The following is a 55115-nucleotide window of genomic DNA, read 5'->3' as shown; positions in this document are numbered from 1 at the left end:
GGGCGGCACGAAGGAGACATTGCGCAGCCCACGCCTCAGCGCCTCGCGCATCAGGGCGGCCTTGGCCGGTCCCTGCCCCACCAGGACGATGCGGATCCGCGCCTCCCCGGCCGAGCGCAGCCGCGCCGCCGCCTCCAGCAGCAGCCCCAGCCCGTTGGCCGTGCCATGCGCCCCGGCATAGACCGCCAGCGCCTCATGGCTCGCGGCCTCCTCCGGCCGCCAGGCGGAGATGTGTGGCCCGAACAGGTCGAGGTCGCAGCCCTGGCCAATCACCTCCACCCGCTTGGCGCCGCGCGCGCGCGCCAGCTCCGCCATGCCTTCGGACAGTGCCACCACGCCGGAGGCCTCGCGGCAGGCGGCGCCGGCCAGCGCCTCCATGGCGGCTAGGATCGGCCGGTTCCGGAGGCCAAGCGCGCGTGGCAGCTCCGGCCAGGGGTCGCGCATCTCGAACAGGAAGGGCGTGCCGCGCAGCCGCCTCGCCAGCAGGGCGGGCACAGCCACGGAGAGCGGCGTGGAGGAGGCGATGACGAGGTCATGGCCCGACAGGGCGGGCGGCAGGGCGCGCAGCGCGTAGCGGGCAAAGGCCAGGCCTCGGGCACCCAGACCCATCCCGCCCTCATAGGGGATGTCCCACTCCACCACGCGGAACCCGTCCACCATCCCCTCGCGCCGGCCGAAGCGGAAGGGACCGGACAGGCCGGTCTCCGCGCCGGCGAAACGACCTGTCGCCACCGTCACCTCGTGGCCCGCCCGCGCCAGGGCGCGCGCCTGGGCGTAGCTGCGCGTGGCCGTCCCACCCTCGGGCGTCGAGAAATGCTGGTGCAGATAGAGGATACGGCTCATGCGCAGGCGAGGCCCGCGATGGTGGCGATCACCCGGTCCTGCTCGGCCGCGCCCATGCCGCTGCCCGAGGGCAGGCAGAGGCCGCGCTCGAACAAGCCGGCCGCGACGGCGCCGCCCGCGAAGGGCGCGTGGCGGAAGGCGGGCTGGAGGTGCAGCGGCTTCCAGACCGGGCGGCTCTCGATGCCCTCGGCCAGCAGGGCGCGGCGCAGCGCCTCGCGGTGCGCGCCGAAACGCCGTGGCTCGACCAGCATCGCCGAAAGCCAGCGCGTGGAGCGCGCCCAGCCCGGCTCCGGCATTAAGGACAGGCCCGGCAGGGCGCGGAGCGCGGCGGCGTAGCGTTCGAAGATGCGCCGCCTTGCCGCGACGCGTCGCTCCAACGCTGGAAGCTGGGCGAGGCCGACCGCGGCCAGGACCGCGCTCATCACCAGGTTGAACCCCGCCTCGGTATGCTCGTAATGCGGCGCCGGGTCGCGGGCCTGGGTGGCGAGGTGGCGGGCACGGCCGATTGGCGCCGCCTCGTCGGCCAGCAGCGCGCCGCCGCCGCCCGCGGTGACGATCTTGTTGCCGTTGAAGGAGGTGACGGCGAGGCTGGCCCCCTTCCCTGCGGGGCGGCCATGCTGGCGCGCGCCCAGGGCGCAGGCGCTGTCGGAGACGAGCGGCACACCCCAGCGGTCGCAGGCGGCGCGCAGGGCCGGAATGTCGGCGGGCTGGCTGTATAGAGGTCCACGGAAACGACGGCGCGCGGCAGCCGCCCGCGTCGCGCCGCCGCCGCCAGTTCCTCCGCCAGCAGGGCGGGGTCGAGCGTCCAGGATTCCGGCGACACATCCAGGAAGCGCGGCGTGGCGCCCATCTGCACCGCCGGCGCCACCGTGGCGATGAAGGTGAGGCTGCTGGTCCAGACCTCGTCCCCCGGGCCGACGCCCAGCAGGCGATAGGCCAGCAGCAGCGCGGACGTAGCGGACCCGGTGGCCAGGACATGCGGAAAGCCCGCCGCCTCACCCACCGCCGCCTCGAAGGCGGCCAGGGTGGGCCCGGCCGGGGCGAGCCATCCCGATTGAAGCAGCCGGGCGAACTGCGTCTCCTCCTCACCGGTCAGCAGTGGTGGCGAAAGGAGAAGCGGCGTCGCCGCCGCCTCATCCCGCCGGAACGGCAGGATGGCGGCGCCTTGAGGGGACGGCGACGAGGGTGGCATGGAGCCGTAAAGCCTTTGTTAAGCCTTTACGGATAGTGCCCTTGCCAACCCCAAGTTGCAAGTCAAGCGTGAGCGTCTTCCAAAGAATACAACCTCAGGCCGTCCCTGAGCTTTGGCCACGGCGGCTCTGCCACAGCTGGACGAAGTCAATAGGGTTGAGGAGGACCGGCGGGAAGCCACCCTCACGCGTCACCTCGGCCAGGATGTTGCGCGCGAAGGGAAAAAGCAGGCGCGGGCATTCCACCAGCAGCACGGGCTCCACATGCTCCTGGGGCACGTTCACGGTGAAGATGCCGCAATAGGTCAGCTCTGCGATGAAGCACTGGGTGCCGTCGCCCGCCTTGGCGTCGGCGCGGATGACCAGCGCCACCTCGAAGATGTTCTGCCCCTCCTGGATGGGGCGGGCCTGCACGTCCAGCGCCAGGTCGATCCGCGGCTGCTCGCGCAGCGTGGCATAGATCTCGGGGGCGCCCGGCACCTCGAAGGACAGGTCCTTGGTGAACTGGATGTTCAGCAACAGGGGCGGCTGCTGCTGGGCATCAGGGCCGTTCTGCGGGGGAAGGTTGATGGGCTCGGACATGGATGCGCCTTCCAGCGATGGGTCGGCGGGCGCTAGCATGGGGCGCGCCGGCGGGCCATCCCCAAGCTTCGTTCCTAGGAAGGGCCGGGGTTTGCCGCGCCGCAGCAAGGGAATAGGATTTCCCCATGCCCCTTTCCGCCCCCGCTCCCCGGCAACTCCATCACCTGCGCGACATCGCCCTGCGCGGCTACCTGCGGGATGACGGTCTGGTGGACATCGAGGCCCACCTGACCGACACCAAGACCTACGGCTTCCCGTCGGAGCATCGCGGCCAGGTCAATCCCGGCGAGGCGCTGCACGGCATGTGGGTCCGCATGACGATCAATACCGACATGATGATCACCGAATGCGAGGCGGTGACGGATTATTCCCCCTTCGACATCTGCCCCGGCGCCACGCCCAATTTTCGCAAGCTCGCCGGCCTGTCCATCGGCCCCGGCTTCAACCGCGCGGTGAACGAGGTGGTGGGCGGCGTGCAGGGCTGCACCCATCTGCGCGAGGTGCTGGCCCAGATGGCGACCGTCGCCTTCCAGACCATGTGGCCCATCCGGCACCGCCGGCAGCAGGAGCAGCGCACGGCCGAGGAAGGGGGCGCGCCCCGGCGCCGCCCCGCCCTGCTCGGCACCTGTCACGCCTATGCGCCGAACAGCTCCGTCGTGCGCCGGAAATGGCCGGAATGGAGCGAGTGATGGCCCGCTTTGCTTTTTAGACGGGCTTTCCGAGCGGCCGAGCGACGCCGCTCAGCCTGAAAAGGCTCAGGCGACTTCTTCCGGCGCGCGCAGCGTCAGCGCCAGCGCGTGCAGCCCGGAGGAGAATTCCGCCGCCAGCGCCTCATGCACCGCGCGGGACCGGTCCACGCGCCCCATGCCGGAAAAGACGGGGCTGACAAGGAGGACGCCGTAATGCGTCTCCCCTTCCGGTCGGGCGCCGGCATGGCCGGCATGGCCGTGGCTGTCGTCCACCACCTCGATCTGCGAGGGGGAAAAACGGGCTTCCAACGTAGAACGGATGCGCTCGGCGCGGTTTGGCATGGGTGCAGATTTCCCCGCATCGCGCGCCGTTGCCAAGCCCTTTCGCGCCCGCCATATCCTCCCGATGGCACGAAGGAGCAGTTTCCAGCCGCAGCGCGACCCAAAGGCGCCGTCCGAGACCTGTGCTGCGCCCGGCTGCTGCCTCCCCGGTGAGTTCCGCGCCCCGCGCGACCGGAACCTGCGCGACTACCTGTGGTTCTGCCTGGATCACGTCCGCGCCTACAACGCGGGCTGGGATTTTTACAAAGGCATGCCGAGCGCCGATATCGAGAGCGCGATCCGCTCCGACACCGGCTGGCAGCGCCCCACCTGGCCGCTGGGTCGGCTGGGCGCCCATGTGGACCTCAGTAAGCTGGGCGACCCGCTGGGCATCCTCCGCCAGGCCGCGCCCCGGCCGCGCTCCCAGCCGCAGCGCAGGGAGGCGCCGCCGGAACTCCGGGCCGCGCTGGGCGTTTTGGAACTAGACTGGCCGCTCGACGCAGGCGCGCTGAAGTCGCGCTACAAGGAACTGGCGAAGCGCCACCACCCGGACGCCAACAAGGGCGACAAGCGGGCAGAGGAGCGCTTCAAGGACATCAGCCGCGCCTATGCGCTCCTGCGGAAGCGGCTTGGGGACGAGGCCCCGCGGGCGGCCGCCGGGTAGCGCGTCCGGCGCCCCTGGCTTAGAGTCTCCCGGAACCCCATCGGACGAAGCGGAAGCGTGATGAACAAGGTGGCAAATCTGGCTGAGGTGCAGCCGACGGGCGCGATCTCCATGCCCGATACGACGGTGAGCGCCCGCGAGGCCTTCGGCTTGGACGTGGACATGCAGGTCCCCGCCTACTCGGTGCGCACGGAGCACGTGCCCGAGGTGGACAATTCCTATCGCTTCGATCGCGACACGACCCTCGCCATCCTGGCGGGCTTCGCACACAACCGGCGCGTCATGGTCCAGGGCTATCACGGCACCGGCAAGTCCACGCACATCGAGCAGGTGGCGGCGCGGCTGAACTGGCCCTGCATCCGCGTGAACCTGGACAGCCACATCAGCCGCATCGACCTGATCGGCAAGGACGCCATCGTCCTGAAGGATGGCAAGCAGGTGACGGAGTTCCGCGAGGGCATCCTGCCCTGGGCGCTCCAGCATCCCTGCGCGCTGGTCTTCGACGAGTACGATGCCGGCCGGCCGGACGTGATGTTCGTGATCCAGCGCGTGCTGGAGGTCGAGGGCAAGCTGACTCTGCTCGACCAGAACCGGGTGATCCGCCCGCACCCGATGTTCCGCCTCTTCTCCACGGCGAACACGGTGGGCCTCGGCGACACGACGGGGCTGTACCATGGCACGCAGCAGATCAACCAGGGCCAGATGGATCGCTGGAACATCGTCTGCACGCTGAACTACCTGCCGCACGGGCAGGAGGTGGACATCGTCCTGGCGAAGATGGGCGCGTCCAACGACGCCAAGATGCGCAAGCAGGTGGAGGCCATGGTGGCGCTCGCCGACCTTACCCGCGCGGGCTTCATCGCCGGCGACATCTCCACCGTCATGTCGCCGCGCACGGTCATCACCTGGGCCGACAACGCGCGCATCTTCGGCGACGTGGGCTTCGCCTTCCGCCTCACCTTCCTCAACAAGTGCGACGAGGCGGAGCGCGCGACGGTGGCCGAATACTACCAGCGCTGCTTCAACGAGGAGATCCAGACGGGGCTCTACAAGAAGGCGGGGTGAGCCCCGGCGCGCCACGATGAGCAAGCCCGACCAGACCAGGCAGGAAGAGTTCAAGCGCGCCACGGCGGGCGCCATCCGCGCCATTGCCCAGACGCCCGAGGTTCAGGTGGCCTTCCAGCCTGGCCCCGCGGGGGTCGCAGGCAAGCGCGCGCGCCTGCCCCTGCCCACCCGCGCCCTGCCCCCTGCCGAGATGGCGAAGCTGCGCGGCGCTGCCGACGCGGTGGCGCTGAAGCTGCGCCACCACGACGAGGCGACGCACGCCGCCCGTGCCCCCGCCCGCCGCGAGGCGCGCGAGGTGTTCGACGCGCTGGAGGATGTGCGCGTCCAGGCCGTTGGCTCCCGCCACATGGCAGGCGTCGCTGCAAACCTTCGCGCCCGCCTCGCCGACGAGGCGGAGAGCGAGGGCTATGACCGCATGACCCGCAAGGACCAGCTGCCGCTGCACACGGCGCTGTCCCTGCTGGCGCGTGAGAAGATCAGCGGCGAGGCCCCGCCCCCTGCGGCGCAGCGCGTGCTGGAGATGTGGCGCGGCTCCCTGGACGAGAAGGCGGAGGGCGCGCTGGACGAGTTGTCGCGCGCGACGGACGACCAGGACGCCTTCGCCCGCGCCGCGCGCAGGCTCCTTTCCGCCCTCGACCTCGCCGAGGCCGAGGTGGAGAGCGAGGCCGACCAGGACGAGGAAGGCGACGAGGGCGGCGAGGAGAACGCCCAGGACCAGCAGGCCAGCGCTGGCGAGGCCCAGGCGCAGGACCAGGAATCCATGCAGGGCGCCGAGCCCGAGACCATGGAGGGCGAGGCCGCCGAGGAAGAGGCGCAGGATTCCGAGGAGGAAGGCGCCGCCGCCGAGGGCGACGAGAAGCCCGGCGGCCCGCAGGCCCGCAAGGAACCGCCCCAGACCGACGACATCAGCCGCTACCGCGCCTTCAACACCGCCTTCGACGAGGTGGTGGAGGCCGAGGACCTTTGCGACCCGGACGAGCTGACGCGGCTGCGCCAGCAGCTGGACCAGCAGCTCCAGCACCTGCAGGGTGTCGTCTCAAAGCTGGCGAACCGCCTCCAGCGCCGGCTGATGGCGCAGCAGCAGCGCGCCTGGGAGTTCGACCTGGAGGAGGGGCTGCTCGACGTCTCGCGGCTGACGCGCGTCGTCACCAACCCGATGCACGCCCTCTCCTACAAGCGGGAGCGCGACGCGGATTTCCGCGACACGGTTGTGACGCTGCTGATCGACAACTCGGGCTCCATGCGCGGGCGGCCGATCACGGTGGCAGCGATGTGCGCCGACATCCTGGCTCGCACGCTGGAGCGCTGCGCGGTCAAGACGGAGATCCTGGGCTTCACCACCCGCGCCTGGAAGGGCGGGCAGAGCCGCGAGCGCTGGGTGCAGGAAGGCAAGCCGCGCAACCCCGGCCGCCTGAACGACCTGCGCCACATCGTCTACAAGGCCGCCGACGCGCCCTGGCGCCGGTCGCGCCGCGCCATGGGGCTGATGCTGCGCGAGGGGCTGCTCAAGGAGAACATCGACGGCGAGGCGCTGGCCTGGGCCTATAAGCGCCTTCTCGCCCGCTCCGAGCACCGGCGCATCCTGATGGTGATCAGCGACGGCGCACCGGTGGATGACAGCACCCTGTCCGTGAATCCCGGGAACTACCTGGAGCGCCATCTGCGCGACCAGATCAAGGAGATCGAGCACCGCGGCGCGGTGGAGCTGATCGCCATCGGTATCGGCCACGATGTCACGCGCTACTACCGCCGCGCCGTCACCATCGTGGACGCCGAGGAGCTGGGCGGCACCATGATGAAGAAGCTCGCCGAACTCTTCGACGAGGACGCGGCCGAAGCGTGGCAGCGCGCAGCGGCCGAGCGCGCCCCTGCGATCGTCTAGCCGCCGCGCCTTCCTGGCCGCCGCCCTCGCCGCGCCGGGCTGCGCGGCGGGGCAGGTGTTGGTCTCGCGCGGGCGCCTGGAGCCACTCGGCCTGTTGGCGCTCGACACCACGGTCTGGGGGTTTGGCGGCTTCTCCGGAGCGCATCTGGCGGGCGACCTAACCCTGACCGTGGTGAGCGACCGCGGCCGGTGGTGGCAGGCGAAAATCCGGCCTGACCCGCTGGAGATCGATTCCGTGCGGCATGGGCCGCTGCGCGACCTGGCGGGACGGCCCCTGCGCGGCACGGCGGGCGATGCCGAGTCGCTCGCCCGGCTGCCCGACGGCTCTTGGCTCGTGGGGTTCGAGCGGCAGCACCGCATCTGGCGCTATGAGCGGCTGGACGGCCCGGCACGCCACTTCCCCGCGCCGCCAGGGCTGGAGGCGGCCACGTCCAATGGCGGGCTGGAGTCGCTGACCCTGCTGCCCGACGGGCGCCTCCTCGCCATTGCGGAGACGCTGGGGCGTGAGGGGCTAAGGGTCGCCTGGCTGGGTCAGGATGCGGGCTGGGAGGAGCGGCTCTACCGTGCCGCGCCGGGCTATTCGCCCACCGACGCCGCCGCGTTGCCGGGCGGCGGAGTGCTAGTGCTGGAGCGGGATTTCAGCCTGTTCGGTGGTTTCCGCTCCCGCCTCGCCCACGTGGCGAACCTGTCCGCGCCCGTGCTGGAGAGCGAGACCTGGCTGGAGATGCCGGGCGATGCTCTGGCGGAGAACTGGGAGGCTGTTTCCGTGACCCGGACGCGCGAAGGGGTCCTGGTCGTCCTCCTGTCGGACGACAACCAGAACCTCTTTCAGCGGAGCCTACTGGCGCTTTACCGCCTCGGCTGAATCAGGCCGCGGTGGCCTTCTTCGCCTGGGCGCGCTCGATGCGGCGCTTCAGCATGCGGGCCTCATCCGGCAGGCGGCGATCCGGCGTGCCGAGCAGGAAGGCGTCCAGGCCGCCATTGTGCTCGATGGTGCGGATGCCGTTGGTGGACAGGCGCAGTTGGATCGAGGTGCCCAGCACGTCGCTGAAGAAGGACTGCTCCTGCAGGTTGGGCAAGAAGCGGCGCCGCGTCTTGTTGTTGGCGTGGCTGACATTGTTGCCGGACATGACGCCCTTGCCCGTGATGCCGCAGCGGCGAGCCATGATGCAGTCCCCAAGAAACGGAAGCGCGCGCAGGGATACCCCGCGCGCGGAGGTGAACAGGAAGCCGGGCTTTTGCCGCCGCCCGGCCCGGGAGTCAACCCTTGGGCAGCGTCGGGAGGGAGCGCAGCTCGCCGGATTCCACGCTGTGCAGGGCCTGGCGGAGGATGCCCGCGATGGAGCGGTCATCCATGGAGCGCGCCAGCAGGCCGAGCGCCCCGCCCAGGAGGGCCGAGGCGGCCGAGATCGGGGCGATCTGCTGCTCGAGCATGTACTCGATCGCCTTGTCCACCACCGACCCCGCGTGGCTCAGATCCTCGGGCGCGTCGCCCAAATCGTGCTGCATTCCCAGTCAACTCCATGAATTGTCGCCCAGATGGGAAGCCCGCCTGCGCGGAGGAACCCCGGGTCGTATTAACGCTCTGTCATTCCGCAGCCGTGCCGGGCTGTGCCACCTCGCCGAAGCGCGCATCCTCCTCGGCGCGGGCGGCCGCCTCGGCCGCAGCCACCGCTTCGCTCTGGCGCCGCCACATCTCGGCATAGAGCCCGCCCTTGGCCATCAGCGCGGCGTGGGAGCCGCGCTCGGCGATGCGCCCCTCCTGGAGGACGATGATCTCGTCGGCCTCCACCACGGTGGAAAGCCGGTGCGCGATGATCAGCGTGGTGCGGCCGCGCGACACGTCGCGAAGCGCGGCCTGGATCTCCTGCTCCGTCCTCGTGTCCAGGGCGCTGGTCGCCTCGTCCAGGATCAGGATGCGCGGGTCCTTCAGGATGGTGCGGGCGATGGCGACGCGCTGCTTCTCGCCGCCGGAGAGCTTCAGCCCCCGCTCGCCGACGCGCGTCTTGTAACCCTCGGGAAGCTTCAGGACGAAATCGTGCACCTGGGCCAGCTTGGCGGCCTCGATCACCTCTGCCTCCGTAGCGCCGGGGCGGCCGTAGGCGATGTTGTAGGCGATGGTGTCGTTGAACAGCACCGTGTCCTGCGGAACCACGCCGATGGCCCGGCGCAGGCTGTCCTGCGTCACTGAGCGGACATCCTGCCCGTCCACCTCCACCGCGCCCCCCGTCACGTCGTAGAAGCGAAACAGTAGGCGGGAGATGGTGGACTTCCCTGCCCCTGTCGGGCCGACGATCGCCAGCATCCGCCCCGGCGGCACTTCGAAGGAAACGCCCTTCAGGATCTCCCGGTCCGGACGATAGCTGAACCGCACGTCGCGGAAGGCGACGGCGCCCGCCGTGACGGCCAGGGGCTTCGCGTCCGGCGCGTCTGACACCTCGGCCGGCACGTTGAGCAGCCGGAACATCTCCTCCATGTCGGTCAGGCCCTGGCGGATCTCGCGATAGGCGAATCCCAGGATGTTCAGCGGCAGGTAGAGCTGGATCAGGTAGGTGTTCACCATGACGAAGTCGCCCACCGTCATGGTGCCGGCGGCGATGCCCTGGCCCGCGAGCAGCATCACCACCGTCAGCCCCAGCGCCATCAGCGCCGCCTGGCCACTGTTCAGCATGTTCAGCGTGACTTCCGAGCGGGTGTAGGCGTGCTCGTAGCGGGTCATGCTCTCATCGTAGCGGGCGGATTCATGGCGCTCGTTGTTGAAGTACTTCACCGTCTCGTAGTTCAGTAGGGAGTCCACCGCCTTGGTGTTGGCCTCCTGGTCGGTCTCGTTCATCGCGCGGCGGAAGCGCAGCCGCCAGTTGGTGAAGGCCAGGGTGAAGGCGACATAGGCGACGATCGTGCCGAGGATGGTCACGGCGAAGGACCATGCGAACATCCACCACAGGATGCCCGCCACCAGCACGATCTCCAGGATAGTGGGGATGATGTTGAACAGCAGGAAGTTGAGCGTGATGGCGATGCCGCGCACGCCGCGCTCGATCACGCGCGACAGCCCGCCCGTCGCACGGTCCATATGGAAGCGCATGGAGAGCGCATGGAGGTGGCGGAACACCGAGAGCGCGACCCGCCGCCCCGCCCGCGCCTGGACCCGCGCGAAGACGGCGTTGCGCGCCTCGGCCAGCAGCGAGGCCATGACGCGCAGCAAGCCATAACCCACCACCAGCGCGATCGGGATGGCGAGCAGCGCGCCCGCCCCCTCGGTCGGGGCCAGCGCATCCACGGCGCGGGCATAGGCGATGGGAACGAGCACGTTGGCCGCCTTGGACAGCACCAGGAAGAGCACCGCCAGGACGACGCGCAGCCGCAGCCCCGGTTCCCCGGCAGGCCACAGATAGGGAAGGATGGCGCGCAGCGCCCCTCCATGGCCGGAGGGCAGATAGGTCTTGGCAGTCATGTCAGGGATGTGGCGCGGCGCGAGGCCTTTGGAAAGCGCATGGCCCGTGCCACATGGCGCCCATGTCCGGAACGCTGATGCGGCACATCCATGCCTGCAACAACACCCCCTCCCCCGCCCATCTCCTGCCCTTCCGCTTTGGCGAGGCGCAGGTGGGCTGGGTGGCGCCGGAACTCGCCCGCGCCCTGGCCTTCTTTCCGGCCGAGATCCATTTCGACGGGCGCGGCGTGGCCATGGCCGGGCGGTTCCGCACCCCGGCTCAGCGCTCCGACGCGCTGGCGCGCATCGCGCGGGATTTGGCGAAGCGCGGCTTTGGCCGCATCCGGAACGAGCTGTTCGACATCCGCGCCGAGGCCGAGGGGCCGGTCCTGGGCACGCTAGACCGGGGGCTGGTGCCGCAATTCGGGGTGATCGGCCAGGGCGTCCACCTGAACGGCCTCGTCCGCCGTCCGGATGGCCCGCATCTCTGGGTCGGGTTCCGCGCGCGCAACAAGGCGGTGGCGCCGGGGAAGCTGGACAACCTCGTCGCCGGGGGGATCCCGGCAGGGATGACGGCGGAGACCACCCTGCTGAAGGAGGCGGAGGAGGAAGCCTCCCTCCCCGCCGAGCTGGCCCGGCAGGCGCGGCGCGTGGGCCGCATCTCCTATGTCATGACCAATGACGAGGGGCTGCGGCGCGACGTGCTGCACTGCTTCGACCTCGACCTGCCGGAAGGCTGGGAGCCCAGGCCCAATGACGACGAGGTGGAGCGGTTCGAACTCTGGCCCCTCCCCCGCGTCCTGGCCGAGGTGCGGGAGCGGGACAGCGTGAAGTTCAACGTGAACCTGGTGCTGATAGACCTGTTCCTGCGCGAGGGGCTTGTGCCCGAGGCCGAAGCCGCGGCGCTGCGCCCGGCGCTGGACCAGGGGCCGTAGCCCCCCTCACTCCACGTAGTCGGGATCGGTCTTCAGCAGCTGCCGCTTGACGCTCTCCAGGTGCAGCCGGGCGCTTTCCCGGTCGCCCTCGCGCATCTGCTCATAGGTCAGGCGGGCCACCGAGTCCGGCACCGGCTTCAGCGTCCGGCCGGTGGCCATGGCGAGGCGCTGCACCTCGCAGGCACGCTCCAGGTAGTAGAGGTCGTCCCAGGCCTCGGAGATGGTCGGGCCGACCACCATGACGCCGTGATTCTTCATGAAGACGATGTCGGCGTCGCCCAGAGAGGCGGCGATGCGGTCGCCCTCGCGCTCATCCAGGGCGAGGCCGTTGTAATCCTCGTCCACCAGGGTGCGGCCGTAGAACTTCAGCGCCGTCTGCCCGGCCCAGACCAAAGGCTGCCCCTCCAGCATGGAAAGCGCGGTGGCGTTGGGCATGTGGGTGTGGAAGGCGGCCTTGGCACGCGGGTGCTTCATGTGCAGCCGCGCATGGATGAAGAAGGCCGTGGCCTCCGGCACCCCCTCCCCCGCCACTACGTTGCCGTGGAAGTCGGTGATCAGGAGGCGCGACGCCGTCACCTCGCCGAAGCTGAGCCCATAGGGGTTCACCAGCATCAGGTCGTCGTGCCCTGGCACGACGAAGGAGAGGTGATTGCAGATCCCCTCGTGCAGCCCCAGCCGGTGCGCCATGCGGAAGCAGGCGGCGAGGTCCACCCGGGCCTGCCGGATCTCCGGCGTGTCCAGATCGGCATTGCGGAGCAGGGTGGGGGCGGAACGATCGAGGGCGTGGGCCATGGGTTCCACTTTGCCGCAGGCACGGCCATGGTTGAAGCCTTCCGATGGCAAAGCAAGGAGCATTCATGGCCGGGACCAACCAGCGCATCGACGGAAAGCGTCTCTGGGACAGCCTGATGGCCATGGCCGAGATCGGCGCCACCCCCAAGGGTGGGGTGAAGCGCCTGACGCTGACCGAGGTGGACCGCGAGGGGCGCGACCGCTTCCGCCAATGGTGCGAGGCGCTGGGCCTCACGGTGCGGGTGGATGCCATCGGCAACATGTTCGCCCGTCGGGAAGGGCGGGACCCGTCGCGCCTGCCGGTGCTGTTCGGCTCCCACCTCGACAGCCAGCCCACGGGCGGGAAGTTCGACGGCGCCCTGGGCGTGATCGCCGGGCTGGAGGTGATGCGGACGCTGAACGACCTCAACATCAGCACCGATGCGCCGCTGGAACTGGTGAACTGGACGGATGAGGAAGGCAGCCGCTTCGGCCACTCGCTGATGGGCAGCGGCACCTGGGCCGGCGTCTATGACGAGGCGAAGGTGAATGCGCTGACGGATGTGGAAGGCGTGACGGTCGGCGCGGCGCTGAATTCCATCGGCTATCGCGGCCCGCACCCGGCCAAGCCCTTCCCGGCCGACGCGTATTTCGAGCTTCACATCGAGCAGGGGCCGATCCTGGAGCGGGACGGCAAGCAGATCGGCATCGTCACCGGCGCCCAGGCCCAGGTCTGGTACGACGCGGTGGTGACCGGCCAGGACGCCCATGCCGGCACCACCCCGCCCTCCGCGCGCAAGGATGCGCTTGTGGCCGCCGCGCGCGTCATCGCCCATGTGGATGCGCTGATGCGCGCGCGTGGCGAGGATGGACGCGGCACGGTCGGTTTCCTCCAGGTCCTCCCCAACTCCTGCAACGTCGTTCCCGGCGAGGTGCGCTTCTCCGTCGAGTTCCGGCACCCGCGCACGGAGGAGATTGAGCACCTGGCCACCACCTTCCCGAAGGAGGCGGAAAAGCTGGTCGCCGAGACGGGCTGCCAGCTGGAGCTGCGGGAGAAATTCCGCTTCGCCCACCAGCCCTTCGACCCCGGCTGCGTGGAGCTGGTGCGGCAGGCCGCCGCGCGGCTGGGCCATGGGGCGCGGGAGATCGTCTCGGGCGCGGGGCATGACGCGGTCTATGTCGCGCGCCACGTCCCGACCGCGATGATCTTCACCCCCTGCAAAGACGGGCTGTCGCACAACGAGGCGGAGTCCATCCGACCCGAAGAGGCGGAGGCAGGCTGCCAAGTGCTGTTCGAGGCGGTGCTGGCCCGGGCGAACGCGCCCGCGCGCTGATGCTGGAATGCGCCGCGCAGCCGGCTGGCGCATCCTTTCAGCTGACGGCGCGCAGCACCCGCGCCGCACACCAGTCGCGCAGCGCCGCGGGCGGCATGGGGCGGGCGACCAGCCAGCCCTGCGCGACGTGGCAGCCCAGGCGGCGCAGCGCCTCCGCCTGGGCCTCCGTCTCCACGCCTTCCGCCACCACCTCCAGTTCCAGGCTGTGCGCCATGGCCAGGGTGGAGCGCAGCACGGCATAGGCGCGCGGGTCATCCGGCAGGCGTTCGATCGTGCTGCGGTCGAGCTTCACCCGATGCACCGGCAGCTTCACCACGTGGGCCAAGCTGGAATGGCCGGCGCCGAAATCATCCAGCGCCAGCACCACGCCCGCCTCGCGCAGCGCGGCCACTGTTTGCGCCACCGCCGGCAGGTCGCGCACGGCCAGGTCCTCGGGGATCTCGACCTCCAGCGCGGCAGGCGGCAGGGCGGCGTGCCTCAGCGCCGCCGCCACCTCCTGCGCGAAGCGAGGGTCCTGCAGCGTGGCGGCGGAGATGTTGACGCCGAGGCGTTGCGGCATCCCTGGCTCGTCCAGCCAATCGCGCTGCAGCGCGACTGCGCTGCGCAGAACCCACAGATCCAGCGCCCGCGTCAGACCGGCCTCGCCCGCGGCGGCGAGGATCTCCGGTGGCGGGACCAAGCGGCCCAGTCGCGCCGAGTTCCAGCGCAGCAGCGCCTCCGCCCCGCACAGCGCCCCGGTCCGGAGGTGGCGCTGCGGCTGGATGTGCAAGGCTAGGCCGCCTTCCGCCAGGGCTTCGGCCAAGGCGTCGCGCATGAGGGCGCGGCGGCGCGCGTGTTCCAGGAGGCGCGGCTCGAACGGCACCGCCCCCGCCCCCCTCCGCTTCGCCTCGCGCAGCGCAAGCTGGGCGGCGCGCAGCAGTGCCTCCGCCCCACCGCCATGGCCCGGGGTCCAGGCAACTCCCAAGCTGGCCGCGGGCGCGGCTTCCCACGCCCCGTGCCGGACCGGCTGGAGGAGCGACTCGCGCAGCCGCTCCGCCAGCGCCATCGCGGCGTCGCCACGAATTCCGAAGGCGAGCACTGCGAACTCGTTCCCGCCCAGCCGTGCCGCAAGGTCGGAGGGGCGGATGGCCGCGCGCAGGCGACCCGCCGCGACGCGAAGCAGCGCATCGCCCGCACCCTGGCCGTGGCGGTCATTCACCGCCCGCAACTGCTCCAGGTCGAGCCGGATCAGCGTGCCACCCCCGGGATCCTCCGCGACGGCCTCCAGCGCCGCCCGCAGCACCTTCCGATTGGGCAGGCCGGTGAGCGGGTCGTGTTCCGCCAGATGCTCGATCCGCTCCTGCGCCGTACGCAGCGGTGTCACGTCCAGCAGGGACACCAGCCACCCCTCGGCCGCCGGCGAGGCAGAGGCGAGAAGGCGCCGCGGCTTTTGGCCGGACAGCCGCAGCAGGGCTTCCCGCTCCTTCCCTAGATCGAGGCCCAGCGGAGCCTCGCCGCCGGCCGGGCCGCAAAGCTGCAATCCGGAGATGGCGATGCTCTCCGGGACCGCCCCGCCGAGAAGCCGCGCGAGGGGCCGATTGCCTGCCAGCGTGCGGCCGCGCGGGTCGAGCAGCCACGGCCCGACCGGGACGCCATCGGGCAGGACAGGCGGTGGCGGCGGTGCCAGCAGGGCGAGGCGCCAGCCTCCTGGCAGCTTCACGAACAGCATGGCGGGATGGCAGGCAGCGTGCCCCGCTTCGCAGGCCGTGCGCAGCGCCCGCAGCGATTCCGGGTCCAGCCTGGGCCGGAAGATCGGATCGAAGCCCAGGCCGCGCCGCGCCGCTGCGCAGGTCCCGCATGCCAGCGGCAGCACCGCGCCCGGTCCAGCAGCAGCAGACCGAGCCCGGCCCGGCGCGCCGCCAGCAGTGCCAGGGCGGGCAGCGCGACCAGCAGGGAAGCCGCCGCGAGAAGCGAGGCCGTCATTGCCATCCGGCCTCGCGCATCCGTCCCTCCATCGCCATCGGACAGAGGATGCGCGCCGAAACTTAAAGGGCGGCTGCTCTCACAGGGCAGCGCGCGCCAACAGCACCAAAAGTGCGGCAGCGCCCAGCACGAGGAGCCCGCGCAGCCCCGCCGGAAAAGGCGCCTCGCCCCCCGCCGCACCGGCCGCACCGGCCCCCAGGGCGGTCAGCAAGGCGCCGCCCGCCGCCGCCGCCGGCAGCCCCACGAAGGTCGCCAGGGCGATCACCACGGCGCCGCCCAGCAGGGCGCCGCCGCCCAGCCCGAGGCCCTCGCGCATTGCATGGCCAGGACGGGGCTCCAGCAGGTCCAGCTCGAAGCGCATCATGAAATCCACCCAGCGGCGCGGGTCGGCTGCGACCTGCTCCACTGCCCGGTGCAGCGCGTCACCGCGCAGCCCGTAGCGGTGCAGCACGGCCGCCACCTCCCAGCGCTCGCGCTCGGGCCATTCGCGGATCTCCGCTTCCTCGCGCCGCCGCTCCGCCGCGTAGCGCTCCGCCCGGCCGAGGGCGCGTAGCGGTGGCAGCAGGGCCAGCATAGCGAGGCCAGCCAGCAGCACCGCCAAAGCCAGCCACCCCCCGCCCCCCGCCAGCAGCAGCGCCAGCGGCAGGACCGGCCCCAGGGCGAGGCCTGTCAGGAACGGCGCAGCATCGCGGAAGGCGTGCTGCTCGCCCTCCGGCGGACCGGGCGGCGCGGGCGGCAGCCCGTCGCGATAGGGATTGTTCTCGGCTGGCTCCATCACGGTGCCTCGCTGTCCTCGCGCCGCGCCCCGTCGAGCAGCGCGTTGCGTCGCTGCTCCGACTCGGCGTCGCGCTGCCTTTGCGCCTTGCTCCGGCCATGGGCGGCGCGATTGGCGGCGGCCTCGCGCTCCTTCGCCGCGCGCTCCGCCGCCTTGCGCATCTGGCGGAGGTTGACGACCTCCCCCGCCATCAGCCGACGCCCTTAGCCGACACGGGGCGCCTTCCGCTCCACCACCGCCGCCAGCACGCCGGCGCCGAACGGGATCGCCTCGTCGTTGAAGTCGTATTTGGGGTTGTGCACCTCGGCCGTGTCGCCATTGCCGGTGACGATGTAGGCGCCGGGGCACTTCTCCAGCATGAAGGCAAAATCCTCGCCGCCCATCACCGCCGGGAAGTCGCGCTTGGTGCCGCCCAGCGCGGCGGCGGCGGCGGCCAGCGCCTCCGTCTCCTCCGGGTCGTTCACCAGCGGCGTGGTGATGACGCGGAAATCCACCGTCGCGGTGCCGCCGAACCCGGCCGCGACGCCCTCGGCGATGCCGCGCATCCGCTTCTCCACCAGCTCCATCATCTCGCGCGAGAAGGCGCGGACCGTGCCCCCCAGCCGCACCCGGTCAGGGATGACGTTGTAGGCGTTGCCGGCATCGAAGCGCGTGACCGACACCACGGCGCGGTCGATCGGCGGCACGTTGCGCGACACGATGGATTGCAGCGCCTGCACCACGGCCGAGCCCATCACCACCGGGTCCACCGTCGCCTCGGGCCGCGCGCCATGGCCGCCCACGCCCTGCATCACGATGTCGTAGAAGGCGACGCCGGCCATCATCGGACCGGGACGGAGGCCATACTGCCCCACCGGCAGGCCGGGCCGGTTGTGGATGCCGAAGACGGCGTCGCAGGGGAAGCGCTCGAACAGCCCATCCTCCAGCATGGCCAGCGCGCCGCCCGCGCCTTCCTCGCCGGGCTGGAAGATCAGGTGCACCGTGCCGTCGAAGCGGCGCGTCTCGTTCAGGTACTTGGCCGCCGCGAGCAGCATGGTGGTGTGGCCGTCATGGCCGCAGCCATGCATCTTGCCGGGAGTGGTGCTGGCATGGCCGACGCCCGATTCCTCAACCATCGCCAGCGCGTCCATGTCGGCGCGCAGCCCGATGCGCCGCCCGTTACCGTTGCGGATCACGCCCACCACGCCGGTCTTGCCGACACCCTCGTGCACCTCGATTCCCATCTCGCGCAGCTTGGCGGCGACCAGGGCGGCGGTGCGGTGCTCCTCCAGTCCGAGTTCCGGATGGGCATGGATGTCACGGCGGATCGTGGTGAACTCGTTCTGCCACTGGCGGATGGTCTCGACAGGATTGGTCACGCGGCACTCTCAATCGGTTGCGGGTGCCGCATCCTGCCCCGGAACCGTTCCGCGCGCGAGGTCCAGCGCCTCCTTCAGCACCGCTTCGTCGCCGATGTGATTTGCCAGCAGCAGCACCAGCTTGGCGTCCAGCCGGCGGGAGGCCGCCTCGTCCAGGCCGCGATGCGCCTCCATCAGCGCCGCGTAGAGCGCGTCCGGATCAGACAGGTTCGGGTCGCGGCGGAGCTTCATGCCGCGCATCCTAGCGCGCCTCGCCCCCGCTTGTCCTCAAGCGGTGCTGGTCACGCCGGGATGCCCCGTGCGCGATCCAGGACGGCGCGGGCTCGGGGCCGGCTCTCCAGAAGGTCAGCCGCGGCTTCCAGCCTTGCCTTCCACCAGCCCTTGCTGCCTTCCGCGGCGTGGCCCAGCAGCGCGATCAACGCCAGCGTGATCGCAATCGCAAGCGGTCCCTGGTCGGGCGGAAGAAAGGCGGCGCAGAGCTTCAGAAGCGGCGTGTGGAACAGATAGGCCGCGAAGCTGACCCCGGCCCAGAAGCGAATGACGCTGGCGTAACGCTCGATCGCCACGAAGCGCACAAGGCGACGCGCTCCGAGGAGATGCATCGTCACCGCGACCCCGAACACCCAGTCGAGCCAGAACACGCGCGCCTGGGCCAGGTGATGCACGATGAAGGGAGGCAACTCCGCCCGCATGAATGCGATGGCATGGTCATAGGAACGCGAGACGATCAGGAGCGCCATCAGGGCGATGCCACCCACCAGCAGCACGGCGCTCGTGCCGTTGCCTAGGTGGCGCGGCGCGTTCCAGCGCTGCATGGCCACCCCCATGAGCCAGATCGGCAGGAGCAGCAGCGCCTTGTGTCCGGCCAGCAGCACCGCCGCGACGAGAAGCGCGTGGCGCATCGGGTTGCGCGGCATCACCACCCAAAGCGCGAAGAAGACGTAATACCAGAGCTCCGCTGCCAGCGACCACATGACGCCGTTGGAGAAGAGCTGGATGCTCACCCAGGTCTCGGACAGGAAGAACAGGTTGGCGCCGATCCGGATGAGAGGCCAATCCGTCGGCGCAGGCTTGGTCGGCTGTATGCCGAAATGCTGGATCACGACCAAAGACGCAAGCGTCAGCACGATCGTGGGCACCAGGACCGACCACAGCCGTGCCAAGCGAGCGATCATGAAGGCACGCACGCCAACCGGGCGCCGGTCCCAGGAATGGCAGATGACGTATCCGGATAGCACGAAGAACACGACCACGGCCTGATGGCCCCAGCGCGGCTGGCCGAAGGGGTGAAAAACGTCGATGGCATGGTCAACGAGGACCGCCAGGGCAGCCAGGGCACGCACGAGGTCGAGATAGAGGGACTCGCGCTCGCTCATCGAAGAGATGCCGGAAGACGCAGGCTTGTCCAGCTCAACCGCAGCCTTGCCGTTTCCCCAGCCCATGCCCCATGCCTCTCGTTTACGCTTTGTCAGAACATTCTGGGACGGTTCCGGTTTATGTGGCGAGGCAAATTTACGGAGCTTGTTTCTTTTTTTTGCCTAGAGAGAGCGCGCTCGGCGAAGGGCCGCCAGGATGGGATCCGGCGCCGTCGTGGCGAAGCGTGCGGCAATGTGCTGATCGGGGCGCACGAGGGCGCATTCTCCGGGCGCAAGCCCCAGCCGCGCCGCAGCCAAGCCGGAATGGTCATGCAGGGCGCCGGGACGCGGAGAGTCGCGCAACTCCACCGTCCGCAGCCCCTCCATCTTCACGGGATGCGCCTCGCGCGCCAGCAGGAGGAAGCCCTGGCCGAACTGGCGCAACAGCCAGTCCGGCTGCCCATCGCGCAGGATGGGCGCGTCCGGGCAGGCCGTGCCAGGCGGGGCGGCGCGTGGAGCCTCGTCGGGCCCATTGAGGGGCGAGTCGCGTAGCACCGCAGGCTGCGACAGCCGCCCGCTGTTCACGAAGGGGCGCGCCAGCGGCAGGTCGCGCGCCAGTTCCAGCACCGCGTCGCGATAGGCGCGGCAGGCGCTTCCCTTGGGCGTGATGAAATCCGTGGCCCGGCTGGAATGGCGGATGTTCTCGTCCGCCGCCGGGATGCGCTCCGCGTCGTAGCTGTCCAGCAGCCGCTCCGGCGCCTCACCCTGCAGGACTATCGCCAGCTTCCAGCAGAGATTGTCGGCATCCTGCACCCCGCCATTGCCGCCCCGCGCCCCGAAGGGCGAGACCTGATGTGCCGCATCGCCCAGGAAGAGGACGCGGCCGTGGCGGAACCGCTCCAGCCGCCGGCAGCGGAAGGTGTAGACGCTCACCCAGTCGAGGTCGAAGGCCACGCCCTCGCCCAGCATGGCAGCGACGCGCGCCCGCACGCGCTCCGGTTCGCGCTCCGCTTCCGGATCCGCGTCGCGCCCGAGCTGGAAGTCGATGCGCCAGAGATCGTCGGGCTGCTTGTGCAGCAGCACGGATTGGCCGGGGTGAAAGGGCGGGTCGAACCAGAACCAGCGCTCGCTGGGGAAATCCGCCTGCATGCGCACATCGGCGATCAGGAAGCGGTCGTCGAAGACCTGGCCCGTGAAGGGCAGGTCCAGCGCGCGCCGCACCTTGCTGTGCACCCCGTCACAGGCCAGCACCCATTCCGCGTCCAGCCGGTAGGGGCCAGATCGTGTCTCCACCTCCAGCGCCGCGCCATCCGCGCGCGGGACCACCCCGGTGACACGAGAGCCCCAGCGCAAATCCACGAGGCCGCTCGCTTCGCAAGCCTCGATCAGCCATTGCTCGGCGTAATACTGCTGGAGGTTCACGAAGGCCGGGTATTCATGCCCGCTTTCGGGCAGCAAGTCGAAGCTGTAGGCCTCGCGGTCGCGAAAGAAGACACGGCCGCGATTCCAGGTGATCCCCTTGTCGAGGAAGCGCTGCCCGATCCCGAGCCGCCCCATGATCTCCAGCGTGCGCTGACTGAAGCAGATGGCACGCGAGCCGGTCGAGAGCGTGTCATCCTCGTCCAGCAGAACGGAGGCGATGCCGCGCCGCGCCAGATCCAGCGCGGCGGTCAGCCCGACCAGCCCGCCGCCGACGATCGCCACCCGCGCCTGCTCCACCCCGCCGGGGCGGGGTGGCACATGGTGCGCGTAGCGCGGCGGGACCCAGGCGCTCATCCGCGTGCCTCCGCACTCTTCATCGGCTGCGCGCCTTCCAGGGCGCGCCACATCTCCACGTCGCGCTCGGCGGTCCAGATGCGCGGATGCGCGATGCCGGAGGCCTCGTCGAAGGCGCGGGAGACGTTGAAGGGCATGCAGTGCTCGAAGATGACCCAATGCCCGTATTTCGGGCGCATCCGCTCCATCGCCGTGCCGTAGAGATCCTTGAGGCCGTGGCCCTTCGCCACCGCCTCCCGCGCCAGGGCGAAGAGGTCGGAAGTGTAGCTTTCCGTCTGGTGCAGCGCTTCCTCGACATCGCCCCTGGTCAGCAGCGCGGCGCCCCGTCCCGGCACCAGCTTCTCCGCTCCCAATTCGCGGATGGCGGCGATGGTCCCTGGCCAGTCGGCGAAATGCGCATCGCCACAATAGGGGGTGGCGCCGAACTCCACCGTGTCGCCGGCGAAGAGCACCTTGTGCGCGGGCACCCAGACCACCGTGTCGCCCGCCGTGTGGGAGCGGCCGATATGGATCACCTGCGCCTCAAGCTCGCCGAGCCAGAGCGTCATCTTCCGCTCGAAACTGTGCGTCGGCCAAGTGAGGCCAGGGATGGATTCACGGCCGCGGAACAGGCGCGGGAAGCGGCCGATCTCGCTGTCCATGTCCTGCGCGCCGCGCTCGGCGATCAGGGCGCGCGTGGCGTCGGAGCAGATCACCGCATGGGCTGGGTAGCCGCTGGCGCCGAGCACCCGCACCGCATGGTAATGCGACAGCACCACCTGGCGCACGGGCTTGTCCGTCACCTGCGCGATGCGCGCCTGCACGTCCTTCGCCATGACCGGCGTGGCCTGGGCATCCACCACCACCACCCCGTCCGGCCCCACCAGCACGCCGGAATTCGGATCACCCTCGGCGGTGTAGGCGTAGAGGCCAGGGCCGAGTTCGTCGAAGGAGACGGTCTTCTCCGCGAGGTCATTGGTGCTGGCGAAGCTCATCGTCTCGTGATCCCTGTCCTGGAGCGAGAGGATGCCGCCCGGCGCCGCCCCTGTCACGCGGCGAGAAGGCCGCGCGCCAGTTCGCGCAGATCCGCCCCGGCCGGCGCGGCGGAGAAGCGCGCCAGGAGCGGTGCCTGGGCGCGAATTACCTGCGGCACGCGCGCATCGCGCCGCACCGTGCCTGTAGCATCGCTGATGGCGGCCTGCAGCAGCACGCTCCTGGCCTGAGGCGCCCTCTGCGGCGACAAGCGGGGATGCCGGCACGGCAGACCGCACCTCGTGATCTGGGCGGGAAATGGAACAGCGCCGGGCTGCGGTGCAAGCATAGACAAAAGGTTAACGCCGCCCCGGTTTGACGTCCTACCCCGCCAGGGGGAAGCTGCCTCCCGACGTGAACCTCTTTCTCGACCGCCTCCTGCCCTGGATCGTCGCGACTTTGGGCGGGGCGGTATTCCACCTCCTCCATGTGCCTCTCGCCTGGATGCTCGGCGCCATGGCTGGCACCGCCGCGCTGGCCTGGCATCGCCGGGTGGAGACGCCGGCCTGGCCACGTCAGGGGGCGCTGATCGTGATCGGCCTTGCGCTCGGCCAGACCTTTTCCGGCCCGGTGCTGGCGGCGCTGGGCGCGGCGCTGCCCGCCATCCTGCTGGCAGGGCTGCTTTCCATCGTCGTGGGGATGCTTTGCGTCCCCGTCTTCATGCGGTTGGCGCGGGTGGATGCGCGAACCGGGTTCTTTTCCTGCATCCCCGGTGGTGTGCTGGTGATGGTGGTGGTCGGGCAGCGCGCCGGCGCCCCGGTCGCGCCCGTCACCCTCGCCCAGACCGTGCGTGTGGTGCTGGTGGTGATCCTCATGCCGCCTTTGCTCACCTGGCTGGCCCCGCATGGGCAGGCGGGCGAGTTCCTGGCGCCGCGCCTGCCCTTCGACGCCGTGGGCCTCGTCGTGATGCTGCTGGCCGGCTGGGTCGCGGCGCTGCTGCTGCGCCGCGCCGGGCTGGCCAATCCCTGGATGATGGGGCCGTGCTTCCTGGCCATCGGCGCCGCCGCATTCGACCGGCTGCCCGGCGGCGTGCCCCCCTTCTTCGTGGATGCAGCCCAGGTAGGGATGGGGGTGGCGCTGGGGCAGAAGCTGTCGCGCGACTTCCTGCTGTCCTCGCGCCGCCTGCTTACCGCCTCGGTCGCCTCCACCTTGCTTCTTTGTGCACTGGGGGCGCTGGTGGGGCTGATGCTGGCCTTCGCCTGGGGCCTACCCGTCTCGGCCGCGCTGCTCGGGATGGCGCCGGGCGGAATGGCGGAGATGGGTGTGACGGCCAAGGCGCTGGGTGCCGCCGTGCCGCTGGTCATGGCCTTCCACCTGTGCCGGACCCTGCTCTGCTCCCTCGTGCTGGGTCAGGTCTGGGCGCTGTCGGACCGGCTGCGGCTGTTCAGCCCGCGCCGCGGCGCGTAGTTTCGCGGGACAAAGGGGGAAAGACCGGATGCCATTGCCGCTGGACGGGCTCATCGTTCTGGATCTGACGCTGGCCCGCGCCGGTCCCACCTGCGTGCGCCACCTGGCCGATTGGGGCGCCACGATCTGGCGGGTCGAGCCGCCAGGCAGCGCGGACGGGTTCGGCGGAGCGCGCGACGGGTTCGACTCGGTGAACCTGCACCGCAACAAGCGATCCATCGCCCTCGACCTCAAGAACCCGGCCGGGCGCGCCGCCTTCCTGCGCCTCGCGGCGAAGGCCGACGTGCTGGTGGAGAACATGCGCGTCGCGGTGAAGCACCGGCTCAAGATCGGGCCGGAGGAGATCGCGGCGGTGAATCCGCGCCTCGTCTACGCCTCCATCTCCGGCTTCGGGCAGACCGGCCCCTATGCCGGGCGCGGTGGGGTGGACCAGATCGCGCAGGGCATGGGCGGGCTGATGTCCATCACCGGCGAGGCCGGGCGCGGGCCCATGCGCGTCGGCATCCCGATCAACGACCTGACGGCTGGCAACCTGCTGGCGCTGGCCATCATGATGAAGCTGTTCGAGCGCGAGCGGACAGGGATGGGCGGCTCTGTCCACACCTCGCTGCTGGAAGCGCAGGTCTTCATGCTGGACTTCCAGGCCACGCGCTTCCTGATGGATGGCGAGGTGGCGGGCCAAGCCGGTAACGACCACCCGGTGAACACGCCGATGGGCGTGTTTCCCGCCGCCGACAAGCCGATCAACATCGCCGCCTCCTCCGCCAAGCTGTGGGAGGTGTTCTGCCGTGTCTGCGGGCGCGAGGACTGGCTGGCCAAGCCCGAATGGCAGACGGCGAAGGGGCGCACCGCCGACCGTCCAGCGCTGAACGCCGCCATCGCGGAGGAGACGCGCAAGCACCCCTCCGAATGGTGGATCGCGAAGCTGGAGGAAGCGGGCATCCCCTGTGGTCCGGTTAACGACATCCGCGAGGTGTTCGAGGACCCGCAGGTCCAGCACCTCGACATGGTGTGGCACGCCCCGCATGAGCGGCTGGGCCAAGCCGGGGTGGTGCGGACGCCGCTGAACATCGACGGGCACAAGCCCGGCGTGCATCGCGGCGTGCCCGCACTGGGCGGCGACGCAGAGGAGATCCTGGCGCAGGCCGGGCTGTCCGGGAACGAGATCAAGGAATTGCGCGCGACGGGCGCGCTGGGAGACGCAGCGAAATGACCGAGACCACCCTGGCCGATGGCAAGATCATCGCTCGCGCCAATGCGGGCGTGGGCACCATCGTCTTCAACCAGCCCGAGAAGCGCAACGCCATGTCCATCGGGATGTGGGACGGCATGGCCGAGGCGCTGGACCGCTTCGAGGCCGATCCGGCGATCCGCTGCGTCGTGCTGGAAGGCGCGGGCGGCAAGGCCTTCGTGTCCGGCGCCGACATCTCCCAGTTCGAGCAGAACCGCTCGGACGCGGAGGCGCAGAAGCACTACAACAACAAGACCAGCCACGGGCGGAAGAAGCTGGCCGAATTCCCGAAGCCGGTCATCGCCAAGATCCAGGGCTTCTGCATGGGCGGCGGCCTTGGCATCGCCATGTCCTGCGACATGCGCATCGCAGCGGTGGGCAGCGAATTCGGAATCCCCGCCGCACGCCTGGGCATCGCCTACGGCTTCGACATGGTGAGCAACCTCGTCGCGCTCGTCGGGCCGGCCCATGCCCATTACATCCTGATGACGGGCGGCCGCATCGCGGGCGAGGAGGCGGAGCGCATGGGCCTCGTTAACCGCCTCGTCCCGCAGGCGGAGCTGGATGCGGAGGTAGACCGCCTGACCTCGACCATCGCGGTCAACGCGCCGCTGTCGTTGCTGGCCAACAAGCGCACGGTCCGCGCCGTGCTAGCCGACCCGGCGAGCCGCGACATGGCGGCGATTGCGGCGGCGCAGGATGCCTGCTTCGACAGCGCCGATTACCGCGAGGGGCGGCGCGCCTTCATGGAGAAGCGGCGCCCCGCCTTCACCGGGGCCTGACACACCCTCAGGGCCGCCCGATGGGCGGCCCGGCGGTTTGCCGGCTTAAGCAGAATCCCGCTGGATTCCCCGCAAGGAAATCGCCATCTATGCCGCTGGGCGTTCCCTGCCCTGCATCAAGGACACATCTATTGGACGGAACGCCCCATCTGTCGCACGAGGCGCCCATTTCCCGCATCGTTACGGAAGTGGCGGCCCAGTTCCCGGGCGCGCGGATCAGCCTGGGCGACATGGCCGAAGCCTTCGAAGACCGCGCATTCGGCCTCCTGATCCTTCTCCTTTGTCTTCCTTCCCTCCTGCCCGGCATGGCGAGCGTCTTCGGCATCCCCATGCTCATCCTGGGGTTGCAGATGGGGATGGGGCGCCGCAACCCGAGGCTGCCCGCCTTCATGGCCCGCCAGACCATCAAGCGGGAAGATTTGCTCCGCCTCTCCGACGCCTCCTCCGGCTGGATCGGCAGGGTGGAGCGCTGGGTGCGGCCACGCCCCGGCTTCTGGACCGGCGCCAGCGGCGACAAGCTGGTGGGGTGGCTCACCGTCTTCAGCGCGATCATGCTGATCCTGCCTGGCCCCGGCACCAACGGCCCTCCCGCCTTCGGCACCATCGTCATGGCGCTGGGCGTGGTGGAGAGCGACAGCCGCGTGGTCGGGATCGGCGCTGCGCTGACCCTGGCGGGCTGCCTCTTCGCCACCGGCGTCATCGTCGCCCTGCTCTGGTTCGGCCGCGCAGCGCTCGACTGGCTGTTCTAACTTCCCTGCCCCTTCCCGGCGCCCAGGTCCCGTTCTAAGGACGGCCCATGCGTCGGTGCCCCGAGGAGGGGTGAAACGGGAATGCGCGAAGCGGAGCCATCACGGCTCCGTCAATCCGCAGCTGCCCCCGCAACTGTAGGCGGAGAGCCGCGCGCCACGAGCCATTGCCCCCTCTCGGAGAGGGCGAGAAGGCGGCGCATGGCATGGACCCGCAAGCCAGGAGACCGGCCGGCGCAGAGTTGTTCTCGCGCGTACCGGGCGGGGTGCACCGGTGCCACGGAACTTGTTTCCGGTTGCGGGCCCGACGCCAGCCGTCGCGTGGCGCCTCCTTGCCGCGCGGCATTGCCGTCACGCGCAGATGGAGGAATCCCATGCGCCGCCTGTCTTTTGCCGCCGCGCTTCTCGCGGCCACGCCTGCCGCCGCGCAGGTCGCCCTGCCCGACACGATCGTCACCGCCACCCGCGCGCCCACGACGCTGGAGCGCGTGCCCGCCGCCATCACCGTCATCACTCGCCAGACCATCGAGGAGCGCGGCTTCCAGACCCTCGCCGAGGCGCTGGCGATCGTGCCCGGGCTGCGCCTCGCCGCCTCGGGCGGGATCGGCCAGCAGGCCAGCGTCTTCCTGCGCGGCAATTCTTCCCGCTCCACCCTGGTGCTGCTGGACGGGGTGCCGGTGAACGACCCCGCCGAGGCCAATGGCGCCTTCAACTTCGGCAATGAGCTCCTCTTCGACGTGGAGCGGATCGAGGTGCTGCGTGGCCCGGCCTCCTCGCTCTATGGCGGCTCGGCGCTGGGGGGCGTCATCAACCTCGTCACTCGCCGCGCGCCGCCCGACCGCGCCTTCGTGCCCTATGGCGAGATCGCGGGCGGGACGCAGCGCACACTGCGCGTCGGGGCCGGGGCGACCGGCACGGTGGGCCAGTTCGACTACCTGGCCAGTGTGAACTCCCTGTCCACCCAAGGCTTCAACGCCACGGCGTCCCGCTTCCAACGCACGCTGAACGAGCGCGACGGGTTCCGCGGCACCGCCGCCACGGCGCGGCTCGGCTGGACGCCGCTCGCCGGCACGCGGGTCGAAGGGCTTTTGCGTTGGCGGGAGAACCGCTTCGGCCTGGATTCCGTGCCGCGCGACGATCCGAACTTCACCGGCGACGACCGGCGCTGGTTCGGCCAGCTGCGCGGCGAGACGACGCTCTTCGGCGGCGCATGGACCACGGGGCTGCGTGTCGCCCATGGCAGCGACCGCCGCGTCTATTCCAACCTGCCCGACCAGCTTTCCGCCGCCAGCGGCACCGACCGCTACCTGGGCGAGCGGACCACCGTGGATTGGGGCAACACGGTGCGTCTGCCGGGCTTCGGCGCCTTCACCGATGGGCAGGCCAGCTTCGGCTTCACCCATGCACGGGAATCCGCGCGCTCGATCGCGGGTGCCGTGCCGTTTCAGACCCGGGTCAATGCCAGCCAGGACGTGAATGCCGGGCACGCTGCCGTGCAGTACCGCATCTGGGAGAGGCTCGATCTCTCGGCCGGGCTTCGCCACGACGCGGCGGGCGGCTTCTCCGACACCACCTGGCGACTCGGTGCCGTGCTCCAGGTGCCGGAGCTGAACCTGCGGCTACGCGCGGCAGGCGGCAGCGCCTTCAACGCCCCCGCACTCTTCCAGCGCTTCGGCGCCATCGGCACCAGCTTCCGCGGCAACCCCAATCTCCGCCCCGAGCGCAGCCTGGGCTACGAGGTGGGGGCAGAGCTGGACATCCCGGCCTTCGGCCGCCCCGCCTTCGCCACGCTGGGCGCGACCTTCTTCCAGTCCCGCGTGACCGACCTGATCAACTACAACGCCCAGTTCTCCACCCTGGTGAACGTGGACCGGGTGGCGATCAAGGGCGCGGAACTCGGCGTGGCGCTGCGCCCCACGCGCTGGCTTTCCGCCGAGCTGAGCTGGACGATCACCGACGCGACGGACCGCGCCACCGGCCGCCCGCTGCCCCGGCGCCCGGAGCACGTCATCAACGCGACGCTGCGGGCGGAGCCTCTGCCCGGCCTCGTCGTCGCGCCCACGCTGCTCTTCACCGGCCGCAGTCCGGAAGGACCCTTCGCCTCCTACACCGATGCGGGGGCGAGCATCGCCGGGCCGCGCCGCAACAAGACCGGGACGGTGCTGAACATCACCGTCTCCTACCGTGTGACGCCGCAGGTCACGGCCTTCCTGGAAGGACGGAACCTCGGCGGCTCCAAATGGGAGCCGGTGAATGGCTTCCAAGTGCCGGGGCGCTCCCTCCTGGTCGGGACGCGCTTCACCTTCTGAGGCGGGAGCCGGGGGCGGTCCGATCCGCCCCCGGAATGTTTGGCCTCCCACTCTGGCCATTGATCGCTGGCGCGCGATATTGCGACGGCATACAGCCCGCTGCCGGGCGGGTCAGGGAAAGAGACAGGATGCACGATGCCGACAGGGGGCCGGATGGGGCCGCCCCAACGGAGCTGAGCCGCGCTGCGCTGGGCGAGCCGAGCTGGACAGGTCCCCGCTCCACCGCCTTCCTCTCGATCATCGCGGCCAGCACAATCGCCCTCTTCGCGCTGGACCTCGTGACACCCCTCGGCGTCGCGAACTGGCTCTTCTACCTCCTGCCCATCCTGCTCTCCTTCCTGCTGTGGCATCCCGCGGCGCCGCTGGCCCTGGCGGCCGTGACCACGGCGTTGATGCTCGCCGGCTACTGGCTGAGCCCGCCGGGCGTGGATCCGATGATCGGCGCGGTGAACCGGGGCATGGGCGTCGTCACGGTCTGGGTGCTGTCCATTGGCGGCTCGCTTTTCGTTAGCGGGCGCCTGGCCGTGCGGCGGCAGGAATGGCTGCAATCCGGACAGCTGCAGCTCTCCGCCCGCATGTCGGGCGAGCAGGGGCTGGACCAGATCTCCGGCGCGGTGCTGGACGGGCTATGCCGCCATGCCGGGGCGACGGTCGGCGCTTTCTACGTGGCCGAGGGCGGCGCGCTGGTGCGCCGCGCCACCTATGCCGTGCCCGACCCCGGGGCCCTGCCCGAGCGGATCCAGCCCGGCGACGGGCTGCTGGGCGAGGCGGCGCGCGACCGGCGCATCCGCCTCCTCCACCGCCTGCCCGCAGGCTATCTACGCTTCGGCAGCGCGCTCGGCGCGACGGAGCCGCATTCCCTCCTCCTCGCCCCCATCGAGCTGGACGGGGAGCTGAAGGGCGCGGTGGAGTTGGGCTTCGCCGATGCGGCGGGCCAGACCCATGCCGAGCTGCTGCGCCGCACCTCCAACGCCATCGCCGTCGCCCTGCGATCCGCCCAGTACCGCGCCCGGTTGCAGGACCTGCTGGACGAGACGCAGCGCCAGGCGGAGGAGCTGCAGAGGCAGGGCGAGGAGCTGCGCTCCTCCAACGAGGAGCTGGAGGAGCAGAGCCGCGAGTTGGAAGCCTCCCAGGCGGCGCTGGAGTCGCAGCAGAAGGAGCTGCGCCTGGCGAATGAACGGCTGGAGGAGCGCACTCGCACCCTGGAACGCTCGGAATCCGCGCTGAAGGACAAGGCGCGCGAGCTGGAGCAGGCCAGCCGCTACAAATCCGAGTTCCTGGCGAACATGTCGCACGAGCTGCGGACGCCCCTGAACTCCTCGCTCATCATGGCGCGGCTGCTGGCCGACAATCGCGACGGCAACCTGTCCGAGGAGCAGGTGCGCTTCGCCGAGACGATCGAATCGGCCGGCAATGACCTGCTCACCCTGATCAACGACATCCTCGACCTCTCCAAGATCGAGGCGGGGCGCGTCGAGCTGCGCCCCTCCGTCCTTGCGATCAGCGACCTCACGGAGCGCCTGCGCCGCACCTTCGAGCCGGTGGCGCGCGAGCGCGGCCTGTCCTTCCGCGTCGAGGCGCAGGCGAGCGAGCTGGAGACGGACGGGCAGCGCCTGGAGCAGATTCTCAAGAACTTCCTGTCCAACGCGCTGAAATTCACCGAGGCGGGCGAAGTGGTGCTGGAGGTGGACACGCTGCCCGATGGGCGCGTCGCCTTCTCTGTCCGCGACACCGGCATCGGCATCGAGCAGGAGCAGCAGGAGGCGGTGTTCGAGGCGTTCCGGCAGGCGGACGGCACCACCGCGCGCCGGTATGGCGGCACCGGGCTCGGGCTTTCCATCTCGCGCGAATTGGCGCGGCTGCTGGGCGGCACCATCGAGCTGGCCAGCGCGCCGGGGCGCGGCAGCACCTTCACCCTGGTCCTGCCGCCGGTCTATGCGCCCGTCACCGCGCTCGATGCGCCGGCGCCCGCCGCAGCGCCGCCTTCCGGAATCCGGATCCGCGACCTGCCGCCCGCCCCCCCGCCGGTGCCGGCGAAGGCCGCGCCCCACGCCGTCGCGGATGACCGCGACGCGCTGGAAGGGGCACGCCGCATCCTCCTCGTCATCGAGGACGACGCCGCCTTCGCCGGGCTGCTGCGCGACTTGGCGCGGGAGCAAGGTTTCCACTGCCTCGTCGCCGGAACGGCGGATGAAGGCGTGGCGATGGCCCGCGCCTTCCTGCCGCATGCCATCGTGCTCGACCTCGGCCTGCCCGACCATTCGGGCATCTCCGTGCTGGACCGGCTGAAGCACGACCTGACGACGCGCCACATCCCGGTCCACATCGCCTCGGCGCAGGAGAATTGGCGCGCGGCGCTGGCGCTGGGCGCCGTGGGCTTCCTCCAGAAGCCCGTCTCGCGCGACCAGCTCTCCCACGCGCTGCGGCGGCTGGAGGGGCGCATCGACCACAAGCTGCGCCGGGTGCTGATCGTGGAAGACGACCCGGTCCAGCTGGACGCGATCCGCCGCCTCCTCGCCTCCGACGAGGTGGAGACGGTGGGGGCGGCGACCGGAACCGCCTGCCTGGAGGAGCTGTCCCGGCAGACTTTCGACTGCATGGTGCTGGATGTGTCCCTGCCCGACATGACCGGCTTCGAGCTGCTGGACCGGCTGAGCGCGGACGAGACGCGGCCCTTCCCGCCCGTGATCGTCTATACCGGCCGCGACCTCCTGCCGGAGGACGAGCTCCGGCTGCGCCGCTACTCCTCCTCCATCATCGTCAAGGGCGCCCGCTCGCCGGAACGGCTGCTGGACGAGGTGTCGCTCTTCCTGCACCAGGTCGTGTCCGAGATGCCGGGCGAGCAGCAGCAGACGCTGGTGCGCGCGCTGAACCGCGACGCGGTGCTGGAGGGGCGCCGCATCCTCATCGTCGAGGACGACGTGCGCAACATCTTCGCTCTCACGAGCGTGCTGGAGCCGCACGGCGCCACGGTGATCGTCGCCCGCAACGGGCGCGAGGCGCTGGCGGCGCTGGACCGCGCCGAGGCGGCGGGCGAGCCCATGGATCTCGTGCTGATGGACGTGATGATGCCGGAGATGGACGGCATCACCGCCACGCGCCACCTGCGCGAGAAGCCGGAGCGACGCTCGCTGCCCGTCATCATGCTCACCGCCAAGGCCATGCCGGACGACCAGCGGCAATGCCTGGAGGCGGGGGCGAACGACTACATGGCGAAGCCCCTGGACGTGGAGAAGCTGCTCTCCCTCGTCCGGGTCTGGATGCCAAGGTAGCGCGGATGGACCAGGCGCCCTCGGATCCGGAGGAGCTGGAGGCGCGGCTGCTGCTGGATGCGCTGTTCCACCGGCACGGCTACGACTTCCGTGGCTATTCCCTGCCCTCCATGGTGCGGCGCCTGGACCACGCGCGGGAGAAGCTGGGCTGCCGCAGCCTGTCCCTCCTGCAGGACCGCGTGCTGCACGAGCCCGCGGTGGTGCCGGAACTGGTCGGGCTGCTCACCGTGCAGGTCAGCGCGATGTTCCGCGACCCCTCCTACTGGCTCGCCCTGCGGCGGCAGGTGGTGCCGCTTCTCGCCACCTGGCCCTCGCTCAAGGTCTGGGTGGCCGGCTGCGCCGAGGGCGAGGAGCTCTATTCCCTGGTCATCCTGTTCCGCGAGGAGGGGCTGGAGTCGCGCACCGTCTTCTATGCCACCGACATCAGCCCGGCGGCGCTGGAGAAAGCGCGGGCCGGGATCTACCCGCTCGACCGCATTCCCGAGTTCACGGAGAATCACCGCCTGTCCGGCGGGCATTCCTCGCTCTCCGACCACTACACCGCCGCCTACGGGGCCGCGGCGATGGACCGCTCGTTGCGCGACCGCGTCGTGTTCTCGGACCACAGCCTGGTGTCCGACGCGGTTTTCTCCGAAACTCACCTTGTCTCCTGCCGGAATGTGCTGATCTACTTCGGGTCCGGCCTGCAGCGCCGTGCCGTGGGGTTGTTCCGCGAATCCTTGGTGCGCGGCGGCTTCCTGGGTCTCGGCCCGCGGGAGACGATCCGCTTTTCGGGCCATGCCGATGCTTTCGAGGAGTTCGTGGGGGAGGAACGCATCTACCGGAGGCGCGCAGCCGTGGAGGCGAGGCATGGTTGAGCCGGTGAAGTTCCTCCTGGTGGACGACGTGCCCGAGAACCTGCACGCCCTGAAGGCCGTGCTGCGCCAGGACGGGCTGGAACTCCTCACCGCCGCCTCGGGTCCCGAGGCGCTGGAATTGCTGCTGGTGCACGAATTCGCGCTGGCGCTGATCGACGTGCAGATGCCCGGCATGAGCGGCTTCGAGCTGGCGGAGCTGATGCGCGGCGCCTCGCGCACGCGGCGCGTGCCGATCATCCTGCTCACCGCCGGCACGGATGAGCAGCGCCTGTTCAAGGGCTACGAGGCCGGGGCCGTGGACTACCTGGTCAAGCCCTTCAACCCGCACATCCTGCGCCGCAAGACGGAAGTCTTCCTCCAGCTCGACCAGCAGCGCCGCGAATTGAAGCTGCAGCGCGACGAGATCGAGGCGAGCGAGCGCCGCTTCCGCCGCTCGCTCGACCTCGCCCCCGCCCCCATGCTGCTCTGCGACGAGACGGGGCGCGTGCTGACCGTCAATGCGGAGTGGCTGGGCCAGGCGGCACTGAGGCGCGATGAGGTGCCGAACCTCGCCGCCTGGGCGCGGCTTGCCTGCCCCGACACGGCGCCCGCCGTGCTGGATCGGGTGGGCGCCGTGCTGAGCGGCGAGGCAGAGCGGGTGCAGGTGGAAACCAGAATGCATCCGCGCGGCGCGCCGCCCCGGACCTGGGATCTCGTGGCCGGGGCGGTGGGCATGGGCGCCGATGGGCGACGCCTCGTGCTCTGCGTCGCGCACGACATCACCGAGCGGGCAGAGGCGGAGCAGACGCGCCGCCTCCTGCTCGGCGAGCTAAATCACCGGGTCAAGAACACCCTCGCCACCGTCATGGCGATCGGCCAGCAGACGCTGCGTCAAAGCCGCGACCCCGAACGCTTCGCGCAGAGCTTCTCCGGCCGCCTCCTCGCCCTGTCGCAGGCCCATTCGCTGCTGAGCGAGGAAACCTGGCAGGGCGCGGAGCTGCGCGACCTCCTGCGCGAGCAGCTGGCGCTGGGCGCGGTGGAGGAGGCGCGGGTGGAGGCGGAAGGTCCGCCCGTGCGGCTTGAGCCGCAGACCGCGCTGCACGCCGCCCTGATCCTGCACGAGCTCTTCACCAATGCCGTGAAGTACGGCGCGCTGTCCGTCCCCACGGGCCGCATCGCGCTGCGCTGGGAAGCGGCAGAGGACCAAGTCGTTCTGCGCTGGACGGAGGGGGGCGGCCCGCCCGTGCACGCTCCGGAACGGCGCGGCTTCGGCTCCGCGCTGATCGAGCGCACTGCCCGCGCCGGGGGCGGCGGCGCGCGCGTCACCTTCGATCCCGCGGGGGTGCGCTGGGATGTGTCGCTGCCCGCCAGCGCCGGCGCCGTCCCGCTCCGCCTCATGCGACCACGCGCCGCACCGGCCGAGCGGCCGCCGGCCGGCCGCGCCAGCCTGCAGGGGATGCGCTTCCTCCTCGTGGAGGACGAGCCGCTGGTGGCCATGGAGGTCACGGCGACGCTGGAGGAGGCGGGCGGAACGATCGCCGCCAGCGCCTCCACCCATGACGAGGCGCTGCGCCTCGCCTCCCTGCCCCAAGGCTTCGACGCCGCCCTGCTCGACGCCAATCTGCGCGGCCGTCCGGTGGGCGAGGTGGCGGCGGCGCTGGACATGCGTGGCGTGCCCTTCATCTTCGTGTCCGGCTACGGGCCGGAAAGCCTGCCCCCAGGCTTCGAGTCCGTGCCCCTCCTCGCCAAGCCCTTCACCACCGCGCAGCTTCTCGAAGCCGCCGGACGCCTCGCCCTGCGGGCGGAGCGCGTCGCGTGAACAGGAGGCCATCATGGCCGGGATGAAGTTCCGCACCCATCTCGTGCTGCTGGTGGCCGGGGCGCTGCTGCCCGTGCTGGGCCTTTCCACCGCCCTGCTGTGGCGCGAGGGCGAGGAAGCGCGCCGCGCCGCGCTGGAAACGCTGTCGCATCAGGCCCAGGCCCTCGGCGCCACGGTGGACCGGGAAATCGCCGGGACCGTCCGCGCCCTGGAAAGCGCCGCCCTCGCCATCGCGCCGACGGAGACTGCTTCGCCCGAGGCGCTGCGCCCCCGCCTGGAGGCGATGCTGGCGCGCAATCCGCGCTGGAACAATATTCTCCTGGCCGGGCCGGATGGGCGCTTCGCACTCAACACCCTGACCCCGCCCGGCGAGACCCTGCCCATCGCCTCGCCCGCCGCGCGCATCGCCGAGGCGGCGATGGGCCGAACCTCCATCTCGGACCCATTCATCGGCCACCTGGTGCAGGCGCCGCTGGTCTCCGTCGCGGTGCCGCTGCCCGCCGCGCCGGGCTGGGCGCTGGTGGCCGCCATCCGCACCCACAGCTTCGAGACCCTGATCGAGGAGGCGCTGCCCTCCGGGACCCTCGCCGGGCTGATCGGCGCCAATGGCCGCTTCGTCGCCCATAGCTCCACCCCGCAGGGCGACCGCACCGCCGCCCCGGCGCCGCGCGCCCTGGCGGATTTCGCCGGCACCGCCGCCCCGGGCGAGGTGCTGCTGACAGCGACCCAGCGCGTCACTGGGGAGCGGGTGATCGCCGTGGCCCGGCGCCTCCAGGTCGCGCCCTGGACCGTCACCGTCGCCGCGCCCGAGGCGGCGCTGCACGAGCAGGCCGGGGATTCGCTCCGGCGCCTTGCCGCGCTGGGCGCGGCGGCGCTGCTGCTGGCACTGCTGGCGGCTCTCCTGACGGGCCGCCAGCTGGGGCGACGCGTCCATGCCCTGGCCCGGGCGGCCGAGGCGGCGGGGCGCGGGCAGATGGTGCGGGTGCCGGCGGGCGTCGCCGAGGTGGACCGCGTGGCGGCCGCCCTGGCCGAGGCCGCTTCCACCGTCCGCGCGCGGGAGGAGGAGGCGCGCCGGACCGGCGAGGAGCGCGTGCGCCACGCCATCGAGGCCCGCACCCGCGACGAGCTGCGCCGGCTGAATGCGGGGCTGGAGGCCCGGGTGCGCGAGGAGGTGGCGGCGCGCGAGGCGGCGCAGCGCCGCGCCGCCCATGCCGAGCGGATGCAGGCGCTGGGCCAGCTGGCGGGCGGTATCGCGCACGACTTCAACAATGTCCTCCAGGCCGTGCAGGGCGGCGCGTCGCTGATCGAGCGCCGCCCGGACGACCCGGACGGGGTGCGGCGCTTGGCACGCATGGTGCTGGAGGCCACGGGGCGCGGTGTCACGGTCACGCGCCGCCTCCTCTCCTTCGCCCGGCGCGACGAGTTGCGGGCAGAGCCCGTGGATGCGGGCAGCCTGCTCGCAGGGCTATGCGAGGTGCTGACCCATACGTTGGGGGACGGCGTGCGCTGCCTCGCGGAGGCACCATCCGACCTGCCCGCGCTGCTGGCCGACAAGGGCCAGCTGGAGACCGTGCTGGTCAACCTCGCCACCAATGCGCGCGACGCCATGCCGGAAGGCGGGACGCTGCGCTTCAAGGCGACGTGGGAAGCCGTGACGCGAGACACGCCGCATCCGCTCGGTCTTGCGCCCGGCGGCTATGTCCGCATCGCCGTCTCCGACACCGGCACGGGCATGGATGCCGCGACGCTGGCGCGCGTGTCCGAGCCCTTCTTCACCACCAAGCCGGAAGGGCGCGGCACCGGGCTGGGTCTGTCCATGGCGCGCGGCTTCGCCGAGCAGTCGGGCGGCGCCATGGCGGTGGAAAGCGCGCCCGGCCATGGCACGACGGTGACGCTGTGGCTGCCGGAGGCGGACATCCCCTCCCCCGTTTCCTCGACGCAGCCGGAAGCGGTGGCCCCGAGCCATGCCCGCCCGGGGCGTCGCGTCCTGCTGGTGGACGACAACGACGTGGTGCGGCTGACCATGTCCGCGCAGCTGGAGGCGGCGGGGTTCCAGACCGCCTGCGCCGCGGACGCCGCCCAGGCCCTGTCCCTGATGGAGGCGGGCGAAGCGGTGGACGTGCTGGTGACCGACCTGTCCATGCCGGGCGCCAGCGGCCTTGCCCTGATCCATGAGGCGCAGGCGCGGCGGCCCGGCCTGCCCGCCATCCTCCTCACCGGCTATGCCGGGGACGGGGCGGCGCTGGCGGTGGGGGGCGCGATCAGCGGCGCCTTCTCCCTCATCCGTAAGCCAGTGAGCGGCCCGCATCTGGCCGAGCGGGTGGAGGCGTTGATCGCCGCCCGTGGGGCGATCAGCCAAGCGGGCAACTGAGTCCTACCCGGCGATAAGCCGGGCGAAGCGGTCGAGGTCCACGTTGCCGCCGCTGATGATGGCGCCCACCGTGCTGCCCGCCACGTCCACCTTCCCCGCGAGCAGCGCCGCGACCGGCAGGGCGCCGGTCGGCTCCACCACCAGCTTCATCCGGCTGGCCAGGAAGCGCATCGCCACGACGATCTCCTCGTCGGTCACCGTCACGACGTCATCCACCAGGCGCCGCATCACCCGGAAGTTCAGCGCGCCGACATGGGTTGCCAGCGCCCCTTCCGCGAGGCCGCGCGGCGGCGGGATGCGGATGATCTCCCCGGCGCGCAGCGAGCGCAGCCCGTCATCCCCCTCCGCCGGCTCCACCCCGATCACGCGGCAGGCGGGATGGCGCGCCTTGGCAGCGATGGCGGTGCCGGAGAGCAGCCCGCCCCCGCCCAGCGTGGCGAGCACCACGGCGGGAGCCGGCATCTCCTCCAGCAGCTCGGCCGCCGCCGTGCCGGCACCGGCGATGATGCGGGCATCGTCGAAGGGCGGGATGATCTCCATGCCGCGCTCCGCCGCGATCTCCGCCGCGAGAGCCTCGCGGTCGGTGCTGAAGCGGTCATAGACGCGCACCTCCGCCCCGTAGCCCTTCGTGGCTTCTACTTTCGCGGGCGGGGCGTCGTGCGGCATCAGGATCAGCGCGGGCGCGCCGTGCAGCCGCGCCGAGAGCGCCACCGCCTGGGCATGGTTGCCGGAGGAGAAGGCGAGCACCCCGGCGCGCCGCCGTGCCTCCGGGATCTGCGCCAGGGCGTTGAAGGCGCCGCGGAACTTGAAGGCGCCCATGCGCTGGAAGTTCTCGCATTTCAGGAAGACCCGGGCGCCGCTGCGCTGATTCAGCTGGCCGGAGCGCATGACCGGGGTCCGGTGCGCAACGCCGCGCAGCCGCGCCGCCGCCGCGTCCAGATCGGCCACCGTCACCTCCGGCTGCGTGTCGCTGTCCATCTCGGCCCCCTCGCGCTTTGCCGTTCCGGCGCTACCATGGCGCCGGGGCGGACGGTAGCGTCGGCCCGCCACCAACCTCCGGGGCCGCGCCATGAAGCTCGATGAATCCGCCCGGGGCGTCTTCGTGATCGCCCCCACTCCCTTCCACCCGGATGGCCGCCTGGACGATGCCTCGGCCGACCGGATGACCGACTTCTTCCTGGAGGCCGGCTGCGACGGGCTCACCGTGCTCGGCGTGATGGGCGAGGCGCCGAAGCTGGACGGGGCGGAGGCGCTGGGCTTCGCCGCGCGCATCGCCCGCCGTGCCGGCAAGGCGCCGGTGGTGGTCGGTGTCTCGGCCCCCGGCTTCGCCGCTATGCGCGCCCTGGCGCGCGGCGCGATGGATGCGGGCGCCGCCGGGGTGATGATCGCGCCGCCGAGCCATCTGCGGAACGACGATGCGGTACTGACCTATTTCCGACAGGCCGTGGAGGCGATCGGCGAGGACGTGCCCTGGGTGCTGCAGGACTACCCGCAGCTCTTCCAGGTGCAGATGCCGCCCGCGCTGATCCGCCGCATCGTCGCCGAGTGCCCCTCCTGCGTCATGCTGAAGCACGAGGACTGGCCGGGGCTGGAGAAGATCAGCGCCCTGCGCGGCTTCCAGAAGGAGGGCACGCTTCGGCCGCTTTCCATCCTCTGCGGCAATGGCGGCGTGTTCCTGGATTTCGAGATGGAGCGCGGCGCGGACGGCGCCATGACCGGCTACGCCTTCCCCGACATGCTGGTGGACCTCGTCCACCTTTCCGCCAAGGGCGAGCGCGAGGCGGCGCACGACCTCTTCGACGCCCACCTGCCCATGATCCGCTACGAGCTGCAGCCCGGCGTGGGGCTGGCAGTGCGGAAATACGTGCTGATGCGGCGCGGCGTCATCGCCAGTGACGCGCAGCGCCGCCCGGCCTCCGCGCTTTCCGCCGCCGCGCGGGCGGAGGTGGAGTTCCTGCTGGACCGTCTGGCGCGGCGGGACCCGCGGGCGCAGCTGGCGCGGGCCGCCTGACGGCTTGCCGCCCGCCCCCGTCCCCGGTATGTCTGGGGACGGAGCGCGGGCGTAGTTCAGAGGTAGAACGTCAGCTTCCCAAGCTGAATGTCGTGGGTTCGATTCCCATCGCCCGCTCCAGCCCCCTCACGCCGCCTTGATGCCGGACAGGAACCCTTCCACCTCGCCGCGCAGCCCCTCGGCGCGCTGCGACAGCTCGCCCGCCGCAGCGCGGAGTTGGGTCGCGGCGGCACCGGTCTGGTGCGCCCCTTCCGTCATGTCGCCCGCATAGCGGCTGACGTCGCGCGTGCCGGTCGCGGCCTCGGCCACGGCGCGGCCGATCTCCCGCGTTGCGGCGGCCTGCTCCTCCGTCGCGGCGGCGACCTGTGTCATGGTGCCGTCCATCGCCTCGATGGTGCGGGCAATGCCGCGGATCGCCTCCACCGCGCGCCCCGTGTCACCCTGGATGCCGCCGATCTGGCTCGCGATCTCCTCCGTCGCCTTGGCGGTCTGCGCGGCCAGCGCCTTCACCTCGCTTGCCACCACCGCGAAGCCCTTGCCCTCTTCCCCGGCCCGCGCCGCCTCGATGGTGGCGTTGAGGGCGAGGAGGTTGGTCTGCCCGGCGATGTCGCCGATCAGCCGCACCACCTCGCTGATCTGCTGCGCCCCCTGCGCCAAGGCGGAAACCGCCTGGTCGGTGGCCCGCGCATCCTCCGCCGCCTGGGAGGCGATGCGCGCCCCTTCCGCCACCTGCCGCGCCACCTCTGCGATGGAGGTCGCCATCTCCTCGGCGGAGACTGCGACGGTCTGCACATTGGCGCTGGCCTGCTCAGCCGAGGCGGCGAGGGAAACGGCGCGCTCGGTGCCGGTGCGCGCGGTGTCCTGCATCGCCGCCGCCGTGGCGTCCAATTCGGTGGAGGCGGAGGCGACGACGCGCAGCGCCTCGGCCGCCTCGCCCTCGAAGCGGGAGATCAGCGCGGCGACGCGCGCGGCGCGGGCACGGTTCTCGGCCTCCTTGTCCAGCTCCTTCAGCAGGCGGTCCTGCTCGATGGCGGCGAGGCGGAAACCCTCCACCGCCGCGGCGATGCGGCCCACCTCGTCGCGCCGCCCATGTCCCGGCACGGCGCCGTCCCGGTCTCCGGTGGTCAGGGCCTGCATCCGGGCGATCAGCGCCCCGATGGGCCGCGAGACATGGCGGCTCATCAGCCACAGCGCGACGCCGAGCGACAGCAGCGCGCCGATTCCCACGATCAGCACGGCGCGGCTCCACGCTGCCTCGGCCATGGCGCTGGCCTCGGCGGAGGCGCGCGTCATGATCCCCTCCAGCTTCGCCACCTCGTCCCGCACCGCACGGCGGAGTTCCTCATAGGGGGCGCTGCGCCGCTCGTTCAGCAGACGCAAAGCTCCGGCCGCATCGCCCGTCAGGGCTAGGCGCTCGATCTCGCGCGTCACCTCGGCCAGGGGGGCCAGACGCGCCGTGATGGTGCGCAGTTCCGCCGCTTCGCTGGGGAGGAGGCGCTGCGCCTCGGCGAGGGCCTCCGCCTGCCGCGTCCATGCCTCCGCCCGCGCCTGGGCCAGGCGGCGGCGCGTCGCCTCGTCCGCCTCGGCGATGACGCGGGCGAGGAGGCGGCCATCATCCAGCAGGGCGATGTTGGCGCGGGACAGCATCAGCGCGCCCCGCGCCTCCCGGTTCATCACCGTCGAGTGGGCGGTGTCCACCTGCGCGAGGCGCGTAGTGGCGTAGAGCCCGCCTGCCAGCCCGGCCACGGCCATGAGGCCGAGCGCCAGCAGCGCCTTGAGTGTGATGGAGATGTGGCCAAGCCAGCTTTGCATCCGCGTGCCTCCGGTGAGGCGCGCATTCTTGCAGCGGCGCCTTACCGGAAGGTTTCGCGCGGAACTCAGCTCAGCGCGGCCTCGCCGGGCAGAGCCGAGCCTTCGCGCAGCCCGCGCAGGAAGTCGCGTGCCCGCGCGGGGCCGAGGATGGGGCCGGAGAGTTCCATGAACTTCTCGTCCAGCTCGGCATCGGAGAGCGGCGCATCCGGGTCGCCACGCCGCGTGGGCTGATGGCGGAACAGGCTGCGCCCGTCCTTCAGCGCGATCGTCACCTTGGCGGAGCGCTGGCCCGGGAAGGCCGCCTCGCACTCCCCATCCAGGCTGACCGAGACGCGCGGCATCAAGGCGCGGATCGCCGGGTCCGTCAGCCGCTCCGGCCCGAAAGCCGCGAGGCGCACTCCGCCATGCAGCAGCATGGTGGCGACGGTGAACTGGGTGGAGAAACGCGCCTCCTGCTCCGTCGCCGCATGGGGACGGTCGCAGACATTCTTGGTCGCGGCATAGCCGCCGACATGGACGGATTCGACGTCATCGGCCTTGAAGCCCGCCTCGCGCTGGAGGTCGCGCACGGCATCCAGCGCAGCGAAGATGTGGCCGCAGCAGCCATGGTTCTTCACCGTCATCTCCGTCACCGCCAGCGGCTTGCTAATGGAGGCGATGGCCTTGTCCCACTGCCCCGTATCGGCCGAGGTGGCGGCGGCGAAGCCGGCAGGGCCGTGCAGCACGTCCAGCGCGCCGGTCATCCCTTCCTTCGCCGCCATGGCGGCCAGCGCCCCGGCCTCCGCTGCATGGCCAGGGTGCAGCGGCTTCGACATGCCGTCGCCACGGAAGGCCTGCTGCAACCCGCCCGCCATGGTGGCGGCGGTCGCGATGGCATGCGCCGTCTGCTCCGCGTCGCAATCCAGGATCACCGCCACGGCGGCGGCGGCGCCGAAGGTGCCGACCGTGCCGGTGGTGTGCCAGAAATCATAGTGCGAGGGCTGCACCGCATAGGCGATGCGGCACGACACCTCGTAGCCAGCGGTGATGGCACGCAGCAGCGCGTCCATGTCCCGCTCATGCTCCTGCGCCGCCGCCAGCGCCGCCGCGACGGTCGGGCAGCCGGGGTGATAGACGCCCCAGCGCCAGATGTCGTCGAACTCGACGATGTGGCTCGCCGTGCCGTTGAGCAGCGCGGCGTGGCGCAGCGCGCAGCGCGTCCCATCGACATAGGAAAAGGCCCGTCCCGGCCCCCGCCCTGACGCCAGCGCCTTCGCCATCAGCGTCGCCGGCGGCAAGCGGCAGCCGGGCAGCAGCGCGGCGAACCAGTCCACCAATGCCCGCCGCGCCGCATGCGTGACCTCCGGCGGCAGGGGCGCCCGCCGCCAGGAGGCGGCGTGCTCGGCCAGGGCGGGGAGCGGGTTCATCGGTTGAGCCGTAGCACTTCCTTGTTGATCACCATGTCAGGATCCACCTCGCCCTTGAAATGGCCGATGATGGAGGACACGGCGGAGAGGCCCATGCGGCGCATGCCCTGCACCGTGCCGGCGGCGCTGTGCGGCGTCATCACCACGTTGGGCGCGCCGAGCAGCGGGTTGGTCTTCACCACCGGCTCCTCCCAGAACACGTCCAGACCAGCGGCGGCGACGTGGCCGGACTTCAGCGCCGCGGCCAGCGCCTCCTCCTGCACCAGCGTGCCGCGTGCGGTGTTGATGAGGCGCGCGCCGCGCTTCATGGTCTTGAGGAACTCGGCATTCACCATGCCGCGATTCTCGGCGTTGGAGGGGCAGTGCATGGTGACCCAGTCGGCCTCGGCCAGCCCGTCCTCCAGCGTCTTGGCGTAGCGGAAGCCCGCACCCTTCACCGTGTTCATCGGCACGTTGGGGTCGCAGACCAGCACGTCCATGCCGAAGGCGTGGCACAGCCGCGCCACGCGCCCGCCGATGCGGCCGAAGCCCACCACCAGCACCGTCATGCCCGACAAATCATAGGCAGTCGGCGCGTCGGTCGTGCTCCACTTGAAGGCGCGGGTGTTCTCGTCGAAGGACTTCACCTGCTTCGCGATGGTGAGCATGAGCATCAGCGCATGCTCCGCCACCGAGAGCGCGTTGGCATCTGCCGTGACGGTCAGCGGGATGCCGCGCTTCGTCAGCTCCGGCACGTCCACCGCGTCATAGCCGACGCCGTGGCGCGCCACGATGGAGAGCTTGGGCGAGAAGCCCAGGAATTCCGCATTGATCGGCGTGGCGCGGACGATCACCGCCTCGGCGCGCGTCATCGCGTCGCGAAGCTCGTCGCCCACCGGGTTCTGCACCACCTCGACCGTGAAGCCGGGCTCGGCGCGCAGCCGAGCCTCGGCGTCGGGATGCAGGGAGCGCAGAAGCGCGACATGGGGCATGGGCTGGTTCTTCCTTAGGCGAGATGGGCGGAGGGGCCGAGGAGATGCTCGCGCATCCGGGCCTGGAGGATGGCGCCCTCGCGCGGCGGCAGGACGAGGGGGAGGTTCTTGGCCTCGATCTTGGCGAGGGCGAAGATCGGACCCCCCTTCGCATGGACCACATCGCGGAACTTGGCCGCGTCCTCCAGCGAAGCGATGCGCTGGGTCCGCTTGATGCCCGCACCCTCCGCCATCACGACGAGGTCGGTGCCGTGGCGCGTTGCGGTCTGCTGGCCGCCCGTCTCGCTGTAATGCTCATTGTCCTGCACGAGGATGCTGAGGTTGCGTGGCGCCTGGTGCGCGATCGTGGCCAGCGCGCCCACGCCCATCAGCATTTCGCCATCGCCGGTGATCACCAGCACCGGCTTGTCCGGCTGCGCCAGGGCCAGGCCGAGGCCGATCATCACCGCGCCGCCCATTCCGCCCCAGAGCGGGAAATTCGCCGGCGTGTCGCCGATGGCGGTGATGTCCCAGGCCGAGGCGCCGAGCCCGGCCACCACCAGCAGGTCGCCGCGGTCCTTCAGCACGGCGGCGCAGAGTTCGCGTCGGTCGAGCATCCCTCAGTCCTTCCCGAAGGTCTTGGCGCCGAGCAGGCGCTGGCCGATCAGCGTCGCGGTCGGGCGGAACGTGTTGAAGGCGAGCTTCAGCGTCGCCTCGATGGTCGGCAGCAGGTCGGCCTCGGTGTCGGCGCGGTGGACGATGGTGCCCATCGCCTCCAGCGTCGCCTGGGTGGCCTGGCCCATGGGGATCTGCGCCGGGTTGAACTCGCCGAAATCGCCGCGCATCGTCACCAGCATGGGCATCGGGCAGCGATGGATGGTGCCGAGCGACAGCATGTTGATGCAATTGCCGACGCCCGAGGACTGCATCAGCAGGATCGAGCGCTGCCCGCCCAGCCAGGCGCCCTGCATCAGCGCCACGCCTTCCTCCTCCGTCGTGCAGGTCACGACGCGCAGGTCGTTGTCGGCGAGGCAGCGGCGGATCAGCCGCGCATGGCCCGCATCGGGCACCAGCGCCACTTGCCGGATGTCATAGCGCTTCAACAGGTCATAGATTCGGTCGGGCCAGTCGGCCGTCGCCGCCGGGGCAGATTCCATCGGACGTTCCCTTGCTCGCGAAAGAGTTTCCGCCCGGTCGCGGAATCTGGCAAGGCGGGGTCATGGCGTTCCGGCATGCGATCCGTGGCACCAGCCACGTTTTCCCCGATCTGCGGACCCTGCTGGCGCGCGCCAGCCCCTTCCGCTCCGGCGATGCGCTGGCCGGGATCGCGGCCGCCTCCGCCGAGGAGCGCGTGGCCGCCCAGCGCGCCCTGGCCGATGTGGAGCTGCGTCGCATCCTGACTGAACCCGTCATCCCGCCGGAGGAGGATGACGTGTCGCGCCTCATCCTGGAGGATCACGACGAAGCGGCCTTCGCTCCCGTCGCGGCGCTGACGGTGGGTGGGTTCCGCGACTGGCTGCTCGCCGCCGCGCCTGCCGAGCTTGCCGCGATCCGCCGGGGCGTCACGCCCGAGATGGCGGCTTCCGTGTCCAAGATCATGCGCAACGCGGACCTGATCTCCGTCGCCGCGAAATGCCGGGTGGAGACGCGGCTGCACAACACGCTGGGCACGGCCGGCACGCTGTCGGTGCGGCTGCAGCCCAACCACCCGACGGATGACCCGCGCGGCATCGCCGCTGCCATCCTGGACGGGCTGCTGCTCGGCGCGGGGGATGCCTGCATCGGGATCAACCCCGCCACCGACAATGTCGAATCCGTGCTGCGCCTGCTTGATCTGCTGGAGGAGGTGCGGACGCGGTTCAGCATCCCCACCCAGGGCTGCGTGCTGTGCCACGTCTCCACCTCGCTCATCGCCATCGAGCGCGGCGCGCCCGTGGACCTCGTCTTCCAAAGCATCGGCGGCACGCAGCGCACCAATGAAAGCTTCGGCGTTTCCCTGGCCCTGCTGGAGGAGGTGCGGGAGGCGGCGCTGGCCCTCCGGCGCGGCACGGTGGGCAGCAACGTGATGTATTTCGAGACCGGCCAGGGCAGCGCCCTCTCCGCCGAGGCGCATCACGGGGTGGACCAGCAGACGGTGGAAGCGCGCGCCTATGCCGTAGCGCGGCGCTTCGACCCGCTGCTGGTCAACAGCGTCGTCGGCTTCATCGGCCCGGAATATCTGTTCGACGGTAAGCAGATCCTCCGCGCCGGGCTGGAGGACCATGTCTGCGGCAAGCTGCTGGGCCTGCCGATGGGGGTGGATATCTGCCACACCAACCATGCCGAGGCCGACGCGGACGACATGGACGCGTTGCTGATGTGCCTCGGTCTCGCAGGGGTGAACTACGTCATGGGCGTGCCGGGGGCGGATGACGTGATGCTGGCCTACCAATCCACCTCGTTTCACGATGCGCTGACTGTGCGGCGCCTCTTGAACCGTCGCCCGGCGCCGGAATTCGCCGCCTGGCTGGAGCGCATGGGCATCGGCGAAGGGGCGCGCATCCCCAGCGCCCTTTCCCCCGCGCTGATCGGATTGTCCTGATGCTGCCGGCGCAGCTTCGCCGCTTCACCGCGGCGCGCGTCGGGCTGGGCCGCGCGGGCGACGCGCTGCCCACCGGGGCCTGGCTGGATTTCCAGGAGGCGCACGCCGCGGCGCGCGACGCGGTGTGGTCGGCGCTGGATCCCGAAACGCTGGGCTTCGCCGCCCCTGTGGTGCGGAGCGAGGCGCGGGACCGGCGCGAATACCTGCTGCGCCCGGACCTCGGCCGGCGGTTGCGAGCGGAGGATGCGACGAGGCTGCCGCAAGCGGGCGGCGTCGTGGTCGTGGTGGCGGACGGTCTCTGCGCCGCCGGGGTGCAGGCCCAGGCTGCTTCGCTGCTGCGCGCCTTCGGCACCGAATGGCCCGTCGTGGTCGCGCTGCAGGCCCGTGTGGCGCTGGGCGACGCGATCGGCGCGGCCATGGGCGCCGAGGCGGTGGTGGTGATGATCGGCGAACGCCCGGGGCTCTCTGCACAGGACAGTGTCGGGCTCTACCTCACCTGGGCGCCGCGCCCGGGCCGCACGGATGCGGAGCGCAACTGCATCAGCAACATCCGCCCCGGCGGACTGTCCCACGCCGAGGCGGCGGCGAGGCTGCACTGGCTGCTGCGCGGGGCGCGGGCGCTGGGCGCCACCGGCGTCGCGCTGAAGGACGAGATGCCCGCGGGGGCTTTGCTTCCGCCGGAGTCGGCGGGCTAGGCTTCGCGCAACATTGAGGGAGGACAATGCCATGCGCCGCTTCGCGCTGATGCTCGCCATGATGATTGCCGGCCCGGCCCTGGCGCAGGAGGCGTATCCGAGCCGCCCCGTCCAGCTCATCATTCCCTTCCCGCCCGGCGGCAACACCGACCTGATGGCCCGCGCCATCCAGGCCGAGCTGACGCGCGAACTGGGCCAGCCGGTGGTGGCGGTGAATCGCGGCGGCGCGGCAGGCGCCATCGGCAATGCGGAGATCGCCCGCGCGCGGCCCGATGGCTACACGATCGGCATCTCGCCCAACAACGCGATCACCACGCAGCCCTTCCTGCAGAACGCGGCCTACAACCCGGAAAGCTTCCGCTTCCTTTGCCTCGTCTACGATAACCCGCAGGTGGTGATCCTAGCGCGCAACGCGCCCTTCCGCGACTTCGCCGGCATGATCGCCCATGCGCGCACGGGGCGCGAGGCGCTGGTCTATGGCATCCCCGGCGTGGGCAGCACGCAGCACATCCTCACCGCGCAGTTGCTGCGCGCGGCGGGGGTGTCTGGGATGAACGTGCCCTTCGCAGGCGCGGGGCCGATCGCGCAGGCGGCGCTGGCCGGGCAGATCCAGATGTTCATCGAGAGCGCGGCGATCCCCGCCGCCACCGGCCTGCCGGTCATCGCCGTGCTGGGCGAGCGACGCATGCCCTCCCTGCCCGACGTGCCAAGCACGGGCGAGCTGGGCTACCCGATGGCGGGTACCACCTATGGCGGCCTCCTCGCCCCCGCCGGGCTGCCGGACAACATCGCCGAGACGATCGAACGAGCCTGCGAGCGCGCCGTGCGCTCCGACGGCTATCGCGCCGCCGCCGAGCGTCTGAACGGCGTACCCTCCTTCCTGCCCGGCAACGCGCTGCGCGACCGCTTCCTGTCCGAGGCGCGCACCAACCAGGCGCTGCTGCGCGAGCTGGGCATCGCGCGCGAGTGACGCCCGACCCCGCCCTGATCGAGGAGGACTTCCTGCGCGCCTCCGGCCCGGGCGGGCAGAACGTCAACAAGCTGGAGACGGCCGTCCAGCTTCGCTTCCGCGCGGCGGAGGCCGGCTTCTCCGAACGGGTCTGGCTGCGCCTCCGCACCCTCGCGGGTCGGCGCATGACCAAGGAGGGTGTAATCGTCATCACCGCCCAGGCCCACCGCACCCGCGAGCGCAACCGCGAGGAGGCGATGGAGCGGCTGACGGAGTTGCTGGCGGAGGCAAGCAAGCCGCCGCCACCCAAGCGCCGCCCCACCAAGCCGACGCGCGGCTCGCAGATCCGCCGCATGGACAGCAAGGCGAAGCGCGGCGCCACCAAGGCGCTGCGCGGCAAGCCCGTCCCGGAATAGGAGGGCGGACCGCTGCCGCCGCAAGGCGTTCCGCTCCCCATTGCCCTAGGAGCGCACGATGCCGCAGCCCATCCCTTCCTTGCCCTTGCCGCGCCGCAGGGCGGCGCTGCACCTCGACCCCGCGACGGATTACGATCTGCGCCGGCTATGGATCTCGCGCGAGGGCGAGCAGGAAACGGAACTGCAGCTGCCGATGAACATCCAGTTCGCAGCAGAACTCGACCACATGGCAGAATGCGTGCGCGAGGGGCGCGATCCGCGCACCCCCGGCGGGGAAGGGCTGCACGACATGCTGGCGATGGAGGCGATCTACGAGGCGGCGCGAAGCGGGCGCACGGTGCGGATCGCCGCGCCGTGACCGGACGCGCGACGATCGCGCGCATCTGGCGTGGGCGCACCGCGCGGGACCGCGCCGATGCCTACGAGCCCTATCTGCGCGAGGTGGGCATCCGCCCGCTGGAGGAGAAGGCGCTGGGCGTGCAGCTTCTCCGCGAGGACCGCGAGACGGAGACCGAGTTCGTCACCATCTCCTTCTGGGAGGATGTGCAGGCCATGGCGCGTTTCACCGGCGGCGATCCGACGCGCATCCACCACCTGCCGCGCGACGCTGAGTTCCTGCTCGAGCTGCCCGAGCGCGTGCAGCTGCTCCGCATCCTGGTGGACAAGCCACCCGGCTGATTCAGTCGGCGCGCGGATGCGCGAGGCGCCATGTCGCCAGAAGCCCTTCCGCGTCCACCGCCGTATAGCGCTGCGTGGTGGACAGGCTGGCGTGGCCTAGCAATTCTTGGATGGCACGCAGATCGGCGCCGCCTGCCAGCAGATGTGTCGCGAAGGAATGGCGCAGCGCGTGGGGCGTGGCGTGCTCGGGCAGGCCCAGAAGGCGCCGCGCGTCGCGCATCGCCTTCTGCGCCACGGCGGGGTCCAGCCGCCTGCCGCGCGTTCCGAGGAAGAGCGGCTCATCCGGCGCGCCAGAGCCACGCTGCTTCATGTAGGCGGCGACGGCCTGGCGCACCGCCGGCAGCACCGGCACGACGCGCTGCTTGCCGCCCTTGCCGGTGATACGCAGCGCCACCTCGCCACCCGGCAGCGGCGCGTCGCGCAGGTCGAGCGACAGCGCCTCGGAGATGCGGAGGCCGCAACCATAGAGCAGCGTCAGCAGCGCCGTGTCGCGTGCGGTCTGGAAGGCGGGGGATTCCGCGCCGGGGGCGGAATGGGCGACGCCGATGGAGTCTGCGATCTCCTTCGCATCCCCCGGCGTCAGGGCGCGCGGAATGGGCGGGACGCGCTTCGGGCCGCGCATACCGGCCAGCGGCAGGGGCGGCAGGCCGTGATGCTTGGCGAGGAAGCGCAGGAAGGCGCGGATCGCGGCGAGCTGCCGTGCGCGCGTGGCATTCCCCGCCCCCGCCGCGGCCCGCGCCGCCAGGAAGGCGCGCAGGTCGCCCGGCGTCAGGTCGGCAAGGGCCACCAGATCCGGCTCGCCTCCCAGGTGGTTCGAAAGGAAGCCGAGGAAATCCGCTACGTCGCGGCCATAGGCCTCCAGCGTGTGCGGGCTGGCCCGCCGCTCCCGCTCCAGCCAGAGCAGGAAGGCATTGCGGGCCTCGGCGCCCGTCACGCGGGGAGCCGCGCCGCCAGGGCGCGGCCCAGGAAGGAAAGGGGCTGCGGATGGGCGGGCAGCAGCACCGCCTCCCGCGCGCCGAGCACGAGCAGGCACCCCGGCCCGGCGGGAATCAGCGCCTCGCGCACCACGACGGGCGCAGCCTCGCCATGCAGCGTGGGGCAGCCCGTCGCGGGGCGGATCACCGGGCGGGCCTCGGGCAGCAGGCGGGCGGCCTCTCCGGGGCGCAGCGCGGCAAGGTGGCGGCGCGGCGGCGCTTCGGCCAGGACGCGCACGGATTCGAGGGCGAGGAGGGCGGGCCATTCCTCCGCCGCGCATTCGAGGGCGTCGGAGGCGCGCAGCAGGGCCAGCACCGCCTCCCCCACCCGTGCGCCGAGGGATTGCCGGGCGCGTCCGGCCTCGAGCACCTGCGCGGTTTCCCGGCGCGACTGCTCGATCATCGCTTCCATGTGGTCGGCGAGCACCGGACCATGCCACCGCCGCGGCGGCTGGAGCGCCCCGTAGAGGGCAGGACGACGCGCGAGGAAATCCGGGTTCGCGCGCAGCCAGGCCTCGACGCTCTCCGGCGTCAAAGGATGCTCTGCCCCGTCTTGGCCCAGTCCGCGGTGAACTGATCAAGCCCGCGATCGGTCAGCGGGTGCTTGACCAGCGCCTTGATTACGGCGGGCGGCATGGTGGCGACATGCGCGCCGATCTTCGCGCATTGCAGCACGTGGACCGGGTGGCGGATGGAGGCGGCCAGCACCTCCGTCCCGAAGTTGTAGTTGCGGTAGATCGTCACCACGTCCCGGATGAGCTGGATGCCGTCCTCGCCGATGTCGTCCAGCCGGCCGATGAAGGGAGAGATGAAGGCCGCACCGGCCTTGGCGGCCAGCAGCGCCTGCGGCGCGGAGAAGCAGAGGGTGACGTTGACCTTCGTGCCCTCGTCGGACAGGGCCTTGCAGGCGCGCAGCCCCGCCTCGGTCAGCGGGACCTTGACCGCGACGTTCTTCGCGATGTCACGCAGGTAGCGGCCCTCGCGCAGCATGGTATCGAGGTCGGTGGCAGTGACCTCGGCGGAAACGGGGCCTTCGGTGAGGGCGCAGATCTCGGCGATCACCTCGCTGATCTTGCGGCCGGACTTGGCGATGAGGGAGGGATTGGTCGTCACGCCATCCATCAGCCCGGTGCCGGCGAGGGACTTGATCTCCGCCACGTCGGCGCTGTCCACAAAGAACTTCATCGCTGCATGATTCCCAAGCTGTGCGGCGTTTTCCACCAAAGAAAGGACCGGGGCGGCCCCGGCGGAGCAGATAGCCCATGGCGGCACCGGACCGGAAGGCACGATCGGCACAGGACACGCTGGCGCTGGAGGCGGGGGAGCCCACTTCCGGCCGTCCGCGCCCGGTCGCCTCGCGCCGCGTTCCCGTGCTGCTGCCCCTGCCGCTGGAGGGGGCCTATGACTACCGCCTGCCGCCCGACGTGGCGGCGGAGCCGGGCTCCTTCGTCGAGGTGCCGCTGGGCGGGCGGACCGCGCTGGGCGTGGTCTGGGACCCGCCAGAGAACCCGGACCCCATCGCGGAGTCGCGGCTGCGGGACGTAATCGCCGTGAAGCCCGTCCCGCCCATGACGGAATCGCTGCGCCGCTTCGTGGAATGGGTGGCGGCCTACACGCTGACGCCCCCTGGCGCCGTGCTCCGCATGGCGATGAGCAGCCCCTCCGCCCTGGACGAGCCGCAGGCGACCGGAGGCTGGCGCGCCGTCCACCCGCTGCCCGAGGGGGTGCGCCTGACCGCCGAGCGGAGCCGCGCCCTGGCCACGCTGGGCGACGCGGTGATGACCGGCGGCGACCTCGCGCGGGAGGCCGGGGTGCTGCCCGGCGTGATCCGCGGCATGGCCAATGCCGGGCTGATTGCCCCGGCCCTGCTGCCCCGCGCCGCTGCCTTCCCCCGCCCGGACCCCGAGGCGGACAGCCCCGTGCTGAGCGAGGCGCAGGCGGAGGCGGCGCGCTTCCTGCGCGATTCCGCCGCGCGGCGGCGCTTCGAGGTGACGCTGCTGCAGGGCGTCACCGGCTCCGGCAAGACGGAGGTGTATCTGGACGCCATCGCGGAGACGCTGCGGGAGGGGCGGCAGGCGCTGGTGCTGCTGCCGGAGATCGCGCTTTCCACCCAATGGCTGTCGCGCTTCGAGCGGCGCTTTGGCGCGCCGCCGGCGCTGTGGCATTCCGAGTTGTCGTCGCGCACAAGGCGCGTGACGTGGCGCGCCGTGGCGGAGGGCGAGGCGCCGGTGCTGGTCGGAGCGCGCTCTGCCCTGTTCCTGCCCTTCCCCGATCTCGGCCTCATCGTCGTGGATGAGGAGCACGAGACGGCGTTCAAGCAGGAGGACGGCGTCACCTACCACGCGCGCGACATGGCGGTGGTGCGCGCGCGGCTGAACGAGGCCGCCTGCGTGCTGGTCAGCGCCACGCCCTCGCTGGAAAGCGTGACCAATGCGGAGGCCGGGCGCTACGCCCGCGTGCAGCTTCCGACACGCCATGGCGGCGCCGCCCTGCCCGAGATCCGCGCCATCGACCTGCGCGCCACCCCGCCGGAGCGCGGGCGCTTCCTTTCCCCGCCGCTCACCGCCGCCATCCACGAGACGCTGGAGCGCGGTGAGCAGGCGATGCTGTTCCTGAACCGCCGCGGCTATGCCCCGCTGACGCTGTGCCGCGCCTGCGGCCACCGCATGCAATGCCCGAACTGCACCGCCTGGCTGGTGGAGCACCGGGCGCAGCGCCGCCTCGCCTGCCACCATTGCGGCCATGTCGAGCCGGTGCGGCCCGAATGCGTGGAATGCGGTGCGGAGCACAGCCTCGTCCCCATCGGTCCCGGCGTGGAGCGCATCCAGGAGGAGGTGGCCGATTTGTTCCCCGAGGCGCGCAAGCTGGTGATGGCGAGCGACACCATCCCTGGCCCCGCCGCCGCCACGGAGGCTGCGCGCCGCATCGAGGAGCGCGAGGTGGACCTGATCATCGGCACCCAGATCGTCGCCAAGGGCTGGCACTTCCCGCATCTGACGCTGGTCGGCGTGGTGGATGCCGATCTCGGCCTCGCGGGCGGCGACCTGCGCGCCGGGGAGCGCACCATGCAGCTGCTGCACCAAGTGGCCGGGCGCGCGGGGCGCGCGGAGGCGCCAGGGCGCGTGCTGCTGCAAACCTTCAGCCCCGACCACCCGGTCATGGCGGCGCTGCTGCGCGACGATTTCGAAGGCTTCCTGGCTGCGGAGAGCGAGCAGCGCCGCCCTGGCCACTGGCCACCCTTCGGGCGCCTCGCCGCGCTGATCGTCTCCAGCGAGGAGGCGCGTGCGGCGGAGCGCGCAGCGCGCGATTTGGGCCTCGCCGCCCCGTCGGGCGACGGGCTCCAGGTGCTGGGTCCGGCCCCGGCGCCGCTGTCTCTGCTGCGCGGGCGGCACCGGCACCGGCTGCTGCTGAAGGCGGAGCGCGGCATGTCGGTGCAGGCCATCCTGCGCGACTGGCTGAACAAGGTGGAGGTGCCTGGGAACGTGCGGATCCAGGTGGACGTGGACCCGGTGAGTTTTCTTTAGGACTCCGGGAGCACCGACACAGGGTCAGTGTCCGCGCGGGAAATTCAGAACGTCACGTCCCGGTTCACGTCCTTGTATAGCAGGTACTCGCAACTCCCGGCGCCAGTGGCGTAGATCTGCTGCGGGACATACGGCCCCATCCAGACGAAGTCGCCCTCCCACAGCTCGTGCCAGTCGCGGCCCAGCATCTGCAGGCACTGGCCCTGCAGCACCACCATGCCGTGCTCCATGATGTGCGTCTCGACGCACCAGAAATGCGCACCGGGGCTGTAGCCCATGATGTTCATCTCGAAATCCATGGACAGTTCCCGCGTGCCCAGCAGCAGCACGCGCCAGCGCGGTCCGTTCTCCTCGCGCGGGGCGGTGTCGCGGTGGCCCAGGATCACGCCGGGGGCGGGCACGCCCTTGGCGGGCCGGTAGGGGCGCTTCACCCAGAGCGCCCGCGCCTCCGCCCCGCCCGCGCTGCGCGCCGCGAAGCCGGTCCCGGCCGGGACGTAGAGGTAGCCGCCCACCGGCAGCGTCTCGCGCTTGCCGCCGGCCTCGACTTCCAGCGCACCCGCCGTGACGTAGAGGAAATGCTCGAGCCCATCCTCGATCGTCGTGCCGCAGCCGGGCGGCAGGATCACCATCGCCTGGGCGAAGCGCGCTCCCATCTCCGGCGAGCATTGCCAGCGGATCGTGCAGCCCGGCCAGTCCGGCAGGAAGGAATCCATGATCCCCTCCGGCGGGAAGACGCAGTAATGCGGGGTCAGCATCGAGCGGTTCTGTCCGATGATGCCAGGGGGCGGGTTCTGGGTGGGCACGCGCATGGCGGAAGGCGGCCATGCCCTTCCGCCCTGGTCAAGCCCGGCCGCGCGGCCCCATATGGCGCCCATGGAGCTCGACTTCACCGACAGCGAATTGCAGCGCTATTCCCGCCACATCCTCCTGCGGGAGGTTGGGGCCATCGGCCAAGCGAAACTGCGTGCGGCGCGGGTCCTGGTGGTCGGCGCGGGCGGGCTCGGCTCCCCACTGGTGCTCTACCTCGCCGCCGCGGGGGTGGGGACGATCGGCCTCCTGGACCATGACGTGCTGGAGCTGTCGAACCTCCAGCGTCAGGTGGCGCATGCGACTTCGCGGGTCGGCCAGCGCAAGGTGGACAGCGCGGCGGAGGCGGTTCGCGCCATCAACCCGGACGTGACGCTGGAGCTGCACCCGCGCCGTCTGGATGCCGAGGCGGCGGAGGAACTCATCCCCCGCTACGACGTGATCTGCGACGGGACAGACAATTTCCCCACGCGCTTCCTGCTCGGCGATGCGTGCCACCTGCTGGGTAGGTCGCTGGTCAGCGCGGCGGTGCTGCGCTTCGAGGGACAGCTTTCCGTGTTCCGCGGGCATGAGGGCGCGCCCTTCCCTTGCCATCGCTGCCTCCATCCCGAGATGCCGCCCGAGGGCCTGGTGCCGAGTTGCTCCGAGGCAGGGGTGCTGGGCGCTGTGGTCGGCGTCATGGGCACGCTGCAGGCGACGGAAGTGCTGAAGCTCCTCCTCGGCGTCGGGGAGGGCATGGCCGGGCGGCTGCTCCTGTGGGATGCGCTGGACATGCGCTTCCGCGACGTCCGGCTGCGACGCGACCCGGCCTGCCCGCTCTGCGGCCCCGGCGCGACGATCCGCGACCTTTCGGCGCATCGCGCCGCCCCTGCCATGGTCTGCGCCGCGCCGTGACACAGCCGCTGGGCGTGTTGCTGATCTCGGGCGGGCATGAGCGGGCGCATTTCGCGCTGATGGCCGCCACCGCCGCCGCCGCGCTCGGGCGGCCCGTCACGCTCTTCGCCACCAATGCCGGCTGCCGCCTGCTCCTGCGCGACGCGCCCCTGGCCGGCGAGGCGCGCGAGGCGGCAGCGGAAGCAGCTGGGGTGGCGGGCGTCGCCGCGCTGCTGGAGGCGGCGCGCGAATTGGGCATCCGCATGATCGCCTGCGAGGCGGGGCTGCGGCTGGAAGGGCTGGACGGGGCGCCCCTCGCCGAAGGAGTGGAGGTGGCGGGACTCGTCACGTTTCTTGCGGCGAATGGCGTGGGACAGTTCCTTACCTTCTGACGCAGGCTTGACCCGGGGCGCTCCGACGCGGCACCAAGGCAGGGATGCCCAGCCTCCTCCTGATCACCCTCTTTGCCCTCGGCTTGGGTGGGGCTGCCTGGGCGCAGTCAAGCCTCGGTCAGTCGGGCACCTTGCCGCCGCCACGCGCATCCGGTGCCGCAGCGCCATCGGCGCCGCGCCAGGCCGCCCCCGCGCCTGCGCAGCAGAATCGCCCCGCCGCAGCCGCCCAGCCGCGCCCCACGACCGGCGCTGCGCGCCCGGCCACCCCGCAGCGCCCGGCGCAGCCGGGTCAGGCGCAGGGGCGTCGCCCCGCGCAGACGCCCGCGCA

The 55115-nt window shown here is 71.2% G+C and carries 53 protein-coding genes, 1 tRNA gene, 2 pseudogenes and 1 riboswitch (1 of these 57 running past the window's edge); of the genes and pseudogenes, 28 read left to right on the top strand and 28 right to left on the bottom strand.

Annotated elements, in window-relative coordinates; genetic code table 11:
- The 4 genes and pseudogenes from JTJ31_RS16080 to secB form a co-directional block, all read right to left on the bottom strand.
- Positions 1-843 carry the 5' portion of a glycosyltransferase family 4 protein gene (locus JTJ31_RS16080; protein ID WP_207539741.1) on the bottom strand. It extends 396 nt beyond the left edge of the window, so the window shows 843 of its 1239 coding nt (coding positions 1-843); its start codon is at positions 841-843; the stop codon falls past the left edge of the window.
- A complete protein-coding gene (locus JTJ31_RS25055; RefSeq protein WP_328805758.1) occupies positions 840-1505 on the bottom strand; it encodes a DegT/DnrJ/EryC1/StrS family aminotransferase in 666 nt (221 codons plus the stop codon). The genes JTJ31_RS16080 and JTJ31_RS25055 overlap by 4 nt, the downstream gene beginning before the upstream one ends.
- Before the next feature lie 119 nt (positions 1506-1624).
- Positions 1625-2035 (bottom strand): annotated as a pseudogene (locus tag JTJ31_RS25050) (DegT/DnrJ/EryC1/StrS family aminotransferase); the annotation flags it as partial.
- 94 nt (positions 2036-2129) lie between these two features.
- Complete coding sequence (gene secB, locus JTJ31_RS16070; RefSeq protein WP_207539740.1) at positions 2130-2615, bottom strand: protein-export chaperone SecB; 486 nt, start codon at positions 2613-2615, stop codon at positions 2130-2132.
- A 125-nt stretch (positions 2616-2740) separates the two neighbouring features.
- Here secB and JTJ31_RS16065 point away from each other — a divergent pair, with 125 nt between their 5' ends.
- On the top strand, positions 2741-3304 hold the full coding sequence (locus JTJ31_RS16065; protein WP_207539739.1) for a DUF2889 domain-containing protein: 564 nt from the start codon (positions 2741-2743) through the stop codon (positions 3302-3304).
- A 66-nt stretch (positions 3305-3370) separates the two neighbouring features.
- Here the strand turns inward: JTJ31_RS16065 and JTJ31_RS16060 are convergent, their stop codons facing one another.
- Complete coding sequence (locus JTJ31_RS16060; protein ID WP_207539738.1) at positions 3371-3646, bottom strand: BolA family protein; 276 nt, start codon at positions 3644-3646, stop codon at positions 3371-3373.
- Between JTJ31_RS16060 and JTJ31_RS16055 the strand changes: the two genes are divergently transcribed.
- The 4 genes from JTJ31_RS16055 (at position 3645) to JTJ31_RS16040 (ending at position 8101) form a co-directional block, all read left to right on the top strand.
- Complete coding sequence (locus tag JTJ31_RS16055; protein ID WP_236020315.1) at positions 3645-4289, top strand: J domain-containing protein; 645 nt, start codon at positions 3645-3647, stop codon at positions 4287-4289. The genes JTJ31_RS16060 and JTJ31_RS16055 overlap by 2 nt on opposite strands.
- Before the next feature lie 60 nt (positions 4290-4349).
- A complete protein-coding gene (cobS, locus tag JTJ31_RS16050; protein ID WP_207539737.1) occupies positions 4350-5354 on the top strand; it encodes a cobaltochelatase subunit CobS in 1005 nt (334 codons plus the stop codon).
- A 16-nt stretch (positions 5355-5370) separates the two neighbouring features.
- Complete coding sequence (gene cobT / locus JTJ31_RS16045; RefSeq protein ID WP_207539736.1) at positions 5371-7236, top strand: cobaltochelatase subunit CobT; 1866 nt, start codon at positions 5371-5373, stop codon at positions 7234-7236.
- Positions 7237-7330: 94 nt separating this feature from the next.
- Entirely contained in the window at positions 7331-8101 is a 771-nt protein-coding gene (locus JTJ31_RS16040; protein WP_207539735.1) for an esterase-like activity of phytase family protein, read from the top strand.
- A 1-nt stretch (position 8102) separates the two neighbouring features.
- Here JTJ31_RS16040 and rpmB read toward each other — a convergent pair whose 3' ends face one another.
- The 3 genes from rpmB to JTJ31_RS16025 form a co-directional block, all read right to left on the bottom strand.
- A complete protein-coding gene (gene rpmB / locus JTJ31_RS16035) occupies positions 8103-8402 on the bottom strand; it encodes a 50S ribosomal protein L28 (protein WP_207539734.1) in 300 nt (99 codons plus the stop codon).
- Between the two features lie 94 nt (positions 8403-8496).
- Complete coding sequence (locus JTJ31_RS16030; protein ID WP_207539733.1) at positions 8497-8745, bottom strand: hypothetical protein; 249 nt, start codon at positions 8743-8745, stop codon at positions 8497-8499.
- Positions 8746-8824: 79 nt separating this feature from the next.
- A complete protein-coding gene (locus JTJ31_RS16025; protein ID WP_207539732.1) occupies positions 8825-10690 on the bottom strand; it encodes an ABCB family ABC transporter ATP-binding protein/permease in 1866 nt (621 codons plus the stop codon).
- A 53-nt stretch (positions 10691-10743) separates the two neighbouring features.
- Here JTJ31_RS16025 and JTJ31_RS16020 point away from each other — a divergent pair, with 53 nt between their 5' ends.
- On the top strand, positions 10744-11604 hold the full coding sequence (locus tag JTJ31_RS16020; protein WP_236020313.1) for an NUDIX hydrolase: 861 nt from the start codon (positions 10744-10746) through the stop codon (positions 11602-11604).
- Between the two features lie 6 nt (positions 11605-11610).
- On the opposite strand, the gene JTJ31_RS16015 is transcribed toward JTJ31_RS16020, so the two are convergent.
- On the bottom strand, positions 11611-12396 hold the full coding sequence (locus JTJ31_RS16015; RefSeq protein WP_207539731.1) for an aldolase: 786 nt from the start codon (positions 12394-12396) through the stop codon (positions 11611-11613).
- A gap of 65 nt (positions 12397-12461) precedes the next feature.
- Between JTJ31_RS16015 and JTJ31_RS16010 the strand changes: the two genes are divergently transcribed.
- Complete coding sequence (locus JTJ31_RS16010; RefSeq protein WP_207539730.1) at positions 12462-13709, top strand: Zn-dependent hydrolase; 1248 nt, start codon at positions 12462-12464, stop codon at positions 13707-13709.
- 37 nt (positions 13710-13746) lie between these two features.
- On the opposite strand, the gene JTJ31_RS16005 is transcribed toward JTJ31_RS16010, so the two are convergent.
- The 9 genes from JTJ31_RS16005 to JTJ31_RS15965 form a co-directional block, all read right to left on the bottom strand.
- Entirely contained in the window at positions 13747-15561 is a 1815-nt protein-coding gene (locus JTJ31_RS16005; RefSeq protein WP_207539729.1) for a putative bifunctional diguanylate cyclase/phosphodiesterase, read from the bottom strand.
- A 189-nt stretch (positions 15562-15750) separates the two neighbouring features.
- Positions 15751-16446, bottom strand: a complete 696-nt coding sequence (locus JTJ31_RS16000) for a VIT1/CCC1 transporter family protein (protein WP_207539834.1) — start codon at positions 16444-16446, stop codon at positions 15751-15753.
- The gene (locus tag JTJ31_RS15995; RefSeq protein WP_207539728.1) at positions 16446-16637 is read right to left on the bottom strand and encodes a DUF4169 family protein; all 192 of its coding nucleotides are present in this window, start codon (positions 16635-16637) and stop codon (positions 16446-16448) included. Before JTJ31_RS15995 ends, JTJ31_RS16000 begins: the two co-directional genes overlap by 1 nt.
- Positions 16638-16649: 12 nt before the next feature.
- Positions 16650-17804: a M20 aminoacylase family protein gene (locus tag JTJ31_RS15990; RefSeq protein WP_207539727.1), complete on the bottom strand. Its 1155-nt coding sequence runs from the start codon at positions 17802-17804 to the stop codon at positions 16650-16652.
- A gap of 9 nt (positions 17805-17813) precedes the next feature.
- Positions 17814-18035, bottom strand: coding sequence for a DUF2783 domain-containing protein (locus JTJ31_RS15985; RefSeq protein WP_207539726.1), 222 nt, complete (start codon positions 18033-18035; stop codon positions 17814-17816).
- 50 nt (positions 18036-18085) lie between these two features.
- A complete protein-coding gene (locus JTJ31_RS15980) occupies positions 18086-19180 on the bottom strand; it encodes an acyltransferase family protein (protein ID WP_207539725.1) in 1095 nt (364 codons plus the stop codon).
- Positions 19181-19342: 162 nt separating this feature from the next.
- Entirely contained in the window at positions 19343-20935 is a 1593-nt protein-coding gene (locus tag JTJ31_RS15975; RefSeq protein ID WP_207539724.1) for an FAD-dependent oxidoreductase, read from the bottom strand.
- A complete protein-coding gene (locus JTJ31_RS15970) occupies positions 20932-21909 on the bottom strand; it encodes an MBL fold metallo-hydrolase (RefSeq protein WP_207539723.1) in 978 nt (325 codons plus the stop codon). Before JTJ31_RS15970 ends, JTJ31_RS15975 begins: the two co-directional genes overlap by 4 nt.
- Before the next feature lie 53 nt (positions 21910-21962).
- Entirely contained in the window at positions 21963-22124 is a 162-nt protein-coding gene (locus JTJ31_RS15965; protein ID WP_207539722.1) for a hypothetical protein, read from the bottom strand.
- 176 nt (positions 22125-22300) lie between these two features.
- On the opposite strand from JTJ31_RS15965, the gene JTJ31_RS15960 reads away from it, so the two are divergent.
- The 9 genes from JTJ31_RS15960 to JTJ31_RS15920 all read left to right on the top strand — a co-directional run bounded on the left by JTJ31_RS15960 (position 22301) and on the right by JTJ31_RS15920 (position 36719).
- Complete coding sequence (locus tag JTJ31_RS15960; protein ID WP_207539721.1) at positions 22301-23353, top strand: AbrB family transcriptional regulator; 1053 nt, start codon at positions 22301-22303, stop codon at positions 23351-23353.
- 28 nt (positions 23354-23381) lie between these two features.
- Positions 23382-24566, top strand: a complete 1185-nt coding sequence (locus JTJ31_RS15955; RefSeq protein WP_207539720.1) for a CaiB/BaiF CoA transferase family protein — start codon at positions 23382-23384, stop codon at positions 24564-24566.
- A complete protein-coding gene (locus JTJ31_RS15950) occupies positions 24563-25366 on the top strand; it encodes an enoyl-CoA hydratase (protein WP_207539719.1) in 804 nt (267 codons plus the stop codon). Before JTJ31_RS15955 ends, JTJ31_RS15950 begins: the two co-directional genes overlap by 4 nt.
- 131 nt (positions 25367-25497) lie before the next feature.
- Positions 25498-26115, top strand: a complete 618-nt coding sequence (locus JTJ31_RS15945) for an exopolysaccharide biosynthesis protein (protein ID WP_236020312.1) — start codon at positions 25498-25500, stop codon at positions 26113-26115.
- Between the two features lie 36 nt (positions 26116-26151).
- Positions 26152-26362: riboswitch (cobalamin riboswitch) on the top strand.
- 124 nt (positions 26363-26486) lie between these two features.
- Positions 26487-28421 (top strand): TonB-dependent receptor plug domain-containing protein, encoded by a 1935-nt coding sequence (locus tag JTJ31_RS15940; RefSeq protein WP_207539717.1) that lies wholly within the window; start codon positions 26487-26489, stop codon positions 28419-28421.
- Between the two features lie 128 nt (positions 28422-28549).
- A complete protein-coding gene (locus JTJ31_RS15935; RefSeq protein WP_207539716.1) occupies positions 28550-31693 on the top strand; it encodes a response regulator in 3144 nt (1047 codons plus the stop codon).
- Positions 31694-31698: 5 nt separating this feature from the next.
- On the top strand, positions 31699-32550 hold the full coding sequence (locus JTJ31_RS15930; protein ID WP_207539715.1) for a CheR family methyltransferase: 852 nt from the start codon (positions 31699-31701) through the stop codon (positions 32548-32550).
- Entirely contained in the window at positions 32543-34348 is a 1806-nt protein-coding gene (locus JTJ31_RS15925; RefSeq protein WP_207539714.1) for a response regulator, read from the top strand. The genes JTJ31_RS15930 and JTJ31_RS15925 overlap by 8 nt, the downstream gene beginning before the upstream one ends.
- A gap of 13 nt (positions 34349-34361) precedes the next feature.
- Positions 34362-36719, top strand: coding sequence for a hybrid sensor histidine kinase/response regulator (locus JTJ31_RS15920; protein WP_207539713.1), 2358 nt, complete (start codon positions 34362-34364; stop codon positions 36717-36719).
- 3 nt (positions 36720-36722) lie between these two features.
- Here JTJ31_RS15920 and JTJ31_RS15915 read toward each other — a convergent pair whose 3' ends face one another.
- The gene (locus JTJ31_RS15915; protein WP_207539712.1) at positions 36723-37697 is read right to left on the bottom strand and encodes a threo-3-hydroxy-L-aspartate ammonia-lyase; all 975 of its coding nucleotides are present in this window, start codon (positions 37695-37697) and stop codon (positions 36723-36725) included.
- A gap of 91 nt (positions 37698-37788) precedes the next feature.
- Here JTJ31_RS15915 and JTJ31_RS15910 point away from each other — a divergent pair, with 91 nt between their 5' ends.
- Together JTJ31_RS15910 and JTJ31_RS15905 are read left to right on the top strand one after the other, a co-directional pair.
- Positions 37789-38730 carry a dihydrodipicolinate synthase family protein gene (locus JTJ31_RS15910; RefSeq protein WP_207539711.1) on the top strand — a complete coding sequence of 314 codons (942 nt, stop codon included), beginning with the start codon at positions 37789-37791 and terminating at the stop codon, positions 38728-38730.
- A 45-nt stretch (positions 38731-38775) separates the two neighbouring features.
- Positions 38776-38850, top strand: a tRNA-Gly gene (locus JTJ31_RS15905).
- A 6-nt stretch (positions 38851-38856) separates the two neighbouring features.
- On the opposite strand, the gene JTJ31_RS15900 is transcribed toward JTJ31_RS15905, so the two are convergent.
- The 5 genes from JTJ31_RS15900 to JTJ31_RS15880 form a co-directional block, all read right to left on the bottom strand.
- The gene (locus JTJ31_RS15900) at positions 38857-40542 is read right to left on the bottom strand and encodes a methyl-accepting chemotaxis protein (RefSeq protein ID WP_207539710.1); all 1686 of its coding nucleotides are present in this window, start codon (positions 40540-40542) and stop codon (positions 38857-38859) included.
- Positions 40543-40607: 65 nt separating this feature from the next.
- A complete protein-coding gene (locus tag JTJ31_RS15895; RefSeq protein ID WP_207539709.1) occupies positions 40608-41948 on the bottom strand; it encodes an MmgE/PrpD family protein in 1341 nt (446 codons plus the stop codon).
- Entirely contained in the window at positions 41945-42919 is a 975-nt protein-coding gene (locus JTJ31_RS15890) for a hydroxyacid dehydrogenase (RefSeq protein ID WP_207539708.1), read from the bottom strand. The genes JTJ31_RS15895 and JTJ31_RS15890 overlap by 4 nt, the downstream gene beginning before the upstream one ends.
- A 14-nt stretch (positions 42920-42933) precedes the next feature.
- Positions 42934-43515 (bottom strand): thiamine pyrophosphate-dependent enzyme, encoded by a 582-nt coding sequence (locus tag JTJ31_RS15885; RefSeq protein WP_207539707.1) that lies wholly within the window; start codon positions 43513-43515, stop codon positions 42934-42936.
- A gap of 3 nt (positions 43516-43518) precedes the next feature.
- Positions 43519-44055, bottom strand: a complete 537-nt coding sequence (locus JTJ31_RS15880; RefSeq protein ID WP_207539706.1) for a phosphonopyruvate decarboxylase — start codon at positions 44053-44055, stop codon at positions 43519-43521.
- A gap of 62 nt (positions 44056-44117) precedes the next feature.
- Here JTJ31_RS15880 and JTJ31_RS15875 point away from each other — a divergent pair, with 62 nt between their 5' ends.
- The 6 genes from JTJ31_RS15875 to JTJ31_RS15850 are packed head-to-tail and all read left to right on the top strand — an operon-like array spanning position 44118 to position 48217.
- Positions 44118-45479, top strand: coding sequence for an ethanolamine ammonia-lyase subunit EutB (locus JTJ31_RS15875; RefSeq protein ID WP_207539705.1), 1362 nt, complete (start codon positions 44118-44120; stop codon positions 45477-45479).
- A complete protein-coding gene (gene eutC, locus JTJ31_RS15870; protein ID WP_207539704.1) occupies positions 45479-46174 on the top strand; it encodes an ethanolamine ammonia-lyase subunit EutC in 696 nt (231 codons plus the stop codon). The genes JTJ31_RS15875 and eutC overlap by 1 nt, the downstream gene beginning before the upstream one ends.
- Before the next feature lie 31 nt (positions 46175-46205).
- Positions 46206-47144 (top strand): Bug family tripartite tricarboxylate transporter substrate binding protein, encoded by a 939-nt coding sequence (locus JTJ31_RS15865; protein WP_207539703.1) that lies wholly within the window; start codon positions 46206-46208, stop codon positions 47142-47144.
- Positions 47141-47539, top strand: coding sequence for an alternative ribosome rescue aminoacyl-tRNA hydrolase ArfB (gene arfB / locus JTJ31_RS15860; RefSeq protein ID WP_207539702.1), 399 nt, complete (start codon positions 47141-47143; stop codon positions 47537-47539). The genes JTJ31_RS15865 and arfB overlap by 4 nt, the downstream gene beginning before the upstream one ends.
- 58 nt (positions 47540-47597) lie before the next feature.
- Positions 47598-47897: a Gfo/Idh/MocA family oxidoreductase gene (locus JTJ31_RS15855; RefSeq protein WP_207539701.1), complete on the top strand. Its 300-nt coding sequence runs from the start codon at positions 47598-47600 to the stop codon at positions 47895-47897.
- Positions 47894-48217 carry an antibiotic biosynthesis monooxygenase family protein gene (locus tag JTJ31_RS15850; RefSeq protein ID WP_207539700.1) on the top strand — a complete coding sequence of 108 codons (324 nt, stop codon included), beginning with the start codon at positions 47894-47896 and terminating at the stop codon, positions 48215-48217. The genes JTJ31_RS15855 and JTJ31_RS15850 overlap by 4 nt, the downstream gene beginning before the upstream one ends.
- Before the next feature lies 1 nt (position 48218).
- Here the strand turns inward: JTJ31_RS15850 and JTJ31_RS15845 are convergent, their stop codons facing one another.
- Genes JTJ31_RS15845 through fsa form a run of 3 tightly spaced genes read right to left on the bottom strand, consistent with a single transcriptional unit; the run spans position 48219 to position 50376 of the window.
- A complete protein-coding gene (locus JTJ31_RS15845; RefSeq protein WP_328805757.1) occupies positions 48219-49151 on the bottom strand; it encodes a tyrosine recombinase XerC in 933 nt (310 codons plus the stop codon).
- Positions 49148-49726, bottom strand: coding sequence for a GAF domain-containing protein (locus JTJ31_RS24700; RefSeq protein WP_236020310.1), 579 nt, complete (start codon positions 49724-49726; stop codon positions 49148-49150). Before JTJ31_RS24700 ends, JTJ31_RS15845 begins: the two co-directional genes overlap by 4 nt.
- Positions 49723-50376, bottom strand: coding sequence for a fructose-6-phosphate aldolase (gene fsa / locus JTJ31_RS15840; protein WP_207539698.1), 654 nt, complete (start codon positions 50374-50376; stop codon positions 49723-49725). The genes JTJ31_RS24700 and fsa overlap by 4 nt, the downstream gene beginning before the upstream one ends.
- A 77-nt stretch (positions 50377-50453) precedes the next feature.
- On the opposite strand from fsa, the gene JTJ31_RS15835 reads away from it, so the two are divergent.
- Entirely contained in the window at positions 50454-52715 is a 2262-nt protein-coding gene (locus tag JTJ31_RS15835) for a primosomal protein N' (protein WP_207539697.1), read from the top strand.
- Positions 52716-52759: 44 nt separating this feature from the next.
- On the opposite strand, the gene allE is transcribed toward JTJ31_RS15835, so the two are convergent.
- Positions 52760-53524 carry a (S)-ureidoglycine aminohydrolase gene (gene allE, locus JTJ31_RS15830; protein ID WP_207539696.1) on the bottom strand — a complete coding sequence of 255 codons (765 nt, stop codon included), beginning with the start codon at positions 53522-53524 and terminating at the stop codon, positions 52760-52762.
- Positions 53525-53579: 55 nt separating this feature from the next.
- On the opposite strand from allE, the gene JTJ31_RS15825 reads away from it, so the two are divergent.
- The 3 genes and pseudogenes from JTJ31_RS15825 to JTJ31_RS15815 all read left to right on the top strand — a co-directional run.
- Positions 53580-54416 (top strand): HesA/MoeB/ThiF family protein, encoded by an 837-nt coding sequence (locus JTJ31_RS15825; RefSeq protein ID WP_236020308.1) that lies wholly within the window; start codon positions 53580-53582, stop codon positions 54414-54416.
- Positions 54413-54787: a DsrE family protein gene (locus JTJ31_RS15820; RefSeq protein WP_207539695.1), complete on the top strand. Its 375-nt coding sequence runs from the start codon at positions 54413-54415 to the stop codon at positions 54785-54787. The genes JTJ31_RS15825 and JTJ31_RS15820 overlap by 4 nt, the downstream gene beginning before the upstream one ends.
- Positions 54788-54831: 44 nt before the next feature.
- Positions 54832-55115, top strand: a pseudogene (locus JTJ31_RS15815) (hypothetical protein); the annotation flags it as partial.

Origin of the sequence: Sabulicella rubraurantiaca, from assembly GCF_017355885.1 — a bacterium.
Taxonomy (GTDB): Bacteria; Pseudomonadota; Alphaproteobacteria; order Acetobacterales; family Acetobacteraceae; genus Roseococcus; species Roseococcus rubraurantiacus.
Note: the sequence above shows the minus strand (reverse complement) of the source record. Positions and strands in the feature narration are given on the sequence as shown.

What these genes read in the sequence shown, in the direction of transcription:
- secB (WP_207539740.1), bottom strand. Translation starts at nt 2,615, where the DNA reads ATGTCCGAGCCCATCAACCTTCCCCCGCAGAACGGCCCTGATGCCCAG.
- JTJ31_RS16065 (WP_207539739.1), top strand. Translation starts at nt 2,741, where the DNA reads ATGCCCCTTTCCGCCCCCGCTCCCCGGCAACTCCATCACCTGCGCGAC.
- JTJ31_RS16055 (WP_236020315.1), top strand. Translation starts at nt 3,645, where the DNA reads ATGGGTGCAGATTTCCCCGCATCGCGCGCCGTTGCCAAGCCCTTTCGC.
- JTJ31_RS16060 (WP_207539738.1), bottom strand. Translation starts at nt 3,646, where the DNA reads ATGCCAAACCGCGCCGAGCGCATCCGTTCTACGTTGGAAGCCCGTTTT.
- cobS (WP_207539737.1), top strand. Translation starts at nt 4,350, where the DNA reads ATGAACAAGGTGGCAAATCTGGCTGAGGTGCAGCCGACGGGCGCGATC.
- cobT (WP_207539736.1), top strand. Translation starts at nt 5,371, where the DNA reads ATGAGCAAGCCCGACCAGACCAGGCAGGAAGAGTTCAAGCGCGCCACG.
- rpmB (WP_207539734.1), bottom strand. Translation starts at nt 8,402, where the DNA reads ATGGCTCGCCGCTGCGGCATCACGGGCAAGGGCGTCATGTCCGGCAAC.
- JTJ31_RS16030 (WP_207539733.1), bottom strand. Translation starts at nt 8,745, where the DNA reads ATGCAGCACGATTTGGGCGACGCGCCCGAGGATCTGAGCCACGCGGGG.
- JTJ31_RS16025 (WP_207539732.1), bottom strand. Translation starts at nt 10,690, where the DNA reads ATGACTGCCAAGACCTATCTGCCCTCCGGCCATGGAGGGGCGCTGCGC.
- JTJ31_RS16020 (WP_236020313.1), top strand. Translation starts at nt 10,744, where the DNA reads ATGGCGCCCATGTCCGGAACGCTGATGCGGCACATCCATGCCTGCAAC.
- JTJ31_RS16015 (WP_207539731.1), bottom strand. Translation starts at nt 12,396, where the DNA reads ATGGCCCACGCCCTCGATCGTTCCGCCCCCACCCTGCTCCGCAATGCC.
- JTJ31_RS16010 (WP_207539730.1), top strand. Translation starts at nt 12,462, where the DNA reads ATGGCCGGGACCAACCAGCGCATCGACGGAAAGCGTCTCTGGGACAGC.
- JTJ31_RS16000 (WP_207539834.1), bottom strand. Translation starts at nt 16,446, where the DNA reads ATGGAGCCAGCCGAGAACAATCCCTATCGCGACGGGCTGCCGCCCGCG.
- JTJ31_RS15995 (WP_207539728.1), bottom strand. Translation starts at nt 16,637, where the DNA reads ATGGCGGGGGAGGTCGTCAACCTCCGCCAGATGCGCAAGGCGGCGGAG.
- JTJ31_RS15985 (WP_207539726.1), bottom strand. Translation starts at nt 18,035, where the DNA reads ATGAAGCTCCGCCGCGACCCGAACCTGTCTGATCCGGACGCGCTCTAC.
- JTJ31_RS15980 (WP_207539725.1), bottom strand. Translation starts at nt 19,180, where the DNA reads ATGAGCGAGCGCGAGTCCCTCTATCTCGACCTCGTGCGTGCCCTGGCT.
- JTJ31_RS15975 (WP_207539724.1), bottom strand. Translation starts at nt 20,935, where the DNA reads ATGAGCGCCTGGGTCCCGCCGCGCTACGCGCACCATGTGCCACCCCGC.
- JTJ31_RS15970 (WP_207539723.1), bottom strand. Translation starts at nt 21,909, where the DNA reads ATGAGCTTCGCCAGCACCAATGACCTCGCGGAGAAGACCGTCTCCTTC.
- JTJ31_RS15955 (WP_207539720.1), top strand. Translation starts at nt 23,382, where the DNA reads ATGCCATTGCCGCTGGACGGGCTCATCGTTCTGGATCTGACGCTGGCC.
- JTJ31_RS15950 (WP_207539719.1), top strand. Translation starts at nt 24,563, where the DNA reads ATGACCGAGACCACCCTGGCCGATGGCAAGATCATCGCTCGCGCCAAT.
- JTJ31_RS15940 (WP_207539717.1), top strand. Translation starts at nt 26,487, where the DNA reads ATGCGCCGCCTGTCTTTTGCCGCCGCGCTTCTCGCGGCCACGCCTGCC.
- JTJ31_RS15935 (WP_207539716.1), top strand. Translation starts at nt 28,550, where the DNA reads ATGCACGATGCCGACAGGGGGCCGGATGGGGCCGCCCCAACGGAGCTG.
- JTJ31_RS15930 (WP_207539715.1), top strand. Translation starts at nt 31,699, where the DNA reads ATGGACCAGGCGCCCTCGGATCCGGAGGAGCTGGAGGCGCGGCTGCTG.
- JTJ31_RS15925 (WP_207539714.1), top strand. Translation starts at nt 32,543, where the DNA reads ATGGTTGAGCCGGTGAAGTTCCTCCTGGTGGACGACGTGCCCGAGAAC.
- JTJ31_RS15920 (WP_207539713.1), top strand. Translation starts at nt 34,362, where the DNA reads ATGGCCGGGATGAAGTTCCGCACCCATCTCGTGCTGCTGGTGGCCGGG.
- JTJ31_RS15915 (WP_207539712.1), bottom strand. Translation starts at nt 37,697, where the DNA reads ATGGACAGCGACACGCAGCCGGAGGTGACGGTGGCCGATCTGGACGCG.
- JTJ31_RS15910 (WP_207539711.1), top strand. Translation starts at nt 37,789, where the DNA reads ATGAAGCTCGATGAATCCGCCCGGGGCGTCTTCGTGATCGCCCCCACT.
- JTJ31_RS15900 (WP_207539710.1), bottom strand. Translation starts at nt 40,542, where the DNA reads ATGCAAAGCTGGCTTGGCCACATCTCCATCACACTCAAGGCGCTGCTG.
- JTJ31_RS15895 (WP_207539709.1), bottom strand. Translation starts at nt 41,948, where the DNA reads ATGAACCCGCTCCCCGCCCTGGCCGAGCACGCCGCCTCCTGGCGGCGG.
- JTJ31_RS15890 (WP_207539708.1), bottom strand. Translation starts at nt 42,919, where the DNA reads ATGCCCCATGTCGCGCTTCTGCGCTCCCTGCATCCCGACGCCGAGGCT.
- JTJ31_RS15885 (WP_207539707.1), bottom strand. Translation starts at nt 43,515, where the DNA reads ATGCTCGACCGACGCGAACTCTGCGCCGCCGTGCTGAAGGACCGCGGC.
- JTJ31_RS15880 (WP_207539706.1), bottom strand. Translation starts at nt 44,055, where the DNA reads ATGGAATCTGCCCCGGCGGCGACGGCCGACTGGCCCGACCGAATCTAT.
- JTJ31_RS15875 (WP_207539705.1), top strand. Translation starts at nt 44,118, where the DNA reads ATGGCGTTCCGGCATGCGATCCGTGGCACCAGCCACGTTTTCCCCGAT.
- eutC (WP_207539704.1), top strand. Translation starts at nt 45,479, where the DNA reads ATGCTGCCGGCGCAGCTTCGCCGCTTCACCGCGGCGCGCGTCGGGCTG.
- JTJ31_RS15865 (WP_207539703.1), top strand. Translation starts at nt 46,206, where the DNA reads ATGCGCCGCTTCGCGCTGATGCTCGCCATGATGATTGCCGGCCCGGCC.
- JTJ31_RS15855 (WP_207539701.1), top strand. Translation starts at nt 47,598, where the DNA reads ATGCCGCAGCCCATCCCTTCCTTGCCCTTGCCGCGCCGCAGGGCGGCG.
- fsa (WP_207539698.1), bottom strand. Translation starts at nt 50,376, where the DNA reads ATGAAGTTCTTTGTGGACAGCGCCGACGTGGCGGAGATCAAGTCCCTC.
- JTJ31_RS15835 (WP_207539697.1), top strand. Translation starts at nt 50,454, where the DNA reads ATGGCGGCACCGGACCGGAAGGCACGATCGGCACAGGACACGCTGGCG.
- allE (WP_207539696.1), bottom strand. Translation starts at nt 53,524, where the DNA reads ATGCGCGTGCCCACCCAGAACCCGCCCCCTGGCATCATCGGACAGAAC.
- JTJ31_RS15825 (WP_236020308.1), top strand. Translation starts at nt 53,580, where the DNA reads ATGGCGCCCATGGAGCTCGACTTCACCGACAGCGAATTGCAGCGCTAT.